Annotated in this window: 55 protein-coding genes (2 of these 55 cut by a window edge); 22 read left to right on the forward strand and 33 right to left on the reverse strand. The window is 64.7% G+C overall.

Annotation, left to right across the window (positions count from 1 at the left end; all coding sequences use genetic code 11):
• Window positions 1–719 carry the 5' portion of an allantoate amidohydrolase gene (locus tag AC1DXU_RS07835; protein ID WP_477366625.1) on the reverse strand. Its footprint begins 532 nt before the window's first position, so 719 of the gene's 1,251 nt are visible here — the first part of the coding sequence; it begins with the start codon at window positions 717–719; the stop codon falls past the left edge of the window.
• Window positions 716–1,924 carry a diaminopropionate ammonia-lyase gene (locus AC1DXU_RS07840; RefSeq protein ID WP_477366628.1) on the reverse strand — a complete coding sequence of 403 codons (1,209 nt, stop codon included), beginning with the start codon at window positions 1,922–1,924 and terminating at the stop codon, window positions 716–718. The genes AC1DXU_RS07835 and AC1DXU_RS07840 overlap by 4 nt, the downstream gene beginning before the upstream one ends.
• 103 nt (window positions 1,925–2,027) lie before the next feature.
• Here AC1DXU_RS07840 and AC1DXU_RS07845 point away from each other — a divergent pair, with 103 nt between their 5' ends.
• Window positions 2,028–2,495 carry an Lrp/AsnC family transcriptional regulator gene (locus AC1DXU_RS07845; RefSeq protein WP_477366631.1) on the forward strand — a complete coding sequence of 156 codons (468 nt, stop codon included), beginning with the start codon at window positions 2,028–2,030 and terminating at the stop codon, window positions 2,493–2,495.
• 27 nt (window positions 2,496–2,522) lie between these two features.
• Here AC1DXU_RS07845 and AC1DXU_RS07850 read toward each other — a convergent pair whose 3' ends face one another.
• Together AC1DXU_RS07850 and AC1DXU_RS07855 are read right to left on the reverse strand one after the other, a co-directional pair.
• Entirely contained in the window at window positions 2,523–3,122 is a 600-nt protein-coding gene (locus tag AC1DXU_RS07850) for a YdeI/OmpD-associated family protein (protein WP_477366633.1), read from the reverse strand.
• 28 nt (window positions 3,123–3,150) lie between these two features.
• Window positions 3,151–3,300, reverse strand: a complete 150-nt coding sequence (locus AC1DXU_RS07855; RefSeq protein ID WP_477366636.1) for a hypothetical protein — start codon at window positions 3,298–3,300, stop codon at window positions 3,151–3,153.
• A 73-nt stretch (window positions 3,301–3,373) separates the two neighbouring features.
• On the opposite strand from AC1DXU_RS07855, the gene AC1DXU_RS07860 reads away from it, so the two are divergent.
• Window positions 3,374–4,045: a hypothetical protein gene (locus AC1DXU_RS07860; RefSeq protein WP_477366639.1), complete on the forward strand. Its 672-nt coding sequence runs from the start codon at window positions 3,374–3,376 to the stop codon at window positions 4,043–4,045.
• Window positions 4,046–4,126: 81 nt separating this feature from the next.
• On the opposite strand, the gene AC1DXU_RS07865 is transcribed toward AC1DXU_RS07860, so the two are convergent.
• Window positions 4,127–4,603 carry a cupin domain-containing protein gene (locus AC1DXU_RS07865; RefSeq protein WP_477366642.1) on the reverse strand — a complete coding sequence of 159 codons (477 nt, stop codon included), beginning with the start codon at window positions 4,601–4,603 and terminating at the stop codon, window positions 4,127–4,129.
• Window positions 4,604–4,668: 65 nt separating this feature from the next.
• Between AC1DXU_RS07865 and AC1DXU_RS07870 the strand changes: the two genes are divergently transcribed.
• Window positions 4,669–5,130, forward strand: coding sequence for a MarR family winged helix-turn-helix transcriptional regulator (locus AC1DXU_RS07870; RefSeq protein ID WP_477366645.1), 462 nt, complete (start codon window positions 4,669–4,671; stop codon window positions 5,128–5,130).
• A 24-nt stretch (window positions 5,131–5,154) separates the two neighbouring features.
• Here AC1DXU_RS07870 and AC1DXU_RS07875 read toward each other — a convergent pair whose 3' ends face one another.
• Window positions 5,155–6,057 (reverse strand): S1C family serine protease, encoded by a 903-nt coding sequence (locus AC1DXU_RS07875; RefSeq protein WP_477366648.1) that lies wholly within the window; start codon window positions 6,055–6,057, stop codon window positions 5,155–5,157.
• Between the two features lie 280 nt (window positions 6,058–6,337).
• Here AC1DXU_RS07875 and yghU point away from each other — a divergent pair, with 280 nt between their 5' ends.
• Entirely contained in the window at window positions 6,338–7,204 is an 867-nt protein-coding gene (yghU, locus tag AC1DXU_RS07880) for a glutathione-dependent disulfide-bond oxidoreductase (RefSeq protein ID WP_477366651.1), read from the forward strand.
• Between the two features lie 120 nt (window positions 7,205–7,324).
• On the opposite strand, the gene AC1DXU_RS07885 is transcribed toward yghU, so the two are convergent.
• From AC1DXU_RS07885 to AC1DXU_RS07900, 4 genes are all read right to left on the reverse strand, one after another.
• Entirely contained in the window at window positions 7,325–7,876 is a 552-nt protein-coding gene (locus tag AC1DXU_RS07885) for a YbhB/YbcL family Raf kinase inhibitor-like protein (RefSeq protein WP_477366654.1), read from the reverse strand.
• Between the two features lie 72 nt (window positions 7,877–7,948).
• Complete coding sequence (locus AC1DXU_RS07890) at window positions 7,949–8,719, reverse strand: hypothetical protein (RefSeq protein ID WP_477366657.1); 771 nt, start codon at window positions 8,717–8,719, stop codon at window positions 7,949–7,951.
• 307 nt (window positions 8,720–9,026) lie between these two features.
• The gene (locus AC1DXU_RS07895) at window positions 9,027–10,226 is read right to left on the reverse strand and encodes an aminotransferase-like domain-containing protein (RefSeq protein ID WP_477368882.1); all 1,200 of its coding nucleotides are present in this window, start codon (window positions 10,224–10,226) and stop codon (window positions 9,027–9,029) included.
• A 128-nt stretch (window positions 10,227–10,354) separates the two neighbouring features.
• Window positions 10,355–10,870 carry a MarR family winged helix-turn-helix transcriptional regulator gene (locus AC1DXU_RS07900; protein WP_477366660.1) on the reverse strand — a complete coding sequence of 172 codons (516 nt, stop codon included), beginning with the start codon at window positions 10,868–10,870 and terminating at the stop codon, window positions 10,355–10,357.
• 91 nt (window positions 10,871–10,961) lie between these two features.
• Between AC1DXU_RS07900 and AC1DXU_RS07905 the strand changes: the two genes are divergently transcribed.
• The 7 genes from AC1DXU_RS07905 to AC1DXU_RS07935 all read left to right on the forward strand — a co-directional run bounded on the left by AC1DXU_RS07905 (window position 10,962) and on the right by AC1DXU_RS07935 (window position 18,817).
• Window positions 10,962–12,425, forward strand: a complete 1,464-nt coding sequence (locus tag AC1DXU_RS07905) for an MFS transporter (RefSeq protein WP_477366663.1) — start codon at window positions 10,962–10,964, stop codon at window positions 12,423–12,425.
• Between the two features lie 193 nt (window positions 12,426–12,618).
• Complete coding sequence (locus AC1DXU_RS07910; protein WP_477366666.1) at window positions 12,619–13,608, forward strand: 3-oxoacyl-ACP synthase III family protein; 990 nt, start codon at window positions 12,619–12,621, stop codon at window positions 13,606–13,608.
• A gap of 2 nt (window positions 13,609–13,610) precedes the next feature.
• Window positions 13,611–14,606, forward strand: a complete 996-nt coding sequence (locus AC1DXU_RS07915) for an NAD-dependent epimerase/dehydratase family protein (protein ID WP_477366669.1) — start codon at window positions 13,611–13,613, stop codon at window positions 14,604–14,606.
• Window positions 14,603–15,427 carry an MBL fold metallo-hydrolase gene (locus AC1DXU_RS07920; RefSeq protein ID WP_477366672.1) on the forward strand — a complete coding sequence of 275 codons (825 nt, stop codon included), beginning with the start codon at window positions 14,603–14,605 and terminating at the stop codon, window positions 15,425–15,427. The genes AC1DXU_RS07915 and AC1DXU_RS07920 overlap by 4 nt, the downstream gene beginning before the upstream one ends.
• Window positions 15,424–16,677 (forward strand): F390 synthetase-related protein, encoded by a 1,254-nt coding sequence (locus AC1DXU_RS07925; protein ID WP_477366675.1) that lies wholly within the window; start codon window positions 15,424–15,426, stop codon window positions 16,675–16,677. The genes AC1DXU_RS07920 and AC1DXU_RS07925 overlap by 4 nt, the downstream gene beginning before the upstream one ends.
• Window positions 16,674–17,816: a GNAT family N-acetyltransferase gene (locus tag AC1DXU_RS07930; RefSeq protein ID WP_477366678.1), complete on the forward strand. Its 1,143-nt coding sequence runs from the start codon at window positions 16,674–16,676 to the stop codon at window positions 17,814–17,816. The genes AC1DXU_RS07925 and AC1DXU_RS07930 overlap by 4 nt, the downstream gene beginning before the upstream one ends.
• Window positions 17,813–18,817 carry a Rieske 2Fe-2S domain-containing protein gene (locus AC1DXU_RS07935; protein ID WP_477366681.1) on the forward strand — a complete coding sequence of 335 codons (1,005 nt, stop codon included), beginning with the start codon at window positions 17,813–17,815 and terminating at the stop codon, window positions 18,815–18,817. The genes AC1DXU_RS07930 and AC1DXU_RS07935 overlap by 4 nt, the downstream gene beginning before the upstream one ends.
• A gap of 16 nt (window positions 18,818–18,833) precedes the next feature.
• Here AC1DXU_RS07935 and AC1DXU_RS07940 read toward each other — a convergent pair whose 3' ends face one another.
• From AC1DXU_RS07940 to AC1DXU_RS07995, 12 genes are all read right to left on the reverse strand, one after another.
• On the reverse strand, window positions 18,834–19,763 hold the full coding sequence (locus AC1DXU_RS07940) for a class I SAM-dependent methyltransferase (RefSeq protein ID WP_477366684.1): 930 nt from the start codon (window positions 19,761–19,763) through the stop codon (window positions 18,834–18,836).
• Window positions 19,764–19,819: 56 nt separating this feature from the next.
• Window positions 19,820–20,977 carry an ATP-grasp domain-containing protein gene (locus tag AC1DXU_RS07945; protein ID WP_477366687.1) on the reverse strand — a complete coding sequence of 386 codons (1,158 nt, stop codon included), beginning with the start codon at window positions 20,975–20,977 and terminating at the stop codon, window positions 19,820–19,822.
• A 32-nt stretch (window positions 20,978–21,009) separates the two neighbouring features.
• Window positions 21,010–21,546 carry an isochorismatase family protein gene (locus AC1DXU_RS07950; protein WP_477366690.1) on the reverse strand — a complete coding sequence of 179 codons (537 nt, stop codon included), beginning with the start codon at window positions 21,544–21,546 and terminating at the stop codon, window positions 21,010–21,012.
• 233 nt (window positions 21,547–21,779) lie between these two features.
• Window positions 21,780–23,792, reverse strand: coding sequence for an amidase (locus tag AC1DXU_RS07955; protein WP_477366693.1), 2,013 nt, complete (start codon window positions 23,790–23,792; stop codon window positions 21,780–21,782).
• A 99-nt stretch (window positions 23,793–23,891) separates the two neighbouring features.
• On the reverse strand, window positions 23,892–25,706 hold the full coding sequence (locus tag AC1DXU_RS07960) for a tetratricopeptide repeat protein (RefSeq protein WP_477366696.1): 1,815 nt from the start codon (window positions 25,704–25,706) through the stop codon (window positions 23,892–23,894).
• Window positions 25,707–25,788: 82 nt separating this feature from the next.
• Window positions 25,789–27,429, reverse strand: a complete 1,641-nt coding sequence (locus AC1DXU_RS07965) for a WD40 repeat domain-containing protein (RefSeq protein WP_477366699.1) — start codon at window positions 27,427–27,429, stop codon at window positions 25,789–25,791.
• A gap of 147 nt (window positions 27,430–27,576) precedes the next feature.
• Window positions 27,577–28,347, reverse strand: a complete 771-nt coding sequence (locus tag AC1DXU_RS07970) for an exodeoxyribonuclease III (protein WP_477316837.1) — start codon at window positions 28,345–28,347, stop codon at window positions 27,577–27,579.
• 173 nt (window positions 28,348–28,520) lie between these two features.
• Window positions 28,521–29,174 (reverse strand): alpha/beta hydrolase family protein, encoded by a 654-nt coding sequence (locus AC1DXU_RS07975; protein ID WP_477366702.1) that lies wholly within the window; start codon window positions 29,172–29,174, stop codon window positions 28,521–28,523.
• A 232-nt stretch (window positions 29,175–29,406) separates the two neighbouring features.
• On the reverse strand, window positions 29,407–30,510 hold the full coding sequence (locus tag AC1DXU_RS07980) for a tetratricopeptide repeat protein (RefSeq protein WP_477368884.1): 1,104 nt from the start codon (window positions 30,508–30,510) through the stop codon (window positions 29,407–29,409).
• A 14-nt stretch (window positions 30,511–30,524) separates the two neighbouring features.
• The gene (ku, locus tag AC1DXU_RS07985) at window positions 30,525–31,427 is read right to left on the reverse strand and encodes a non-homologous end joining protein Ku (RefSeq protein ID WP_477366705.1); all 903 of its coding nucleotides are present in this window, start codon (window positions 31,425–31,427) and stop codon (window positions 30,525–30,527) included.
• Between the two features lie 367 nt (window positions 31,428–31,794).
• Entirely contained in the window at window positions 31,795–34,287 is a 2,493-nt protein-coding gene (gene ligD, locus AC1DXU_RS07990) for a DNA ligase D (protein ID WP_477366708.1), read from the reverse strand.
• Between the two features lie 31 nt (window positions 34,288–34,318).
• Window positions 34,319–34,543, reverse strand: a complete 225-nt coding sequence (locus AC1DXU_RS07995; protein WP_477366711.1) for a hypothetical protein — start codon at window positions 34,541–34,543, stop codon at window positions 34,319–34,321.
• A 352-nt stretch (window positions 34,544–34,895) separates the two neighbouring features.
• On the opposite strand from AC1DXU_RS07995, the gene AC1DXU_RS08000 reads away from it, so the two are divergent.
• On the forward strand, window positions 34,896–35,903 hold the full coding sequence (locus tag AC1DXU_RS08000; protein WP_477366714.1) for an aldo/keto reductase: 1,008 nt from the start codon (window positions 34,896–34,898) through the stop codon (window positions 35,901–35,903).
• A gap of 101 nt (window positions 35,904–36,004) precedes the next feature.
• Entirely contained in the window at window positions 36,005–36,502 is a 498-nt protein-coding gene (locus AC1DXU_RS08005) for a GNAT family N-acetyltransferase (RefSeq protein WP_477366717.1), read from the forward strand.
• Window positions 36,503–36,604: 102 nt separating this feature from the next.
• Here the strand turns inward: AC1DXU_RS08005 and AC1DXU_RS08010 are convergent, their stop codons facing one another.
• Both AC1DXU_RS08010 and AC1DXU_RS08015 read right to left on the reverse strand, forming a co-directional pair.
• On the reverse strand, window positions 36,605–37,234 hold the full coding sequence (locus AC1DXU_RS08010; protein WP_477366720.1) for a glutathione S-transferase family protein: 630 nt from the start codon (window positions 37,232–37,234) through the stop codon (window positions 36,605–36,607).
• A 73-nt stretch (window positions 37,235–37,307) separates the two neighbouring features.
• Entirely contained in the window at window positions 37,308–38,741 is a 1,434-nt protein-coding gene (locus AC1DXU_RS08015; protein WP_477366723.1) for a LuxR C-terminal-related transcriptional regulator, read from the reverse strand.
• Between the two features lie 161 nt (window positions 38,742–38,902).
• Here AC1DXU_RS08015 and AC1DXU_RS08020 point away from each other — a divergent pair, with 161 nt between their 5' ends.
• Window positions 38,903–39,208 carry a hypothetical protein gene (locus tag AC1DXU_RS08020; RefSeq protein ID WP_477366726.1) on the forward strand — a complete coding sequence of 102 codons (306 nt, stop codon included), beginning with the start codon at window positions 38,903–38,905 and terminating at the stop codon, window positions 39,206–39,208.
• A gap of 10 nt (window positions 39,209–39,218) precedes the next feature.
• Here AC1DXU_RS08020 and AC1DXU_RS08025 read toward each other — a convergent pair whose 3' ends face one another.
• The 4 genes from AC1DXU_RS08025 to AC1DXU_RS08040 all read right to left on the reverse strand — a co-directional run bounded on the left by AC1DXU_RS08025 (window position 39,219) and on the right by AC1DXU_RS08040 (window position 43,701).
• A complete protein-coding gene (locus tag AC1DXU_RS08025; protein ID WP_477368886.1) occupies window positions 39,219–40,226 on the reverse strand; it encodes a LacI family DNA-binding transcriptional regulator in 1,008 nt (335 codons plus the stop codon).
• A 145-nt stretch (window positions 40,227–40,371) separates the two neighbouring features.
• Window positions 40,372–41,385 (reverse strand): alcohol dehydrogenase catalytic domain-containing protein, encoded by a 1,014-nt coding sequence (locus tag AC1DXU_RS08030; protein WP_477366729.1) that lies wholly within the window; start codon window positions 41,383–41,385, stop codon window positions 40,372–40,374.
• Window positions 41,386–41,405: 20 nt separating this feature from the next.
• Window positions 41,406–42,176, reverse strand: a complete 771-nt coding sequence (locus AC1DXU_RS08035; RefSeq protein WP_477366732.1) for an L-iditol 2-dehydrogenase — start codon at window positions 42,174–42,176, stop codon at window positions 41,406–41,408.
• Window positions 42,177–42,381: 205 nt separating this feature from the next.
• Window positions 42,382–43,701 (reverse strand): ABC transporter substrate-binding protein, encoded by a 1,320-nt coding sequence (locus AC1DXU_RS08040; RefSeq protein ID WP_477366734.1) that lies wholly within the window; start codon window positions 43,699–43,701, stop codon window positions 42,382–42,384.
• Window positions 43,702–44,001: 300 nt separating this feature from the next.
• Here AC1DXU_RS08040 and AC1DXU_RS08045 point away from each other — a divergent pair, with 300 nt between their 5' ends.
• From AC1DXU_RS08045 to AC1DXU_RS08065, 5 genes are all read left to right on the forward strand, one after another.
• Window positions 44,002–44,982, forward strand: a complete 981-nt coding sequence (locus tag AC1DXU_RS08045) for a tagatose kinase (protein ID WP_477366737.1) — start codon at window positions 44,002–44,004, stop codon at window positions 44,980–44,982.
• Window positions 44,979–46,256, forward strand: coding sequence for a D-tagatose-bisphosphate aldolase, class II, non-catalytic subunit (locus AC1DXU_RS08050; protein ID WP_477366740.1), 1,278 nt, complete (start codon window positions 44,979–44,981; stop codon window positions 46,254–46,256). Before AC1DXU_RS08045 ends, AC1DXU_RS08050 begins: the two co-directional genes overlap by 4 nt.
• Before the next feature lie 230 nt (window positions 46,257–46,486).
• Window positions 46,487–46,702, forward strand: coding sequence for a hypothetical protein (locus AC1DXU_RS08055; RefSeq protein ID WP_477316809.1), 216 nt, complete (start codon window positions 46,487–46,489; stop codon window positions 46,700–46,702).
• A 134-nt stretch (window positions 46,703–46,836) separates the two neighbouring features.
• Complete coding sequence (locus AC1DXU_RS08060) at window positions 46,837–48,315, forward strand: winged helix-turn-helix domain-containing protein (protein ID WP_477368888.1); 1,479 nt, start codon at window positions 46,837–46,839, stop codon at window positions 48,313–48,315.
• A complete protein-coding gene (locus AC1DXU_RS08065; RefSeq protein ID WP_477366743.1) occupies window positions 48,312–48,902 on the forward strand; it encodes a DUF922 domain-containing Zn-dependent protease in 591 nt (196 codons plus the stop codon). The genes AC1DXU_RS08060 and AC1DXU_RS08065 overlap by 4 nt, the downstream gene beginning before the upstream one ends.
• Before the next feature lie 77 nt (window positions 48,903–48,979).
• Here AC1DXU_RS08065 and AC1DXU_RS08070 read toward each other — a convergent pair whose 3' ends face one another.
• Window positions 48,980–49,684, reverse strand: coding sequence for an SDR family oxidoreductase (locus tag AC1DXU_RS08070; RefSeq protein ID WP_477366746.1), 705 nt, complete (start codon window positions 49,682–49,684; stop codon window positions 48,980–48,982).
• Between the two features lie 119 nt (window positions 49,685–49,803).
• Between AC1DXU_RS08070 and gcvA the strand changes: the two genes are divergently transcribed.
• A complete protein-coding gene (gcvA, locus tag AC1DXU_RS08075; RefSeq protein WP_477366749.1) occupies window positions 49,804–50,709 on the forward strand; it encodes a transcriptional regulator GcvA in 906 nt (301 codons plus the stop codon).
• Window positions 50,710–50,734: 25 nt separating this feature from the next.
• On the opposite strand, the gene AC1DXU_RS08080 is transcribed toward gcvA, so the two are convergent.
• On the reverse strand, window positions 50,735–51,838 hold the full coding sequence (locus tag AC1DXU_RS08080; protein ID WP_477366752.1) for a flavin-containing monooxygenase: 1,104 nt from the start codon (window positions 51,836–51,838) through the stop codon (window positions 50,735–50,737).
• Between the two features lie 215 nt (window positions 51,839–52,053).
• Window positions 52,054–52,470: a winged helix-turn-helix transcriptional regulator gene (locus AC1DXU_RS08085; RefSeq protein ID WP_477366755.1), complete on the reverse strand. Its 417-nt coding sequence runs from the start codon at window positions 52,468–52,470 to the stop codon at window positions 52,054–52,056.
• Window positions 52,471–52,601: 131 nt separating this feature from the next.
• Between AC1DXU_RS08085 and AC1DXU_RS08090 the strand changes: the two genes are divergently transcribed.
• Window positions 52,602–53,189, forward strand: coding sequence for a dihydrofolate reductase family protein (locus AC1DXU_RS08090; protein WP_477366758.1), 588 nt, complete (start codon window positions 52,602–52,604; stop codon window positions 53,187–53,189).
• Here AC1DXU_RS08090 and AC1DXU_RS08095 read toward each other — a convergent pair.
• The gene (locus AC1DXU_RS08095) at window positions 53,186–53,998 is read right to left on the reverse strand and encodes a class I SAM-dependent methyltransferase (RefSeq protein WP_477366761.1); all 813 of its coding nucleotides are present in this window, start codon (window positions 53,996–53,998) and stop codon (window positions 53,186–53,188) included. The two genes, AC1DXU_RS08090 and AC1DXU_RS08095, sit on opposite strands and share 4 nt — an antisense overlap.
• 99 nt (window positions 53,999–54,097) lie before the next feature.
• A complete protein-coding gene (locus tag AC1DXU_RS08100) occupies window positions 54,098–54,526 on the reverse strand; it encodes a VOC family protein (protein ID WP_477368890.1) in 429 nt (142 codons plus the stop codon).
• A gap of 203 nt (window positions 54,527–54,729) precedes the next feature.
• On the opposite strand from AC1DXU_RS08100, the gene AC1DXU_RS08105 reads away from it, so the two are divergent.
• Window positions 54,730–55,747 carry the 5' portion of an MFS transporter gene (locus tag AC1DXU_RS08105; RefSeq protein ID WP_477366764.1) on the forward strand. The gene runs 185 nt beyond the window's last position, so 1,018 of the gene's 1,203 nt are visible here — the first part of the coding sequence; its start codon is at window positions 54,730–54,732; its stop codon lies beyond the right edge, outside the window.

Raw genomic sequence — 55,747 nt, forward strand, 5'->3', positions numbered from 1 at the left:
CCGGCATCCCTGCGCATCGACATCGGCGTGGTGCCGGCATGGTTGGCAACGCCGTCGATGGTGACGCGCTGCCAGGAAATGCCTTGCAGGTTCTCGACAGCGCCGATGGCCACGCGCTCGCGCTCCAGCACCGGACCCTGCTCGATATGCAGCTCGACATAGGCATGCGGCCTAAGGAAGCCCGGCTGGTGCACACCGGCATAGCCGATGCGTTCGAGTTCCCGGCCGAGCACCGAACCATCGGTGCCGACGACGGCAAGCGCTTCCTCGATGCCGAGGCCGCCGACAAAGACCAGCGAGCCCATCATGTCGGGCATGTAGCGCACACCTTCCTCATTGGTGAAGGCGGCGACGACGATCGGACGCGCGGGCGCAAAACCGGCCTCCTTCAGGCTCACGATCGCTTCGAGCCCGGCGAGCACGCCATAGCAGCCATCATAGATGCCGGCATCGATCACCGTGTCGATATGCGAGCCGAGGAGAATGGGAGCCTTGTCCTCGTTGTCACTGGTTTTCCAGATGCCGAAGATGTTGCCGATGCGGTCGATGGCGACCTCCAGCCCACTCTCGCTGAGCCAGCCGACGAGACGGTCGCGGCCGATCCTGTCCATGTCGGAAGCCGCGACCCGAACCAGCTGTCCCTGCGCATCGCGGCCAAGCGAGCCCAGTTCGCGAATGCGGTCGAGCAAGCGGCTGGAATTGATGGTCGGATTGCTCATGCCATCGGTCCTGCCCGTGCCTTGGCAACCTCGTCCGACGCCATGCCGACAAGCTCGCCATAGCGGCCGGGATCGGTGGCGCCTTCGGTGTTGATGACCAGCACGCGCGCGTTGGCATCGAGGCCAAGGGCTGCTCGCATGTCCTGAGCCGTCACAGCGCGGATCAGTCCCGCCAGCCCGGCCCCGCCGCTCTCGCCGGAGACAATCGCGGGATCGCTGCCTGACGGCCGCGCCAGCCGGTTCATGACCGCGATCGCATCGCCCTCGTCGACCGTCATGAAGGCATCGGCGACCCGCGCCAGCACCCGCCAGGCGAGCGGCGAGGCCTCGTAGCATTCGAGCATCGCCATAACCGTCGGTGCGTCATGCGCGATTTTTACAGGGTGCCCGGCCTTGGCCGTTGCATAAATGCACGCCGCCCGCGCGGGCTCGACCACCACGACCATCGGTCTCTGCTCGCCAAACAGTATGCTGAAATGACCGGCGACGGCCGCGGCGAAGCCGCCGACGCCGGCCTGCAGGAAGACATGCGTCAGCGGTTGGCTGAGATGGCGCAGCGCCTCGCGCACCATCACCGTATAGCCTTGCATGACCAGCCCCGGGATGCGCTCATAGCCCGGCCACGAGGTGTCGGAGACGACGGTCCAGCCCTGCTCCGCCGCGACCCTTGCGGCTTCCACTACCGACTGGTCGTAACTGCCATCGACCCGCACCATCTCGGCGCCGAAGCGAGCGATTGCCGCGACGCGCTCGTCGCTGACGCCTGAGTGGACGAAGATGACCGATCGGGCGCCGACCAGTTGCGCGCCTTGCGCCACCGAGCGGCCGTGATTGCCGTCGGTGGCGCAGGCGAAAGTCATGCCGGCGGCGACTGCCGCCACCTCGGGCGCATGCAGGTCGCCAATGTCGACGCCGCGGCCGAGCCGCTTTTGCGCCTCCTCCAGCACCAGCCGGATGACGGCGTAGGAGCCGCCCAGCGCCTTGAAGCTGCCGAGCCCGAGCCGAAAGCCTTCGTCCTTGACGTGGAGCGAACCCAGCCCAAGTTCGGCCGCCATCGCCGGCAAGGCATGCAGCGGCGTTTCCGCATGATTGCGCCGCTCAGCCAAGAAGCGTTCGGCCTCTTCGGCCCCGACCACGCCCAGCGTCGTGGCATCGGCGGGGTCGAGCGGCGCGCGATGTTCGGGCGAGCGGTTGAGCAAAAACATTGGCAGCCGTTTCCTGTGATGACGTATGTCTATTGCAACAAGGGCGAGAGTTGCGCTCTGTTTGGGCCCTTCGAATGCAAGTTTGTTTCGTCTGGAGCGGAAAATGCCGCAAAGCCTCGACAGTTTCGACCGCGCCATCCTCGCCATCCTGCAGAAGGACAACACGACGCCGCAGCGGGTGATCGGCGAGGCCGTCAACCTCTCGGCGCCGGCCGTGCAGAGGCGCATCCGGCGTATGGAGGAAAGCGGCGTCATCCGCGCCAATGTCGCCCTGGTCGACCCGGCCAAGGTCGGCCATCCGATCACGCTGTTCGTCGAGGTGGAGGTGGTCAGCGAGCGCGCCGCGCTGATCGACGCCGCCAAGCGCGACTTCGCCTCGGTGCCCGAGGTGCAGCAGTGCTACTACGTGACCGGAGAAGCCGACTTCATCCTCGTCGTCACCGTCGCGACGATGGCCGACTACGAGGCGCTGACAAGGCGGCTGTTCTTCGAAAACAACAACGTCAAGCGTTTTCGCACTTTTGTCGCCATGGACCGGGTCAAGGTGGGGCTGGAGGTGCCGGTGGGGTGAGGAGCCGCGAACCGAGCGAGCCGAGCGTCACTTCCTGCCCTGCGGGTAGATCGTCTCGCCGCGCTTCAGCATCTCGACGAAGGTGTCGATCTTTTTCCTGCGCCCCGCCTCGGTCTTCATGTTGTGGGTGCGAAAGGCGAGCGCGAAGCGGTTCTGCGCGCTGAGCTTTCCCAGCATCTCTTTGGCTGCCGGCTCGGCGTCGATGGCCGCCTGCAAATCGTCGGGGATTTTCATATCCTTGCCGCTTGCATAGGCGCGCGCCCAGCGACCGTCGGCCTTGGCGGCGTCGACCTGTTTCAGCCCATGCCCGGTCATGCGGCCCTCCTCGACAAGCCGGGCGACATTGTCGATGTTGATCTGGCTCCAGATGCTCTTCTTGCCACGCGGCGTGTAGCGCTGCAAAAAGCTCCTGTCGTCAAAACCCTTGCGCACGGCGTCGATCCAGCCCCAGCACAGCACGGCATCGATGGCCTCCTTCGGCGTGATCGACGGCAGGCCTGAGCCGACCTTGTGCACCTTGATCCAGACCTCGGTCTCACTGTCGTGGTGCTTAGCGAGCCAGGCGTAGAAGCTGGCTGCGTCGGGGAATTCGTGCACCTTGTCGGGATCGACCTTGACCGGCGCCATCACAGGAGCATCCGCGTCTCGATCGTTGTCATCGTTCTCGTCCCTCCGGTGCCGCCATGGTCGTCTGGATGAAGCAACCGCCGGACCTCGTCAACAGCCGCTGTGGCTTGCCATGCTGCCGCGCGAGGCCGCGCTCGTTCTCGCCGTCGCCAATGTCCATGGCGGTTTTTCCCGCCATGATGTAGCTTCCGAAAAATCTTCTATCCCTATGTTTTTGTTCCGGACATCTCACCCTCACCTCGGGAAATGCCATGCGATCGATGCTCCTCGGCCTCGCCTTGCTGCTTGCAAGTTTTCTGTTCGCTGACGCTGCACTCGGCGAGCCGATCGAAACCCAGAAAATCATCGCCGCGGCCACCGGTGACTGGAACGGCGACGGCGCCACTGACCTGGCGATGATCGTGGAAACAGAACCCGGCACTGCCATGGACATGCATTTTTTCCTCAGGGACAAGGAACACAATTTTCTCAAGCCTGCCGGGGTCGTGCAGGAGCAGATGTATGGCGAATGGAACGGCTACGACCGGCCGGGCTACGAGGCCTCCTATGTCGAGCCGGAACTGACCGCGCTGCCGAACGGCTCGATCAAGCTCTATATACCGGGCATACCGATGAATGGCGCACGGACCGACCAGACGCTGACGATTGCCTGGCGCAACGACGCCTTCGTCGTCGCCGGCTATGCCTATGACTATCACGACTACATGAAGGACAATGTCGCAAGCGACTGCGACTACAATCTGCTGACCGGCAAGGGCAAAAGCAGCAAGATGCAGCCGGATGGCACCAGGGTGCACAGGATCGTATCGGTCGCAGGCAAGGTCGTCCCGTTTGCCGTGTGGGACAGCGGCGCCAGCGCTACCGATTGCGGGAGTGAGCAGACCGGTTCGCGAAGCGAACTCATCGTGCCGGTGACACGATGAAAGGCCAGCGAACGCCGGGACGCTGCGCAGCAGCAGGGACCCGGCAGGCGGACACCGAGCCCTTCGCCGGCTCAGGGAAAATCAGGCCTTCGGCGCGACCGGCGTCAGGCCGTGGCGGCGCATGATGTCGGCCATCTTGGCCCGATCCGGCGGACCGCCAGCGGCAGCAGCGAGCACCGCAAAAGCCTCGCGGAAGTATTCAGGACCGATCGCTGCCGGCGTCACCACGCAGAGCGCCTTCACATCCTGGTTGCCGTTGTTGTCGAAGCGATGGGCGGCACCGCGGGGAATGCACAGCGCCTGCCCTGGGCCGACATCGATCGCGATGTCGTCGACCGTCCAGGTCAGCACGCCCTCGAGGCCGTAGATCGTCTCCTCGTAATGGTCGTGGCGGTGCGCTGGCGCCGGCAGCCGCAGCCCGGTCGGCACCTTGAGCTCGAAGGCCGCGATGCTGCCGTTCGAGTCCTCGCCGGTCAGCAGGAAGCGGACCGCAAAGCCTTTGATGCCTATGGTTTCGTCGGCGGGATTGATGCGCGGCTCGATGACTGAATTTGGCATTGTGAAATCCCTTAGGGTAAATTACATTTACTGGATACGAGTAAACTCAATTTACCGGATCGTCAATGGCCACCGCAACCGAAGTTCTCCAGACCAAGACCCAGGACCTGCTGATCGGCGCCCTGCTGCGTGTGCCGGCGCAGGCGATCCAGCGCCGGCTGATCAAGGAACTCAACGCCGCCGGTTTCGACGAATTGCGCCTGCCGCATATGGCGGTGTTGCAGTTTCCCGGGCCGGACGGCGCGCGCCCCGGCACCATCGCCGAGCGCGCCGGCATGAGCAAACAGGCCATCAACCAGTTGCTCAGCAGCCTCGAAGGCTACGGCTATATCATCCGCTCCGATATTTCCGGCGAAGGCGGCGCGCGCGTGGTGCGGTCCACCGAACGCGGCCACGCCGCCTTCTGGAAGATGGTCGACATCCTGCGCGACATCGAGGAGGAGTGGCGCGCCGAACTTGGTCCGGAGCGGTTCGCCCAGCTCAAGGCGCTGTTGTTCGTCGTCTGGGAAAGTCCGCTGGTGAAGTGAGAGCCCTTGGCCTTCTCCCCCGCCTCACTGCAAATGCGGCTTCTTGAGAAAGCTGTTGCGGTCGGCGGACTTGATGCGCAGCCAGGTGTCGCGGCCGTCGCGCACCACCCTCAAGGGGATTTCCGCGCCAGCCGGGTTCTGCCACAGCTTGCGATAGAAATCGGCGAGACCGTCAACCTCACCGTCTCGGACATCCGAGATGATATCGCCCTGGCGCAGGCCTGCCTTGGCGGCCGGGCCGCCGGCGGCGACACTCATCACCACCACCGCGCCGTTGTTTTCGGCGGAGAAGGCGCCGAGCCAGGGGCGCGGCGGCTTGGCCACCTGGCCACGGGTCAGGAGGTCGTCGAGGATCGGCGGCAAGAGGTTGATCGGCACCACCATGTTGATGTCGGCGACCTCGCCGTTGCGGCTCATCTGCAGCATCAGCGAGCCGATGCCGAGCAGCGAGCCGTCCTCGCCGATGAGGGCGGCCCCGCCCCATGACGGATGGGCGGGCGCGATGAAGATCGCCTCGTCGAGCAGATATTCCCAATAGCCGGCGAATTCCTGCTTGGTGACGATGTGCGCCTTGACCGAGCGGCCGGTGCCGTCGGCAAGCACCACGGGATCGCCGACCTTGGCTTTGCCGGCGTCGCCGAGCGCCAGCGCCGGCAGGCCAAGCGGGGCAAGCGCCTGCACCAGGCCAAAACCAGTTTCCTGGTCATAGGCCAGCGCGTGCGCCGGCACGACGCGGCCGTCCTGGGCGGTCAGCCAGACTTCCTCCGCCTCGGTGATGAGATAGCCGATGGTCAGCACCAGCCCGTCGGGGCGGATGACGACGCCGCTGCCTTCGCGGCGGGTGCCCAGTCCCGACGCCGTGAAGGCATCTTCGGGGATCGAGGCGCGCACGGCCACGACGGAGCGCAAATTGGGATCGATGGTCATGCTTTTTGTCCTGGGTATGCGATGCAAATGCTTTGGCGATGTCTTCTATAGGTATGACACACGGGACGAGGCGCAAGGGCTCGGGACAGGGATACTCACTTCAGGGTTTGCGGCGCCGACATTGGCCGGCATCGACAATAGTTCAACAAAAGTTGGACTTCCCCCTTTCCAGCCCGCGCACCGGTACCTAAATGTAACTCTGCCCCCGCCGATCAATCCCGCGCCGCGCAACGTGCGAGGCGCCAACACCCTCCCCCGCCAAAACACGAGGCCTCCCGACATGACCGAATACACGCCGCCGAAAGTATGGACCTGGAACAAGGCAAATGGCGGTGCTTTCGCCAGCATCAACCGGCCGATCGCCGGCCCGACGCACGACAAGGAGCTGCCTGTCGGCAAGCATCCGCTGCAGCTCTATTCGCTGGCGACGCCCAACGGCGTCAAGGTGACGGTCATGCTGGAGGAGCTTCTGGCGCGCGGCCAGAGCGGCGCTGAATACGACGCCTGGCTGATCCGCATCAACGACGGCGACCAGTTCGGCTCAGGCTTCGTCGAGGTCAATCCCAACTCAAAAATCCCGGCGCTGCTCGACCGCAGCGGCAAGGAGCCGGTACGCGTGTTCGAATCCGGCTCGATCCTTCTCTATCTCGCCGAAAAGTTCGGCGAATTCCTGCCGACCGAGCAGCCGGCGCGCGCCGAGGCGCTGTCCTGGCTGTTCTGGCAGATGGGCTCGGCGCCGTATCTCGGCGGCGGCTTCGGCCATTTCTACGCCTATGCGCCGACCAAGATCGAATATGCCATCGACCGCTTCGCCATGGAGACCAAGCGGCAGATGGACGTGCTCGACCGCAGGCTGGCTGAGTCAGAGTATCTGGGCGGCGCCGACTACACGATCGCCGACATGGCGGTGTGGCCCTGGTATGGCGGTCTGGCGCTCGGCCACATGTACAATGATGCCGGCGCCTTCCTGTCGGTCGAGGAGTACAAGCACGTGCAGCGCTGGGCCAAGGCCATCGACGCCAGGCCGGCGGTGAAGCGCGGCCGCATGGTCAACCGCGCTTTCGGCGAGCCGGCGCTGCAATTGCACGAGCGCCACGATGCCAGCGATTTCGACACGAACACGCAGGACAAACTGGCGGCGGAGTAAGCTGGGCCAGCGAACTGCGTGGCGCCGGAGCATTCCGGCACTCTGACCCTCGCTGGTTGATTCAGGATTTTTCTCTATCCTGTTGATTGGGCACGATCTTCTTCGATCGAAAGTTCGCGATCAACGACTCCAGGTATAGGTCACACTTGCCTTGCCAAGAGACTCGCCCAACGCATCGGCCACCAGCATGGTGGGCGATGCGTTGGCCTCGGTGTGGAGTTTTGCCTCCTTCATTGCATAGAGCGTGATGACGTAATGATGAAGACCGCTGCCGGGCGGCGGACAAGGCCCGAGATAGCCAGTGCGGCCAAGGTCGGCCTTGCCCTGAACAGCGCCCCTGGGCAGGCCTTTGCCGCTCTTCGACCCGGCACCCTCGGGCAATCCGCTGGCGCCCGCCGGAATGTTCCACACCTGCCAGTGCCACCAGCCCACACCACCACCCATGGCGTCCGGATCGAACATGGTCAGCATGTAGCTTTTGGTGCCGGCCGGCGGATCCTTCCAGTTCAGGGCAATCGAGACGTTTTGTCCGTCGCAGCCGCCGGCTTTGTCGGCGATGTATTTCAAGTCCCATTTTCCGTCGGCAACGGAAGGGCTCGATATCTCAAACGCCGATGCCGAATTGGCAAAACCAAGAACAACAAGGGCGACCACTGCCACGCGCGATATCATACCATTCCTCCCAGGTTTTCGCGGATTTTAGCGAAAATCCCGCCCCGGGCATGCGCAACTTTCCGTGACGCGCTAGGCCTTTTGAACCGCGGATATCCACAGCCGGTCGATGTCGGCCAGGTAAGTCTCGTCGATCTCGTCGAGATGGTTCCAGTACATGCCGTCCTCGTAGAAATAGCCGAGGTCCTGCTCGATCCTTTCGGCCTTCTCGGCTCTGTCGTGCGCAATGCCGGCAAGGATCTCCGCTTTCATTTCGGCGACCCTTGCCCGCGACAGGCTTTTCAGCTCTTCGAAGCTCAGCCTCGGAAAGATCAGCCGGCTGCGTGGCAATTCGGACAGGTTGATGCACAGGCAGTCCCGCCGCAGCGCCTGGACAAGCAGGCGGGCGGACTTGGCCTCGAGATTGCGCAGCGTGACGTCGTCGCGCAGCGGATCGGGACGGCCGATGCCGTAGAAATGCGTCTTGTCGGGCTGGTCGTAGATCATGTCGCAGCCGAGGAACGCCAGCACATCCGGCCTCTGGCTGTGGATGGTCCAGTAGGCCGAGGTCAGCGACATGGTGGCGCCGGCATAGACGAAGCCGCCGAAGGCGTTCTGCGCCGGCACATATTGCGAGGCGCTGAAGATCTGCGCCTGCCGCAGCCTGGCGCCCGGGGGCAGCCGGTCGGACGGAAAATCGCCGGAATGGACGAGAAAATCCCAGTCGGGGCGCACGCGCCAGGCATTGTTGATGGCGACGATCTTGCTGAAAGCGGCCTTCGGCCAGGCCTCGCAACGCACCACATCGGGCGCACTGCCGATGAGCAGGATCACGCGTGGTGATGTCGAAGCGGCGCTGGGCATGGCATTTCTCATTCGGCCATGGGAGCCCTGCCCGGCCGGCGCGCCAACCTGCCACCTCCGGTCGAATGGCTCAAGTGGCGAATGCGGAGCCTATGGATGAGGAGCAATCTCCCCCCTCGTGGGGGAGATGTCCGGCAGGACAGAGGGGGGCGCGAAGGATCGCGATCTCTCTGTCCAATGCAGGCGAACCGGAACCTGCCTGAGCTACTACTATGGTGGTTGGAAGGGCTGGCGGGACAGCGCCCCCCTCTGCCCTGCCGGGCATCTCCCCCACACGGGGGGAGATTGGCAGCTTCAGCGTTGGCGCCTACCCCTTCAGAATCTTCGCCAGCCTCGGTATCCCTTCGCTCACCGCGCGCTTGTCGGCGAGCGTGAAGGAGAGCCGCAGCGTGTTGCGGCCGGCCCCGTCGGCATAGAAGGCACTGCCGGGCACGAAGGCGACGCGCGCTTCCTTGACCGCCCGCGCCAAAAGCGCCGTGGCGTCGGCACCTTCGGGCAGCGTCACCCAGACGAACATGCCGCCATCGGGCCGCGTCCAGGTCACGCCTTGCGGCATGTTGGCCGCCAACGCCGCAAGCAGGCCATCGCGGCGCTCCCGGTAAGCGTCGATGAGCTTTTCGACCTGGCTATCGAACACGGACTCGGCGACGCGGTGCATCACCACCTGGTTGATCGACGGGCTGTGCAGGTCCGACGCCTGCTTCATCAGCACCAGCTTCTCGATGACGCGGCGCGGCGCGCAGACCCAGCCGACGCGCATGCCCGGCGACAGGATTTTTGAGAACGAGCCGCAATAGAGCGTGCGGGCATTGTCAATGCCGCCGGAGCGGGCGCAGTCGAGCGCCAGGATCGGCGCCACGCCCTGCCCATCATAGCGCAGCGCGCGATAGGCGGCGTCCTCAATGACGGCGATGTCGAGCTCGCCGGCGAGATCGAGCACGGCCTCGCGCTGCTTGAGGCCCAAGGTCTCGCCGGTGGGGTTGGCGAAATCCGGCACCAGATAGGCGAACTTGACCTTGCCGCCGTTGGCAGCGGCCGCGGCGCGATAGGCGTCGGGCGTCATGTTGCCGCCATCGGGCGTCAGCCGGTCATAGCGTGGCTCATAGGCGTTGAAGGCCTGCAGCGCGCCGAGATAGGTCGGCCAGGTGACAAGCGCCGTATCGCCCGGCGACAGAAACAGCTTGCCGAGATAATCCAACGCCTGCTGCGAGCCCGAGGTGATCAGGATGTTGTTCTCGTCGCAGGCGACGCCGAGCTTGCCCATCTGCCCAGCCAGCCAGCGCCGCAACGGCAGATAGCCTTCGCTGACCTGGTACTGCAGCGCCGACGCGGCATCGGCGCTGCCCAGCACCGAAGCATAGGCATCGGCGATCGCCTGCGACGGGAACAGCGCAGGGTCCGGAATGCCACCGGCAAACGAGATGATGTCGGGCTGGTCGAGCAGCTTCAGCAGTTCGCGGATTTCCGACGCCTTCATGCGCGAAGAGCGCGATGCCAACAGGTTCATCAATGTCAAAACGCACCTCCCGCTCGGCCACAGGTCGATTATAGGTCAATCTCGCTGACCTATATCAGACCCGCTTGCCCGATTGAATAGCCAGAAGGCCGGCATGCCTAGCCCAATCAAGTCGGATACTAAAGGTCCCGCCGGCGGTCGGAGCCACGCGTCTCGTCATCAGTGGCCCTGGGCCGTGTCGAGATCAGGCCGGCTTCAATGGAGCTGAGAAGAGTGAGCGCGGCGTCGAGCCCGCTGCTGTCGCCGCCGGCGGCGGCGGAGATGGCTGCGCCCCATTCCTTGCGCACCAGCGCGTAGTTTTCGGCCCCGCGCCGCGTGCGGTGGACGCTGACGCCGCGGCGGTCCGCCGGATCGACATGCCGCTCGATCAGCCCCTTGCTTTCAAGGTCGCGCAGCACCGGAGACACGTTGGCGCGCTGCAGCCCGGTCGCGACGGCGATCTGGCTCGGCGTCGCCGAGGCGTGCGCAACCAGATGGCGCATGACCATGCCCTCCGATTGCGTGAGGGATAGCGCCCGCTCGTCGCGATAGCCGCGGAACTGGATCTCGCGGGCGATGATCAGGATCAGGTCGGCCAGATCCGCCCACCGGACCGGTGGAGGCTTGCCTGTGGACGATTCGCTGTCGGTCTTCATCAGCAGAGTTTACAGCGCCCGGCCAGATATGTATATGTACATAATGATTATGTTTGCATAACTATATATGCATAAGCACCTGGAGGTTCGCATGACCCATTCAATGGACACCGCCGGCCGGCATTCTCCCCGCTCCATGGCCCTTGCCGGAGGACTGCACGCGGTCGGCGTGTACGTCTTGCTGGCCGGCGCCTTCCTGCCGATCGCCGACTTCTTCATCGTCAACGTGGCGCTGCCGACGATCTCCGCCTCGCTCCAGGCGACACCGGCCGCACTTGAGTTGGTGGTTTCCGTCTATGGCGTTGCCTATGCCGCCATGCTCGTGCTGGGTGGCAGGCTTGGCGATCGTTTCGGCCGCCACAGCCTGTTTCTGGTCGGGCTTTCCGGCTTCATCCTGGCGTCATTGGCCTGCGGCTTGGCCCCTACGATCGAGGCGCTGATCGCCGCTCGCCTGGTCCAGGGCGCAACGGCGGCGATGCTTGTGCCACAGGTGCTGGCAACCTTCCAGGCGACGCTCGCCGGCGAACGCAAGACCAAGGCCATCGCGCTCTACGGCGCCACCTCGGGCATCGCGGCGGTCGTCGGCCAACTCGCCGGCGGACTGCTGGTCAGCGCCAATCTGTTCGGCACCTCGTGGCGGCCAATCTTCCTGATCAACATTCCGCTCGGCATCATCGTGTTCTTCGCCTCGCGGCAGGTCGTGCCGGCCAGCCGCTCGCCGCACCCGGCCGGCATCGACCTGCCCGGCACTGTGCTTTTCGCGGCCACGCTGACCGCCCTTCTGGTGCCGCTGACCGAAGGCCATTCGCTGGGCTGGCCGACCTGGACCAGGATGATGCTGGCGGCCGCCGTGGTGCTGGCCGTGCTGACCGTCATTGTCGAACGGGCTGCCGAGGCGCGCGGCGAGGTGCCGTTGCTGCCTCCATCGCTGCTCAAGCTGCCCTCGATGTCGCGCGGACTGGCCATGATCACGCTGTTCAGCGTCGGCTTCGGCGCCTTCATGTTCGTCTTCGCGCTCACCGTGCAGAACGGCCTCGGCGCCAACCCGCTGGAAAGCGGTCTCGCCATCCTGCCGATGGCGGTGATGTTCTTCATCGGCTCCATGGTCAGCCCGCGCATGATCAACCGCTTTGGCCGCGGCGCCCTGGCGGCGGGCGGCATCGTGCAGGCGCTTGGACTGGCGCTGCTGATCGGCATCATCGTTTCCGGTTGGCCAAAGGTGAGCCTGGTCGAACTGTCGCTGCCGCTGGTGTTGATCGGCGCCGGGCAATCGATGCTGTTTTCTGGCCTGTTCCGCGCCGTGCTCGCCGATGTTCCCGCCCACCTCGCCGGCGTCGGCAGCGGCGTTCTCATCACGCTGCAGCAGTCCGGCCTGGCGCTCGGCGTCGCCACGCTCGGCACGCTCTATCTGGCACTGGAGCCCATAGGCATTGCGCAAGCCTTCGGCGCCGTCATCGCCTGCCAGTTTGCGATCATCGTGCTGCTGGTGCTGTGCACCGGCCTGCTGCCGCGTTTCACCAGGCACCAACCCGTCGCCCACCCCGTGGAAATGTAAGCCTGAGCACTGCGACGCCGCCGCGTCGCAAAATTGCTTGATTTTGAAAGCTTCTTCCACCGCAGCTGGTGGGCTTCCAGCGAATGCGGTCGCTACGGCCGGCACACAGCGATCGGTGGACTGTCACCGCCGCGCTGTTACCATCGGGTGCGATCCGGGTTAGAAAAAGCGCTCCTCACTCGGCGGGATGAGAATGCGGATCAAGATCATCGGAACCGGGCGGGCCGTGCCGGCTGCGTGCGTGACGTCGCGCAGCCTCGATGCGCGGCTAGGGCTTGGCGATGGCCAGCTCGAAGCCACCACCGGTGTCATCGAACGCTATGTCTGCGAGGCTGAATCGCAGGTCGACCTGGCCGTCACGGCGGCGCGACGCGCTCTGGCGGATGCCGGGCTGGAGGCCGGCGATATCGACCTCGTCATCGGCGGTTGCGGCGTGCCCTACCAGCCGCTGCCATCGACGGCGCCGCTGGTCATGCAACGTCTCGGCATGGCCGACGGTTCGGCCGCCGCCTTCGACGTCAACAGCACCTGCCTTGGCTTCCTGACCGCCTTCGAGACCGCCGCCCGCATGATCGAGGCCGGGCAATGCGAGCGGGCTCTGGTGTTTTCCTCGGAGATCGCCTCGCGCGCTTTGCCCTGGAACGACCAGCCGGAGATCGCCGCTCTGTTCGGCGACGGCGCGGCGGCCGCCGTGCTGTGCAAGGCGGCGCCAGGCGAAGGCGCGGTGCAGGCCAATCTGATGCGCACCTACCCCTCGGCCTACGACGCCTGCAGCATCGGCTCCGGCGGCACCCGCTTCGATTTCCATCGCCAGCCGCAGGAATTCGCCAGCCATGCCCAGTTCCACATGGACGGCAAGGAATTGTTTCGCGTGACGTCGCGCCATTTCAACGGTTTTGTCGCCGAGCTTTTGCAGCGGGCCGGCTGGACGCATGACGATGTCGACATCGTCGTGCCGCACCAGGCCAGCCCGTTTGCGCTCGCCCATATGGCGCGCCAGACCGGCTTTGCCCGGGAAAAACTCGTCGATATCGCGGCGCACTACGGCAACCAGATCGCCGCCTCGATTCCCTTCGCGCTCGACATAGCGCGCCGCGAGGGGCGCATCGCGGCGGGCGCGAAAGTGCTGTTCCTTGGGACGTCGGCCGGCGTGTCGTTCGGCGGCATGGCGCTGGAAGCGTGAGCATGGGGCGTGTGCTCGTCACCGGCGCCAGCGGTTTTCTTGGTTCGCATCTCATGGCACGGCTGGCGGCGTCGGACGTGCCAGCGGTGGGCCTTGGCCGGAATGCGCGGCGCTGCACAGCCCTGGAAGCGGCCGGCCATGTGGTCGTCCGCCACGATCTTTCCCTGCCATTCGATGCGGCCGCACAAGCGCAGCTCGGTGACATCGAAGCGATCGTCCATTGCGCAGCCCTTTCCGCACCCTTCGGCAGGCTGGCGGATTTCGAAAAAGCCAATGTCACGGCAACCCGCAACCTCGTCGATTTCGCGCGGCGGCAAAGCGTGAGCCGCTTCGTCCATATCTCCAGCCCTTCGGTCTGTTTCGCCCTTCGCGACCAGCTCGATGTGCGCGAAGACAGCGCCCTGCCCGCTCCGGTCAACCACTATGCCCGCACCAAGCGGCAAAGCGAGGAGATCGTGCTCTCGGCAATCAAGCCGGTGATCCTGCGGCCACGCGGCATCTATGGCGCCGGCGACCGCGCGCTGCTGCCGCGCTTGCTGGGCGCCGCGCGCCGGCGTCCGTTGCCGCTGTTTCGCGACGGCCGAGCGCGCATCGATCTCACCCATGTCGATGATGTCGCCGATGCCATCCTGGCAGCGCTTGCGGCCGGCAGCGCCGCCGAGGGCCAGATCTTCAACATCTCCGGCGGCGAGGTGCTGCCGGTGCGCCGCATCGCCGACGAGGCCTGCGCCCGCGCCGGGTTTTCCGCGCGATGGCGCAAAATGCCGCTGTGGCCGGCAATGCTGGCAGCCGGCGCAATGGAGGCCGTGGCGCTGCGGCTGCCGGGCCAACCCGAACCGGCGGTGACGCGCTATGGTCTTGGCCTGTTTGCCTATGCCCAGAGCCTCGACATTTCAAAGGCAAGGCGCATGTTGGGCTGGGCGCCGAAAGTGTCCTTCGCGGACGGGCTCGACCGCACCTTCGCGGCAGAAGCACCCTCTTGGGGAGACGCACCTTGAAGATCGTCTTCGCCAACAGTGCCTGGGTGAGTGCCGCCGAGCGGCTGATCCTGCGCGGCGGCAGTTGGAAGACAATCCGCTTACGCGTGCGCTACGGATTGATCCTGCATCCGCAAGCCGGCGCGGTGCTGATCGACACCGGCTACACGCCGCACGTGACCACAGGCCCCGACCGAAGCCTCGCGCTGCGCCTGTACGGCGCGGTGCTCAGGCCCGCACTCAATGCGGCCGAACAGCCGCTGCCGGTGCTGGCACGCTTCGGCCTGACACTGCGCGATATAAGCGCGGTTGTCGTCACGCATTTCCATGCCGATCATATGGCCGGCCTGTCGCTGTTCCCGAATGCCCGCTTCATCGCCAGCGATGCGGCGTGGTCACGGGCCAAGGCGAGAACGACCAGGCAGAATTTGCGCCATGGCGTTTTCAGCGAGCTGTTCCCGGCAGATTTCGAGGCCCGTCTCGATGGGCTTTCCTCGAAGCAGCAGATCGCGCCGAACGATGGCGTGCCCGGCGGCGCCGACCTGTTCGGCGACGGCAGCGTTGTCGCGGTCGATTTGCCCGGCCACGCCGACGGCCAGTTCGGGCTGCTGTTCCCCAAGATGGAGCGCCCGCTGCTCTACGCCGTCGACGCGCAATGGCTGCTCACCGCGCTGACCGAAAACCGCACGCCGGGTTTGCCGGCGACCCTGCTGGCCGAGGATGCCGCGGCCCTCGAGCCGACCAGCGAAACCTTGCGGCGTTTTCTGGCAACCGGCGGCGAGGTCATGTTCTGCCATGACCCAGAGCCGACGCCCTATGATCTCGACAGCGAGGGCGGATGAGCTGGCTCGGCGAAGCGCTCAAATCGTTTGCCGTCACCCGCTGGGTGTCGCGCAAGAGTCGCAAGGATTTCGAGCGTTGGCAAGCAAATGCCTTGCGCCGCTGGCTCGACCGCGACCTGCCGAGCGCGCCCTTCTACGGCAAGGCGCCACGTCATCTCGGCGACCTGCCGGTGACCGATAAGGCGCTGCTGATGGCGAATTTCGAGCGCTTCAACATCGGCGGCGTGTCGGCTCGCGATGCCTGGGCCGCCGCTTCGGCCGACGGCCGCCTCGGCGACCTGACAGTCGGCGCCAGCACCGGGACATCAGGCAATCGCGGCTTGTTCATCATCTCCGAGGCCGAAAAGTACCGCTGGCTCGGTGCGATCCTGGCCAAGGCCGTACCCGATCTGCTCTGGCGCCGGCAGCGGGTCGCCGTGATCCTGCCGCAAAACACCGGGCTCTATGAAAGCGCCCGCAAATCCCGGCGCATCGATCTCAGCTTCTTCGACCTGGCGCTCGGTCCGGAACGCTGGCGCGCCGCACTCGAGGATTTCGCACCGACAGTCATCATCGCGTCGCCCAAAATGCTGCGCCATTTCGCGGCCACCGGCTTCCGGCTCAAGCCGCTGCGCATCTTCTCAGCCGCCGAAACGCTGGATCCGGTCGACCGGGCGGTGATCGAGAAATTCTTCGGCCGGCCGCTCGACCAGATCTACATGGCGACGGAAGGGCTGTTCGCCGTCACCTGCCGCCAGGGTGGGCTGCATCTGGCGGAGGATTCGGTGTTCTTCGAGTTCGAGCCGGTCGGCGACGGGCTGGTGACGCCGCTGGTCACCGCCTTTCGCCGCCAGACGCAGATCATGGCGCGCTACCGGATGAACGATCTGCTGCGCCTGTCCAAGGCGCCATGCCGCTGCGGCTCGCCGCTGCGCACGGTGGACGAGATCGTCGGCCGCATGGACGATGTCTTCCGGCTCGCCTCGGCGACTGGATCGATCCTGGTCACCCCCGACATTCTTCGCAATGCGGTGCTGAAGGCGGATCGCCGTATTGATGACTTCCGGCTGATCCAGACCGCGCCCGACGCCGTCGAACTGCGGCTTGCGCCCGACCTCGCCGACGACGCGGCTTCTGCCGCGCTTGGTGCGGTGCGGGCACTGCTCGCCATGCGCCAGACAACGGTATCGATCGATCTCGTGCGCGCGCCGCTGCCGCTGGAGACCAGCCGCAAATTGCGCCGTGTGGAATGCCGGCTGGGGGCAGCATGAGCCCGACGGCCGTCGCGACCGAGCAACCGCAGGCGGATCGGGTTGAAAACAACCCCGCCCAGGTCGAGGCCTTCACGCGGCTTTTCAACGAGGTACCGGTGCGCGATCTCATCCGCAATCTGACGGTGGTCGTCGAGCCGTTCGAGATTGCCGGGCGATCCTTCCCGCTGACGCTCAACGACGCCAGCGAGGCGCCGAACTGCTACATCTGCCGCCCGTCCAGCGCCTATATCGACTATGCCATCGACGAGACGCGCAATTTCGTCTCGGCGCCCTTTCTGCAGCGGGCGGTGCGGGCGCTGATCGGTCTGTGCGCGCCGCTGGTCAAGGCGAGCGGTCTCGACCATCAGGTGCAGGTCAACAACTGGCTCTATTCGACCAATCCGGTGCCGCTGCTCGACCGCAAGGCGATCGCGGCAATGCGCGCAAGACTGACGGCGCGGTTTGCGGACCGCGCCATCGTCATCCGCTCGCTGAACGAGATCGCCGATCCCGCGACCATCGCAGCCCTGAAGGCCGAGGGCTTCCGCATGTTGGCGGCGCGGCAGATCTACATTTTTTCCGACCGCAGTTCGGCACCAGCCATGACCAACGACATGAAGCGCGACCGCAAGCGGCTGCGCACGACGCCGTTCGAGCGGGTCGGCGATGCCGATTTCACCGAGGCCGATTACGCGCGCGCAGAAGCGCTCTACACCATGCTCTATCTCGCCAAATACACGCCGCTCAATCCGCACTACACGGCGCGCTACATTGCAGAGATGCACCGCCGCGGCATTCTCAGGCTTGCCGGCCTGCGCCGGCCGGGCGGTGAGCTCGTCGCCGTCACCGGCCTGTTCGAGAACGGCGCGACATTGACGCAACCGATCGTCGGCTACGATACCGGCCTGCCCGTTGGCGAAGGGCTCTACCGCATGATGATGGCGATGGCGCAGGACCATGCCACGGCGCACGGCCTGTTCTTCAACATGAGCGCCGGGGCCGCCGCGTTCAAACGCCGGCGTGGCGCGGTGCCGGCGATCGAGTACAACGCCGTCTATGCCAGCCACCTGCCGCTGCGCCAGCGCATGGCGATGCGGACCATGGAAACCGTGCTGGCGCGGGTCGGCATTCCGTTACTTCGGAGATTTGAATTGTGAACGAACCCCGGCATCCAAAGCAAAGGGATCATTGGCAGGCGGTGGCGCTGTCGGCCGATATCAGGCGCAAGCCGAAGCGCATCCTTTTCGACGGTGCGCCGCTGGTGCTGTTCCGCTCGGCGCAAGGGATTGCCGCACTGTTCGACCGTTGCGCCCACAGGCTGGTCGAATTGTCGACCGGCAAGCTCGTTGGCGGCGAGATCGAATGCCCCTATCATGGCTGGCGCTATGATGGCGAAGGACGCTGTACCGCCATTCCCGGCCATGTCGGTGACATCCCGCACTACCGGATCCGCCGCTATGGCGCCATCGAGCGCGACGGCGTCGTCTTCGTCTCCTCAGGCACACCCGCAGGCGAACCCTATCTCCACTGCATGCAGGGCAAGGACGTCGTTGTGAAGCGCGTGCGCAGTTCGGCGCAATCGACGGTCCTCGATGCGGCCGAGAACATTCTTGACGCCACCCACACCCACTTCACCCACAAGGGGGTGCTGCGCGGCCTGACCGCCAAACGCCATCTCGTGCGCGTCGAGGTGACTGGCGGCGAAGGCTGGGTCGAGAGCTGCTACACCGGCGAGGACCGCCAGCAGGGCCTGGTCAGCCGGCTCCTGGAAGGCGAGCGGGCCAGGACCATCGGCCGCTACCGCCATCCGGGCATCGTCGAGCTGGAATATTGGGGCAAGCGCGGTCTGGCGCTGGCGACGACCTTCCATTTGCGCCAGGCGGACGAGCGAACCGTCGAGGGCATCGGTTGGCTTATCGGCCCGCGCCAAGGCTTGCTCGGCCAACTCAAGGCGCTTGCCTTCAGGCCGCTCTTCGCCTTCGCGCTGCAGCAGGATCGCCGGGTGCTGAAATCGGCAAGCGACAATGCCCGCATCCCGCCGCAAGTGCTGCCAGCGATCGGACCGCTGGATTTCCTGCGCCGCGACATCGCAGCCATCATCGACGGCAAGATGCCGCCGGCCGCAGCAGAGCCGCGCGTGCATCAGATCGAGCTGTGACGCGGATCAAGGGCGATCACCGCCCATGTGCCGCGACCCGGTCGGTCGCGCAGTAGAGCGTGTGCCGTCCGCCATCGAGCGGCTCCACGATGTCGGTTTCGATCACCTGGACCGAAGCGAAATGCCTCTTCAGCGTTTCGATATCAGCTTCGCGTGCCGGGTGGCTGGCGATCGGTTCGAAGACGATGGCCGCGGAAAAACCCGCGAGATGGCCGAGCAGCCCGGAAAGACTGCCGTCGCTCATGATGCGCATGACGAAGGCGGTGTCGACGCCCGGCTCGGGCAGGAACTGCTCGAGCAGGTTGAGCGGCTGGGTCTCGATATCGTGCGCATAGAAATCGAGGTTCACGGCGCTTCGGGCCGAGCGCAGCTTCTGGCAGACATTGATATTGCGCGCATTGTTGTCGACGCCCACGCCCCAGCGGATGGTCGGGGCGAGCGGAAGGAGAAAGCCGCCGAGATTGCAACCGATCTCCAGCACCGACTTCCCTTGGAAATCGATCGGGATTGCCCGCAGCCGCGCCGCCGGTTCGCGAAAACCGGGCAGTTCAACGGCGCCGATGGCTGTGGACTGGTACGGCACCGGAATGTCATGGCCGGCACCCCTGTCGCTCACCTGCGGCGAATACTGGATCAGGCGAACGGCGCTGCGTGTTTGCCAATCGGACTGCCTGGCGGCGGCAAGAGCGCCGGCGATGAGGCGCAGTCTCTCGTTGGCGGTCGTCGTCGCCGCCTCGCCGATCAGGGCATCGAGCTCGTCGAACAGCCCTTGCTCTGCATAGGCTTGGGCAAGCAGGCCCTGTGCCGGCTCCGAGCCGGACTCGACGAGCGGCAGCAGGCGCTTGACCGCCTCGGCATGCTCGCCGCGATCGAACGCTTTTTTCGCCGCCTTGAGCGCGACCTTGCCGGCGAGCCTTGCCCACGATTTCTTAAGCTGGTTTGACACCGAGAAGTCCCCCGGCCCGCTGTTTGCCAGAAATTCCCGGCGGTTGCGAGCGTCGGTTACGATTGGAGCGGTCCGTTCCACTCGATATCGCGGGTCGACGCGGCCTGCAGACTGATGCGCTGACGCCGCGCCGTGGCGGCGATCTCGGCCAGCGCGCGCCACTGCGCTTTCTTCGGCGCGGGATCGCCGGGCCAGTCGAGCAGCTCGTCGGCCGCGCGCATCGCTTGGCCGAAACGTCCGACCTGCCCGGATCGCAAGGCGGCCGGCAATCCAAATACCCACATGGCCAGCCGCACCGTCTGTGGCGCGGTGATATCCGGCTTCACCTCGCTGCCCCCCTCAAGCACGGCATCCGCGAAGCGCTGCGGATCGCGAAAGAAATGCAGGCCGCTCACAGCGCGTGGATTGCACTCCAGCGGCGACACTTGGCCGTCCTGTTCGCGCATCAGGTCGAAGGAGATCTGGCCGGTCCACGAGGTGCCGGCGACGAAGCCTTCGACAAAGCGCCGCGCAGCCGCATCCTCCACCCGCTCGAAATAGATGCCGGCACCCTTGCCGGCGCGATAGAGCGAACGATAGAGCGCCAGCGCCTTGAGCTCGCCGTTGCGGGCCACCGCATAGGCGCTGATCTCCTCGCCGGCGATGAAACGCTGCGCCACCCACGGCATCTCGGGCGAAGGGCTGATCGCGTCGAGTTCTTCCGGCGACGGGCGCAGCAGGACATGGCTGGCAAAACGCGACCAGACCGGCTTGAGCACCAGCTCGCGCGACCAACCGCGCACGGCCTGCAGATCGTGCCTGCTTTGCAGCAGCGTCGTTTCAGGCACGGCGAGATGAAGGCTCTCAGCCAGCCGGATGAAAGCATGCTTGTCATGAACCCGGGCGAGCAGCTCCATGTCGGGCGCAAACAGGCCGGCCGGCATGGCGCGGTCGCGCCAGAGCTGGCCGAGATAGAAAACCTCTTCGCAGGTCGGGATGACAAGCTCCACGCCCTCGATGCGGACAAGTGCTTCCACCGCTTCGGCATAGGCATCAGGGGCAAGACGCGGCGGCGGCAGGCGACGATAGAGCGCGCATGCCGTGCTCGCCGCCGCGATCGGCCGAGCCGGGCTGTCGGCCAGGATCACCCGGTGCCCGGCACTGTTGAGCAGCCGCGCCAAATGCAGCGCCACCGGCGCCCGGGCCCCGGTGATCAGCACGGTGCTAATTTGCATGAGGCACCGACATCACAGCGGGAGAGCGAGGATCAAACGCCGGTCAGGAATTTTGTCGTCACCAGCGTCACGCCGGCATCTGCAAAGGCAGCATTGTGCCGGGCGATGATCTGCGCGGCCGCTTCACTGGGGCTGTCCAGCGTGCTGTGGGCGTCGGACACCACGGTGACGCCAAGCCCGTGGGCAAAGGCGCCTTTGACCGTGGCCGCAACGCAAAAGTCGCTCTGCGCGCCGACGAGCACGACTTCGCCGGCGCCTTGCCCCGCCACCCATTCGCCTAGGGCGGCATTGCTGAAGGCGTTGCCGACGCTCTTGGAAAAGGTCGGCTCGTTATCAGCCTGGCCGAGCTCCGGCCAAACCGGCCAGCCCGGCGCGCCGGGCGCCAGCGGGTCGCCCGCCGGGCCGTCATGCCTGACGAAGGCGATCTTGCGGCCCTTGCGCCGCGCCCATTCCATTACCGCCCGCACACGGCTGGCGACGCCCGCAGCATCATGGATCGGCGGCTCGGCGACGCCGTCGAACATGCCGGTCTGGAGGTCAATGACGATGAGGGGAGCGAGGTTTGACATGGCGCGAAGATAGCGCGGGCGGTGGGAGGGTCAAGCGGTGGAGCTGCTGATCTCCCCCTTGTGGGGAGATGGCCGGCAGGCCAGAGGGGGGCGCTGTCCCGCCTGCTTCTCAGTCAACCAAGGCTGCCACCTCGACAGTTTCTGGAATGAAAATACGCGACGCCGTGATCCTTCGCGCCCCCCTCTGCCCTGCCGGGCATCTCCCCCACAAGGGGGGAAGATTAGCTGTCCCCTCACCCGATTCCGCCGATCACCCCATAAGCACCGGCGGTCCGTCCGTCCTCCAGTCTTACAATCGCCGTTACGATCGAGCCGTAGCCACCGCGCCAGACGCTGTGGATTCGTTCATGCTCGACGGCTGGCACCAGGATGCGGCCGTGAAAGCTTGCGCCACTTCGCTGCATGATGACGGATTCACCATTGACGTGGACTTTGATGCCAGCGGTTTGCGTGTCGATGGCGGCATCGAGTTCGACCGTCACGGCGATCTCGGCCTGGTCTCCTTGCCGTATTGTTTCGGCGGCGAGTTTGAGCACAAGCGGCGCGTGGCCAGCGTGCAATCCACCGCGCTGCACAAACACATCGTCCGTCAGCTCCGGCGTGCGCGGCGGCGCGATGCGACGCTTAGCTGAGCGTTCGAAATCGCCGGCGAACTGCAGCAGCCTGACATCGTCATAGGCCTTGCCCGCAAATGTTAGCCCGACCGGCATGCCGATGTCGGCCATCGTGCCCATCGGCACGGTGACGGTGGGAATGCCGAGATGGCGCCAGACCAGGTTGCCGTTGGCGACCCAGGTGCCGTTGCGCCAGGCAAGGGCTGCGGAGGCCTCGTCGACATCGGCATCGGCCGGACCGACATCGGCCACGGCCGGCAGCGCCACGGCATCCAGCCCTTGCGCATCCAGCCAGTCCTCGAAGTCGATGCGCCGCGTCGCCTCCAGCCCTTTCAGGCCCGCTTCCATTGTCGGGATATCGACGAAGGGGGTGACACCGAGCTTCGCCCGTTCGACATACTCGGCCAGATCGAAACCGCCGATATAGCGGTCCGGCAGCGTGCCTGGCGGTTGCGGGAAAATCTTTGGGCCGTCGACCGATGCCAGATCGGGAATTTTCGGATCGGCATTGGCGTGCAGGAAATCATCCCATCCCCAGACACAGAGATCCCAGATTTCCCGGTCGGCGAACGCTTCCGGCACCAGTCCGCGCTCGACCATGGTTTTTGTGCCCGGCCGGTCGCGCTCGTAGTTGGACACGACGGGAAACTCGACCTCGACCACCGTGGCGCCCAGCCGCTCGAGGTCCCTTGCGGCGTTCTGCCAAAGGGCTAGCACCGAGGCGCGGGTTTCGATGGGCGTGACCGCCTCGGTGTCCCTGCCGATATACATGCGGGGCACGCCGAGCCGAACGCCTTTGAGCGCACCCGCCAGCTTCAGCCCGGTGTAGCGCGGTGGCCGCACGGCCGAGCTCGGAGGTAGCGCCAGCCATGGCTGCGCGCGCCAGAAATCACCCCTCGTCTCGGCATCGTCGGCGACGATCACGTCGAGCAGTTCCAGCATGTCCGGCACGCTGCGCGTATGCGGCACCACCACATCCATCGTCGGCACCAGCGGCCAGTTGCCGCGCACGGAAATGACGCCGCGCGACGGCGTGTAGGCGACCAGCGCATTGTTGGAGGCCGGCGCCCTGCCCGACGACCAGGTTTCCTCGCCCAGGCCGAAGGCGGCGAAGCTCGCCGACGTCGCCGTGCCCGAACCGTTGGACGATCCCGAGGCAAAGGCGGCGGTCAGGTAATCGGCATTGTACGGGCTTTCGGCGCGGCCATAGACGCCGCGCTGCATGCCGCCATTGGCCATCGGTGGCATGTTGGTGAGGCCGATCAGCACCGCGCCGCCGGCGCGCAGCCGGGCGATGGTGAAGGCGTCCTCATTGGCGACGAGATGTTCGAAGGCGGGCGAGCCGGCGGCCACCGTCAGACCTGCCACCTTGTAGCTGTCCTTGGCGGTGTAGGGGATGCCGTCGAGCGGCCCGAGCGCGGCACCACTTCTGCGCCGCCGGTCGGAAGCGGCCGCGCCCTCGAACATCTTTGGATTGAGCACGGGAACGGCGTTGAGGGCGATTCCATGGCGGTCGTAGTGCGCGATGCGCCTGAGATAGGCGCCGACCAGCTCGACGCTGGTGACGGTGCCGGCTTCCAGGGCTTGGCGCAGGTCGGAGATCGAGGCTTCGACGACGTGGAAATCGGTCATGGGGCGGCTCGGTTGGTGTTCCGTCACCTCTGCCCTGACGGGCATCTCCCCCGCAAGAGGAAGCTGGCTGATTTCGCCAGCGTTGCTTGGGCACTCGGCTCACAGCATCTTGCTGTCGAGCTGACCGTTTTCCTTCATCAGTTCGAGATAGGTCTTGGCGCTGGAATTGCCGTGCCCCGCCGCCTTGAAGAACCATTTGGCAGCTTCCTTGTAGTTGGGCTTCCCATCGATACCACGATAATAGAGCGTGCCCAAACTGAGCTCGGCATCGACACTGCCAGCCTTTGCAGCTTCCAGCCACCAGGACTCAGCAGCCTTGTCGTCTCTTGCAATGCCTATTCCGTTGGCAGAGGCGTAGGAAAAGCTGAGCTGGGCATCGACATTTCCCTGTCGCGCCGCCTTGAGCCACCATGCCGCCGCCTCGGCACCACTTTGTGGAACGCCGACGCCCTCGGAATAGGCTGTGCCGAGCGCTTTCTGCGCGAAGGCATTGCCCTGATCGGCAGCCTTGCGCCAGAGGCTTGCCGCCAGAACGGCGTCCTTCGTCGTTCCGGTACCATCCCAATACATTGCACCGAGAGCGAACTGCGCAAGGTCATTGCCCTTGTCGGCCGCCTTGCTCAGCCAGTCTAATGCCTGCCTCTCGTCCTTCCCGACGCCCTGCCCGTCCCGATACACGATCCCGACATTGTACTGCGCTCCCACATGGCCTTTGAGTGCGGCCTTCATCCACCATTGGAAGGCCAGATCACTGTTCTGCGCGAGGCCGCGGCCCTGAGTATAAAGGATGCCAAGCAAGTACTGAGCGTCGGCGTTTCCGCCGTCGGAAGCCTTTTGTGCCCAAGTCGCGGCCAACGCATCGTCCCGCCCGACGCCTTCGCCGAGGGAATACGCCCGGGCGAGATTGGCACCGGCTTCGGCATTCCCTGCTTGCGCGGCCTTGCTCCACCAATAGATCGCCTGCTCGTGGCTCTTCGCCACGCCTTGGCCCATCGAATAGTATCCGCCCAGATTCGACTGAGCGAACACATAGCCCTGGTTGGCAGCCTTGTTCATCCACGCAAATGCTTGGCCGTCATCCCTGGCGATGCCTTTTCCCTGCCCATAACCAGCCGCCACCGCGTATTGCGCATCGGCCAGACCGGCGGTGGCGGCCTTCATCCACCATTCGAATGCCAGACGGTCATCCTGACCAACGCCATGGCCCCGCGAATACAAGGTGCCCAGCATAGCCTGGGCGTTCGGCTCACCCTGGTCGACCGCCTTTCGCACCCACATCACGGCGAGCTGATCGTCCTTCTTGACGCCTTGGCCAAGATAGTAGGCACGTCCGAGACAGAAAGCCGCCGCCGCGTTTCCTTGGTCAGCCGCCTTGCGCCACCAGTAGAGAGCTTGCTCGTCACTCCTTGGGAGTCCCTGGCCCTGAGAATACAGAACACCCAGTAAATATTGGCTACCTACTTCCCCTTTGTCAGCTGCCTTGCGTGCCCAATTGAAGGCCAATACGTAGTCTTGCGCGACGCCTCTGCCGTCGTAGTAGGCCTGGGCTAACCCGGCCGCGCCTTTCGCATTCCCTGCCTCGGCCGTCTTGCGCCAAAGATCGACCGCCAGCGCGTCATTTCGAGCAACACCTTGGCCTGTCCAATACATCAGACCGATATTGTTTCGGGCATCGATGTTTCCGTCGTCCGCCATGATCTTCCATTGACGGAATGCCTCGGCATAATCCTTTGCTTGGGAGGCCGCTGCGCCCTTTTGTGCGGCCGACGACTGCACATAATAATTCCGCGCAGGCCAAAACAGAATACAGGCGACCAGCACTATCAGGACGATGGGAAGGACCCGTCGACGACGCGGCGCGGGCGGACTGTAAACAGTTGTATCCGCTTCGGGCGGCCAGTCATTGTTTCTCAAGTTTGGCGATCCATTTGCAGCCACCAGTAGTCCTTAGCGTAAGCCGCGCTGCTCTGGAATATCCGCTGCGTTGAATGTCGCACTACTCCGGCGCGCCGGCAAAGAGCACCACGCCATCGCCGCCGTTTGCCGGCCAATCCCTGATGGTGCGGTCGTAGCCGCCGGTGAGCAGCGTGCCGTCGGGGGCGAAGGCGACCGAATAAAGCGGCCCGGTACCGGGATCGAACTCGGCGATCTCGGCGCCGGTGTCCATGTTCCAGAGCCGCGCCGTGCCGTCGAGCGAGACCGAAGCCAGGCGCTTGCCGTCGGGGGATAACGCGATTTCGTAGACGGTACCGGAATGGCCCTCGAAGCGGCGCACTTCCCTAAAGGTGTCGAGATCCCAGAGCTTGATCGTGTAGTCGCCGCTGCCGGTCACCACATGGTGGCCGTCGGCGGTAAAGACGGCGCCATAGGTGCCTTGCTCATGGCCGTGCCAGCTGCGCAATTGCTTGCCTGAAACGATGTCCCAGAGCTTCAACTCGCCGTCGATGCTGCCCGAGATGGCGTGCGTGCCGTCAGGCGAAACGGCGACGGCGCTGACCGACCAGTCATGGCCCGGCAGCACATGCAGCACACTGCCCTTGTCGATATCCCACACGATCACGGCGCCGGTGTCGTGGCCGCTGACGGCAAGCTTGCCGTCCGGGCTGATCGCCAGGTTCCTGACGCCGCCATTCTCACCCGACGAGAAGACATGCAGCACCGTGCCGTCGGCGAGTTTTCGCAGCACGATCTCGCCGTCGTCGCCGGCGGTCAGCGCGCTGGCGCCATCGGGCATGAACAGCGCCGTGCGCGCCATGTCCTTGTGGACGCCGAGGTTGCGGATCAGCCGCTTGCCGTCGATGTCCCAGAGCTTGATCATGTGATCGGTGCTGGCGCTCATGATCGAGTGCCCATCGGGCGCCACCGCCAGCCAGACGACGGCATCGCGGTGGCCGTCGGGTTGTGTCGGCAGTGCCGGCGCGGATGGCGGCAATGGCGCTACGGTTGCTGGCGGCGCCGGCTCGGGCGGCGAGACCGGCGGGGCAAGCGCGACCTCCGGTGGCGGCGTGGGTGCTGCGGGCGCCACAGGTGGCTGGGCAGGCAATGGCGCCGGCTGAGACGGTTCCGGCGGTTTGGCGGCCAGTTCGGGCGGTGGGGCAGCCAACTCGGGTGGCGGGACAGTTAGCGGCGGTGCCAGGGCGGCGACGGGCGGCGAGATTGGCGGAGCCGGTGGGGTCGCCGGTTCCGGCGCCGGCGAGGCGCTGGCGACATCCTTGGGTTCATTGGCCTTGGGCTCGCTCGGTGCAGCCACTTCGCCCGAGCCGGCGTCACGCGCCCAAGGGAAGTGGTCGGCCAGAAGCGCCAGCACGGCAATTACCGGCAACATCAGGAAGGCGCGCCGCAAGCCGGGGCGACCCTTGGAGTCGATCTCGGCGTCGCGGCCAAAAAGCGGCGCTCCAGTAGGCTTGTTTGGGCGACCAGGCAGCAGCCCGGCCCAGAACAACAAGGCGCCAAGCAGGCAAAGCCCGCCGACCGCCAGGAACACCACCGGCCACAGCGTGGCCGGACCATGCAGCATGTGGACGATCCCGCTCCAGCTGAAATCTCTATCGCCCAACAGCAAATACGCGCGAACCAGGCAGGCCAGGGCGGCCGCCAGCAGGGGAAGCGCAAACAGCCTTTCGGCCAACCTGTCCATCGGGCTCTCCCCCCTCGGCGCCGCGCACTTCGCTCATCATGCGGCCCGCCGCACCCGAGATTAGCATCGCAACAAATAGCGCAAAATGCCGTGAGCGAAAGTGGCTGACATCACGCGGCCGCCGCGCAAAGCGCCCTTTCGCTCTATCTACCTCAACTCCACCCACACCGGCGCGTGGTCGCTGGCGCCGTCTTGCCCGCGAACATCGCGATCGATGCCGGCGGCAGTGAGGCGGCGGGCCAGCTTTTTCGACAGCAGGATGTGATCGAGCCGCAGCCCGGCATCGCGCGGCCAGCGGTTGCGGCGATAGTCCCAGAATGTGTAGAGCGTCTCCTTCGGATGCTTCTTGCGCAGCGCATCAAGCCAGCCTTGCTCGAGCAGGCGAGCGAAGGATGCCCGGCTCTCCGGCTGCACCAGCGCGTTGTCGTCGTAGGAGCGGGTGGCGTAGATGTCGCGCGGCTCGGGCACGATGTTGTAGTCGCCGACCAGCGCTACCGGCAGACCGGTGTCGAACAGCTGCCCGGCATGCGCCTCCAGCCTTTCGTGCCAGGCGAGCTTGTACTGGAATTTCGGGCCGGGCTGCGGGTTGCCGTTCGGCGCATAGAGACAGGCGACGACAATGCCGTTGACCGCTGCCTCGATGTACCGGCTTTGCCTGTCGGCCTCGTCGCCGGGCAGCGCGTCCGCCGTCAGCACCGGCTCCGAACTCCGCGCGAGAATAGCGACGCCGTTCCAGGTCGGCTCGCCCTTCCACACCGCGCCATAACCGGCGGCCGCAAGGGCCGAGCGCGGAAACTGCGTGTCACGCGCCTTGAGTTCCTGCAGGCAGACAATGTCGGGCTTGGCCACCGCCAGCCACGCCAGCAGGTTTTCGAGCCGGCTGTTGATGTTGTTGATGTTGAAGCTGGCGATCTTCATTTGAGAATACCGGGCGCGCCTTTCGCTTCGTCATCCTCGGGCTTGACCCGAGGATCCATGCCGCGACGCCTGCGATGGAACGCGGCGGGGCAGAATTCTGCTCGGTTGCTGCGCTCGAAAGTCACGGCATGGATCCTAGGGTCTGCGCGCGTCGCTTCGCTCCTTGCTCCGCCCTAGGATGACGAAGCCGATGGCCGCGCCAGCTTGGCTTTTATCGTCTCCGCAACCGTCTTTAGATGATCCGCCGTCGAAAAGCCCGACACGCTCTTGCGCGGTTTCAAATCGTGGTCGCCGTCCTCCAGCCAGACAACTTCGATCTTGTCGGAGAGCCCGTAGGTCGCAACCTCGTCCTTGGTGCCGAATTCGTCGCGCGTGCCCTGGAAGATCAGGGTCGGCGTCTTGAGATCAGCGAGATGTTTTGTCCTGAGTTGTGTCGGCTTTGCCGGCGGATGGAAGGGATAGCCGAGACAGATGAGGCCCGAAATCTCGCCCTTGGCAAACATCTCGTCGGCGACCATCGAGGCGACGCGCCCGCCCATCGACTTGCCGCCGATGAGGAGCGGGCCCTTCACGCCTTTCGCCCTGAGATCGGCGATTGCCTTAATGTATTCCGGGTTCACCGTCTCGGCGCGCGGCGGCGGCTTGCGTTGGCCGTAGCGGCGGGCGGCCATGTAATGGAATTCGAACCGCGCGACCTGGAAGCCGGCAGTGGCGAGCGCCTTGGCGGTGGCGGTCATCGAGGGCGAGTCCATCGACGCACCAGCGCCATGAGCGAGCAGGATGGTGACGAGGGCGGTGTCGTCGCCGTCGAAGAGGAAGGTGGTCATGGGGTGGCCTTTCGCGCGACGGCCACGCTGCCGATCTCCCCCCTCGTGGGGGAGATGCCCGGCAGGGCAGAGGGGGGCGTGAAGGAACACAGGCCTTCGGTCGAATCTCCGCGAAACAATGCGCTCTGAAACGGGCCGATCGGTCGGCGGGACAGCGCCCCCCTCTGTCCTGCCGGACATCTCCCCCACAAGGGGGGAGATTGGCCGTCATTTCGGCCTTCGCCAGCCATCGTCACCCCGCCGTCCGCGCCGCCTGCAAATCGACGAACTGTATCCCCTTGGCCGCCATGCGCGCCCATTCGGAGTCGGCGTCGAGTTCGAGGTAGCGCACCCAGCGCCGGCGGGCCTCGGGCAGATTGCCGGCGTCGAATTCGAGCCGGGCGAGGTTGAACACCGGATCGGCATAGGTCTTGTCGAGCGCGATGGCCTTTTGCAAATGCCGGCGGGCGGAAGCCACCTTGCCCTCGTCGCTCATCAGCCCGGCGAGGTTGAACCAGGCCTCGACGAAGGCGGGGTCGAGTTTTATCGCGCGGGCATAGTCGTGCGCGGCCTCGCTGACGCGGCCGGCGCCGCGCAGGCAGTTGGCGCGGTTGAAGGCGGCGATGGCATCGCTCGGGTCGATGGCGAGGCAGCGCTGGTAGAGCACCGCCGCCTGATCGTGGTCGCCCTGCTCTTCCGCCGCTTCCGCGTCGGCGAACAGGTCTTCCAGCGTGTCGTCATCCGGCGTTCCCAAATCGAACAGCAATTGCCCGTCGAGTTCGCTCTGGCCACCTTCGAGATAGATCGCGTCGGCGCGCCCGAAAGCCGAGCCGACATTGAGCGACTTGGCGGTGAGCGAGGCGACCGGGCCGGAGCGATGCACGGAGCGCGCGATCGCGCCCCATGAAGCGCCGCCGGCGACCAGCCCGGCATATTTGCGGGCGAGGATCAGGTCGCGGAAGGAGTAGGGTTCTGAATCATGCTCGAAAGCGTCGAACAGGCTGAGCAGGTCGAGATCGGCGCCTGACAGTTTCGACTGGTCGATCAGCGACTGCCTGGACAGCGAAGACGCCTCCGGCGTCTTCATCAAGCCGAGCAGGCGCAGGAAGCCGTTCTCGCTAAGAAGTATTCTCCCAGCGGCGCGCTCGGCCGAGACACGGCGCTCGATCTCGACATCGCCGACCTTCGCCATGCCGGCCTTGGCGAGCAGCGATCGCCCGAACACGACATGGCTGGTGCGCCTGGTGACGCCGCGCCGCAACTGGCCGTGCCGGCGCTCGACCTCGCGCGCGGCGAGCCGCAGCGGAAACGCCGCCAGCGCGCCGATGGTGCCGAAGACGGCACCGGGTGTGACTATAGCAGTGGGCGCCGTCACCCTTTGCTCTTGCCGACGGCCTTGAGCAGGTTGGCCTTGAGCGGATTTTCCTTAGAAGCGGCCTTGGCCTTGGCGGCAGGCTTCGCCTCGTCATCGGCCTTGCTCTTCGACTTAGCCGGCGGCTTCGCCGACTGCGACAGGCTCGCCTTCAGCGCATCCATGAGGTTGATGACATTGCCGCGCTCGGGTGCCGCCGCAATGATCGGCTTGTGGCCCTTGAGCTTCTCGCGGATCATCGCCATCAGCGCGATCTCGTAGCGGTCCTCGTAGTTCTTCGGATCGAAGGTGGTTTCCTTCTGCTTGATCAGCGCTTCGGCCAATTGCAGCATTTCGGCGTCGGGTTTGCCGGCCGGGATGTTGCCGAAATATTCAGCCGTGCCACGCACTTCGTTTGGGTTCCTCAAGGTGCAGACGAACATGCCGTTTTCGCGCGCGCCGATGGTCACCACGCGCTCGCGGCTGGACAGGACGAGGCGGGCGATCGCCAGCTTGCCGGATTTGCGCATGGCCTCGCGCAGCACGGCGAAGGTCTCTTCGGCCATGGCGCCGTCCGGCGCCAGATAGTAGGGCGCGTCCTGGTAGATGACGTCAACCTCGCCCTCGTCGACAAAGGCCTCGATGTTCATCGTGTGGTTGGATTCTATGCGCACCGCGTCGAGGTCGGCATCATCGATGATGATGTACTGCTTGTCCTCGTACTCGTAACCCTTGACCAGGTCCGAGCGCTCGACCAGCCCGAGTTCGGGATCGACAGGCTTCATGTTGATGCGGTTGTGGGTCTTCTTGTGCAATTGGTTGAAGCTGATGCGCTCGCTGGTCGTCGTTGCCGGATAGAGCCGGACCGGACAGCTGACGAGGCTGAGCTTGAGGTAACCTTTCCAACTTGCCCTGGGCGCCATGAAACTCTCTCCTACGCAAACGGCTGCAGCTGTCTTTCGTCCGAAGGACGTGCGGCGCTGCGGAAATCCTACATGCCTGCCGACAATACCGGCAAATCCCTAGCGAAATCTTCCATGGGAGCGCGGTGGGTCGCCGGAAGGCCCGGTGGCAGAGAATAATTCAAATTGTCGGAAGCGTCGATGGAGTTGCGTTCCTCGCCCCCGCAAAGCGGGGGAGAGGTGGCTCGGCGAAGCCGAGACGGAGAGGGGGAATTGGCGCAAGCCTATCCGCGCGCAGGTTCAAGCGAATCCCCTCCATCCGGTAGCGCAGCCCCCTCTCCGTCCGCTTCGCGGCCACCTCTCCCCCACTTTGTGGGGGCGAGGAAACCTAGTTCTGCAGGGCCGGCAAATCCCGCGCGAAATCCTCGATATCTGCCCAGGGATCCCCTGACGTCGCGAGCAATCCTGGCAGCGAGGAGTAATTCAAATCCTGCGGCGCATCGATGCTCTCCAGATCGCTCCAACTCACCGGGGTCGAGGCCGGCAAATTGGTGCGGGCGCGCAGCGAGTAGGGAGCCGCCGATGTGTGGCCGCGCGCGTTGCGGTGATAGTCGATGAAGATGCGCCGCTTGCGGTTGTCCTTGCCCATGGTGGTGGTGAAGGTGTCGGGCGCGCTTGCCGCCAGGCGCGTGGAGATGGCGCTGGTCGCCTGATGCAGTTTCTTCCAATTCTGCTTTTGCGTCACCGGCACGGTGATGTGGATACCCGAGCCGCCCGAGGTCTTGGCGAACGGCACCAGGCCGAGCGCTTCCAGCTCGCTGCGAATATGCACCGCGGCCTCGACCACTTCGCGCCAGGCAATGCTCTCGCCCGGGTCGAGGTCGAAGACGATCTGGTCGGGCTTGTCGAGGCTCAAGCGATGCGTGCCCCAGGTGTGGAATTCGACGACGCCGAACTGCGCCAGCGCCAGATAGCCTTTTGCCCCCTCGACCGACAGATAGGATTTGGTTTCGCCTTCGGAATTCGTGGCTTCAAAAGTCACCACCGAAGGCGGCATGCCGGTGAAGGCATGGCGCTGGAAGAAACAGTCCTTTGGCAGGCCGGTCGGGCAGCGCACCAGCGACACCGGACGTCCCAGAATGTGCGGCAGCATAAAGTCGCCGACCAGCGCGTAGTAAACGGCGATATCGAGCTTGGTCGGTCCGGTCTTGCCGAATAGCCGCCGCTCCGGATTGGTCACCCAGATGGTGGCGAGATCGGCCTCGGCGATCAGCCGCTTGCGTTTTGGCGCGACCGGCGTCGACAGGCCGACATCGCGCAAGCCGCGAAACACGCCATGGCGCAGCGCGTTGTCGGCGGTGCGGTTGGCATAGTGGATGCGCGCCGAAAACAGCGGCTTCACCCAGTGCATCTCACGCATGATTTCGCGTGGCACCCCTTCGGGCGCGGACGCGCCTGATGTCAGCGGCTCCAGCCGGGCGAGCAAATCCTCCGCCGTATCGCGGTCGAAGCCGGTGCCGACCTTGCCGCGATAGTGCAGTTCGCCATCGGCGAATTCCGCCATGCCGAGCGCTGCCAACCCTTCGGCCGCATCTGAGGTGGTATAGCCGGCGATGACGAAATCGCCCTTCTGCAGCGCCTTGGTCTTGGTCCAGCTCTTGCTGCGGCCGCTCTGGTAGGTCGCGGTCGCCCGCTTGGAGACGACGCCTTCCAGACCCAACTCGGAGGCCTGGTCATACAGCCCCTGCCCGCTGCCTTCGACATGGTCGGAGAACTGGATGGCGGAGTTGGCGCCAAGGCCCGACAGCAGTTGCGCGAGCAGCGCCTTGCGCCTGACGAGCGGCGCCTTTCTCAGGTCCCAGCCGTCGAGATGAAGCAGGTCGAAGGCGTAGAAATGCAGCTTGTTGCCGGCGCCTGCGGCCAATGCGTCCTGCAGCAGCGCGAAGCGGCTGATGCCCTTGGCGTCGAGCACCATGATCTCGCCGTCGATGATGGCATCGCTGCACGGCAGTTTGGCGAAGGCATGCGGTAGATCGCCATAGCGCTTCGTCCAGTCGATGCCGCCACGGGTGATCAGCTTCACCTCCCCGTCGGCGACATGAGCCATGGTGCGGTAGCCGTCGAATTTTATTTCGTGCAGCCAGACTTCGCCTGTGCGGTCCCCCGGATCGTCGCCGCCCGGCGGCTTGGCGATTTGCGTCGCCAGCTGCGGCTCGATGCGGGCAGGCGCCGCCGCCTTGACCGCGCCGGGCAACGCAGCGGGCTTCAGCGCCACCGGTTTGGCGGGTTTGGCAGACGGTTTTGGTGGCGCGACCAGTTCCTCGATGCGCCTGCCGGTTTTGACGCTTTCCGGCCGTGCGGCAAGGATGTCGAGCGCGGTGTCGGCGGCGAGGTCGCGCTCCTTGAACAGCAGCCAGTTCTTCTTGTTCTGGTCCTCGCCGGGCTTGGGTTTCAGCCGCGTCAGCATCCAGCCGCCATTGAGCTTTTCGCCGGCCAGACGAAACTTGAAGGCGCCGGTGCGCAGGCTTTTGTCGACATCGTCCATCGGCGCCCAGGTGCCGGTGTCCCAGACGATCATCGGCCCGCCGCCATACTCGCCTTCGGGGATGACGCCCTCGAAGTCGATATATTCGAGCGGATGGTCCTCGGTCTCGACCGCCAGCCTTTTGTCGGCCGGGTTGAGCGAGGGACCGCGCGGCACCGCCCAGCTTTTCAGGACGTCGCCGACCTGCAGGCGCAAATCATAATGATCGGCGGTGGCGTGGTGCTTGTGGACGACGAAGCGATTGCCGTCGCCATCCGCCAGCCCACCCGCCGGCTCCGGTGTCCTGGTGAATTCGCGCTTGGCGCGATAGGCCCTGAGTTTCGGTGGAGTGGTCATGTCCGCATGCTAGGCGGGATGCGGCGGCTGCTCAATCGTCGGTGGCCGGCGTCAATTCGAGCTCGGCGGGCGACAAGCCGCCCTGCAACTGGCTGAGCCGGAATTCGTCGACCCAGTAGGCCTCGCCATTGACGAGCACCCGGGCCGAGTAGGCGCCGCCGGAAAAGCTCTGCGCGGTGATGTAGACCTTGTGGCGGTCGAGCGCCTTGCGCACCGCGGCACGCTTGGAATTCTGGCTGGTGGCGGAACTGGCCATGACTTGCTCGTACACACGCAGCCGCGGGACAAGCGGCGTATAAGGATGGCCGAGAGCGGGTGTTCTGTCAATTTTCGGGGCAATCGCGCTACCCAGAATCGCCCCGTCGGGCACATCTGCGCGCAAGCAATGAAGGTTTGCGGGTGGTTCACGCCGAAGCTGTTTTCAGCTTTTTCGGTTCGGCCCGAACCACCCGCCCGCCTTGCGTCCTTCCCAAGACAGGCGACGAGATAGGCGCCTTGGCACGAACCGGCCTTGATCAGAATCAAATGGCCGCAAAGGGATTGGCGGCTGTAGAAACTGAGTGTGCGTCCTATATAGGTTCCAATTCGCTCCCCGGAGACCATCACCAATGACCTTGAGCACACGCAAACTTGGCAGCCAGGGGCTGCAGGTATCAGCGATCGGCCTCGGCTGCATGGGCATGAGCCAGTCCTACGGCCCGGCCGACGAAGCGGAATCGATCGCCACGCTGCACCGCGCCGTCGAACTCGGCTGCACCTTCCTCGACACGGCCGAGGTCTACGGCCCCTTCATCAACGAGGAATTGCTTGGCAGGGCGCTGAAAGGCCCGCGCGACCAGGTGACGATCGCCACCAAATTTGGCTTCCTGATCAAAGACGGCAAGCAGGTCGGCACCGGGCGCGACAGCCGGCCCGAGCATATCAGGGAGGTGGTGGACGCCTCGCTCAAGCGGCTTGCGACCGACCATATCGACCTTCTCTACCAGCACCGCGTCGACCCTGATGTGCCTATGGAGGACGTCGCCGGTACGGTTGGGCAGCTGGTGACCGAGGGCAAGGTGCGCTTTTTCGACCTGTCAGAGGCAGGTGCAACAAACATAGGCCGGGCGCATGCCGTGCATCCGGTGTCGGCGGTGCAGAGCGAATATTCGCTGTGGGAGCGCAATCTGGAGCCCGAGATCATTCCGCTGCTCAAGCAACTCGGCATCGGCCTGGTGCCGTTCGCGCCGCTCGGTCGCGGCTTTCTCGCCGGTGACGTCAAGCGCGCCGAGGACTATCCCGAGGGCGATTTCCGGCGCGGCGACCCGCGCTATCAGGGCGCCAATTACGACGCCAATGTCACGGCGGCCACCAAGGTGCGCGACATCGCGGCGGCGAAGGGTGTCAAGCCGGGGCAGATCGCGCTGGCCTGGCTGCTGAACAAGGGATCGGACTTCGGCATCGACATCGTGCCGATCCCCGGCACCAAGCGCAGAACCTATCTCGAGGAAAACATCGCGGCAGCCACGATCGAACTCGATGCCATCGAAATGCTGGCGCTCGACATCGCGCTGGCGCCAGGCAAGGTCGCCGGGCCGCGCTACAACGAACGCGTCATGACGACGATTGATCGGTAAGGGCCTGGCTGCCCTCGCCCTGTCTTCGCCGGCCTCCGTCTTGCCGGCAAGCCCGTGCCTGAGGCGGTGAATTTCGAGACAATCCGGAACAGGAGCAGGCGATGACGCAGATCAGGGCGATGACCGAACAGGATGTGGCGCGGGCCTCGCGGCTCCTGGGCGGATCCTGGCGCCGGACCTACTCGTCGATCCTGGGCGCCGAGACCACGGCGCGGCTGTCGGATGACAGGCACGCGCCAGAGCGGCTGGCGGCGGAGTTGCGCGACGACAACAAGATGTCCTTCGTGGCGGAACGGCCCGACGGCTCGATCGCCGGCTACGCGATGGCGGCGATGGACGACAAGGGCGACGTCATGCTCGACCGGCTTCACATCGACCCCGGCGAATTCGGCACCGGCCTGGCGGCCGACATGCTGCACGCGGTGCTTGCCGCCCATGCGGGCATTGCGAGCATCGCGCTGGAAGTGATCGAGGGCAACGACCGGGCCATCGCCTTCTACCGCAAACACGGATTTCAGGTGGTGGAGAAGCGGGCGGCCGCGCACGGCGTCGGCGGCCATGCTTCGCTCATCATGCGCAGGCTGTTGTCGAGGGCTTAGAGGGAAGGGAATAAGGCAAATAGGGCAGTAGGAGAAAATGATGGCTCGGAGCGAGCGCATACCTACTGCCCTACTGCCCTACTGCCCTACTGCCCTACTGCCTCACCCGCCGGAATGCGGGTCGATGCTGTAGGGATGAACGGGGTAGCCTGGACCGATGGCCTCCTGCACCCGATCCGTCCAGGCCATGAATGCCGGATAGTCCGCGAGAGAGAAGCCGCAATCCTGCGCCCGGTGGCTGTAGGCATAGACGGCGATATCGGCGATGGTGAAATCGTTGCCGACAAGAAACGGCGCTGCGGCAAGGCTGCGCTCCAATGCGGCAAGCGTGCGCACGCCGGCATCGCGCTTGCCGGCGACCATCGCCTGGTTGCGCTCCAGCCGCCCGGTAAGCGTCCAGTAGCGTAACGAGCCGATGACCGGCTCGACATAATACTGCTCGAAGAACAGCCATTGCATGACTTTGCCGTGCCGAAAACGGTCCGCCGGCAGCAAGGGCGTGCCCTGCGCGAGACTGATGAGGATGGCATTCGATTCAGCGATGGCACGCCCATCCTCGAGTTCGAGCACGGGGACGGCGCCGGCCGGATTGAGCTTCAGGAAAGCGTCGGTGTGGCTCTCGCCCTCGAAGATCGAGACCATGCGGCTTTCGTAGGGAATCTTGAGCAGCCCGAGCAGTACCCTGGCCTTCCAGCCGTTTTGCGACGGCAGATAGTCATGAAGCGTGAGCATGGCGGTCCCTTTCGTGCGACAGCCGGATTTGCATGTCAGAAGCGGGCCGCGCCACCCGATTCCCGCGCCAGCTCTATCCGAGCTTCGCCAGCTTGGCGGCGTGGCGAATGGCCTTGACGGCATCCGGGTTGGTCACGGGGTAGATTGCGATGAAGCGTTCGACCGAAAACTCCGGGAACTCCGTATGCAACCGGGCAGCCAATCCGGCCGCCTCCAAATCCTCCCCAACCGCCGCGTGGGCCAACGCAAGGAACATCAGTATATTTGGGGAATCAGGCGCCCCCCTATGTAGTGATGCGATGGCCTCACGATGCCTGCCTGCGGCAAACAGAATGCGACCCTGCATCCCGAAATACCAGGACGGCGCCAGAGGATTGAGGCGCATGGCGCGCTCCATGAGCGGCATCGCTGCGGCCGGGTCGCCGGCGACCAGTGCCCTGCTGCCGGCCAGCAACGCCAGCGTGTCGGCATGGTTGGCACCGTATTCGAAAGCGCGCTGATACGCGCGCTCCGCCGCCTCGAGATCGCCGAGGCATCCCTTTAGGTCGCCCAGGCAAGCGCAGGCGTGGCTGTTCGTCGGATCGAGCTGCACGGCGGTTTCAGCCGCCGTCCGCCAGTTCTCGATCGAGCCCTGCGCATCGTCGCTGAAGCCGTGGCAGCCCTCCATCGAATAGGCATAGGCAAGCTCGGTCCAGGCTCCGGCCAAAATGGGGTCAAGCTCAAGCGCGCGTGAAAGCAGGCGGATTGCAGCCGCGTTGCCGGCGCGGCTGAATGTGTCCTGCTGTTCGACGGCCAGCAGATAGCAATCGTAGGCCCGCAGGCTGGCCGGCGGTTTGCGGCGTACCGCGTTGCGGCTGACCGTGGCGAGCGCTCCGTAACTGCCAGCGAGCACATTGATAACGCTCTCGGTCAGGCTGTCCTGCAGCGTGAAAATGTCCTCGACCCGGCGGTCATAGCGCTCGCTCCACAGGCTGACGCCGTTGTCGGCGTCGGCGAGCTCTATCGTCAAGCGAACCCTCAGGTCGTCCGCGCGCAGCTGGCCCGACACTATATAGGTGGCGCCGAGCGCCTTGCCGTCGTTGGCGAAGTCGGCGGGCTGGCTGCCCAGCGCCTTCATGGTGTGGAAGGCGATGACGGGCAGATTGGCGTAGCGCGCCAGGTCGACGACAATGTCCGACGACAGGCCATCGGCAAAGCGGCGCCAGCGTTCCTCTGAGTTGAGGCTTTCGATCGGGAACATCGCAAGCACCGGCGAGGCATCAGGCAAGAATGGAAGCGCGCCGGGCTGCGCGGGGTCAGGTCTGTTGAAGTGCGAGGCAAGGGCGATCTTGTTGCGGACGCCAAGCTTGTCGTAGATCGCGGCGAGATGGGTGCGGACGGTCGAAGGGGCGATGAACAGCGCCTCGCCAATCTCGCGATAGGTCAGGCCCGAAGCAAATCTCTCCGCCACCGCGCGTTCGCGGTCCGATAGCGCGTCGGTCAGTGAAGACGTCACGATGCGGTTCATCGAGAAGTTCCCTGCCATAGGCACGGATTCAACTGCTAGTGCAGCAAAATACTACAAATGCAGGAGGTAGAATACCGCACCTGCCCGATGCCACCACAGGCGCACGCGATGCAAGCTCATCGCATGCAGCTGCGATCCGCGTTCAGCCGAGGGAGGTTTCGATGCGTCTTGTTGCAATAGTGCTGGCATGTGCAATCCTGGGCTTTTCCTTCGCCCCGTCGCCATCGTTCGCAAGCGGATGCAAGCAACTGCTGGAGTCGGATATAAAAATCGCCAGCATGCGCGCCTATGCCGACATCCTTGCCAACGCTGCTCGAAATGGCTGGGATTACACGCCTGAATCGATCGTCAGCGGCTCAAAGCGGCATTTCGAAGAGTTGAAGGTCCGATTGATCGCCGTCGGCTACGAGATCGTCCCTGTCGGCGCTCACCCGTACTGCGCTCGGAACAAGATGGCCGCCGGCTAGCCCCTCGCCCTCAGGCCGAGCTGCGCAGCATCAGCTCGGCGTTAAGCAGGATGCGGCCGCTGCCGGGTTTCGCTGAGGATTTTTCATCCAGCCTCTCCAGCAGCAGTTCGATGGCGATACGGCCGATCTCGTTGTAGTTCTGCGCCACCGTCGTGATCGGCGGGCAGGCGTAGCGCGACAAGGGGTGGTCGTCATGTCCGGCAACCCTGAGGTCGCAGTCCGCCCCGTGGCCGACCTTGAGGCCCAGCTGATAGGCGGCGGCGATGACGCCGAAGGCGACACGGTCGTTGGCGCAAAGCACCGTCTTGGTCGGAAAGCCTTGCGCCTTCAGGATGCGAAGCGCTTCGTCAAAGCCGAATTTCTCGAAATCCCACGACCGTGCGTCGGCGACGGGCACGATTTCAGGCGTCATCTTCAACTGGTGCATGGCCTCGACATAGGCGTCCTGCCGCGCCGAGGCGTTGTTGTTGACCAGCGGCATGGCGAAATAACAAGGCGGCTCGCCGGATCGGCAGAGATAGTCGACGATCAGCCGAAAACTCTGCCGGTTGTCGGTGCCGACGAAGGACGAGGTCTCGTCAAGCGGCGAGTCGACATAGATCAGCGGGATGCTCGACCCGAGTTCGGCCAGAATGCGGTGGTGGGACTGCACGCCGAGCGGCGCGATGATGGCGCCGGCGATGTTCATCGACTTGAATGTCTGGATCGCCTGGTCTTCCATTTCGGCGCGACCGTCGGAGGACAGCACAAACGCCAGGAAGCCGGCTTCGTTGGCGATCAGCTCGATGCGGCGCGTCAGCGCCATGTAGAACGGATCGGTCGAATTCGGAATGATGACGCCCAAAATGTTGCTGCGGCGACGGTTGAGATTGACGGCGAACATGCTCGGCCGGAAGTCGGATTTCTTCAGCGCCGCCTCGATGGTGCCGCGCGTGTTTTTCCTGACCGAGCTGGGGTCGTTGAAATATTTGGAAACCGTCGTGCGAGACAGACCGACAAAGGCCGAGAAGTCCTCCATCGTCCTTATCGTCTTTGCCATTTGCCGGCCCCCTGTTCGACCTTCCCCGTCCCTGTCTACGTGAGTCACCATCTTGCGCAAAGCAGCAAGGTTTCACCCGTGGTAGTGCCAGTTTGCCGGTTCATGACGTGCCGCGCATCTTCGCTCAAATGTCCGCGGAAAATTGTACTTTCATCGTCGCCGGGTCGCCGCCGGCTTTGGCGAAAAACGGCAGCAATTCGGAAAGCGGCAGCTGGTGGCTGACCAGCCGCGCCATCGTGCCATCGTCGTGTCTGAGGATGTCGAGCGCCTGCGGGATGTTGCGGTTCAGCGAATGCGACCCCGCCAGTCGGATCTGCCGGCGGAAGATCTCGAACGGGGCGACCGAGATCCTGGCATCGGGCGCGCAGACGCCGAAGACAAGTGCTGTGCCGCCATCGGCGGTGAAGCCGATCATGCCCTCGACCACCTTGGCGACACCGGTGGCGTCGGCGACGAAATCGAAGCCGCGCGCCCGTGCCGACAGCGCCTGCGATCCGGACATCAGCGGCTCCAGCCCGAGCGCCTCTGCGAAGGCAAGCCGGGGCTCGCTGATGTCGGCGACGGCCACGCTTTTCACGCCCTTGGCCTTAAGCGACAGCGCCAGCAGCAGGCCGATCGGCCCGGCGCCGAAAACCAAAGCGGTGCCGGGGATGTTCTTGCCGGCGTCGAGCCCGGCGCTACCCAGACCGTTGAGGACACAGGCGAGCGGCTCGGCAAGGGCTGCGGTGGCAAAATCGAGATCGCCGATGCCATGCAGATGGTCGACGGCAACCAGGCTGAATTCGGCGAAGCCGCCATCCGCGGTGACACCATAGGCCTTCAGGCTGGAGCACAGATTGGTGAGGCCCTTGCTGCAGGCGGGGCAATGCCCGCAGGGGATGTTGGGATCGACGGCGACCCGGTCGCCGGGTTTGACGGTGGTGACATCGTCGGCGACCATTTCCACAGTGCCGGCATATTCATGACCGGGAACCAGCGGAAACGCGCCCTCCCCGTAGCGGCCATGCAGCACCTCGATGTCGGTGTGGCAAAGCCCGGCGGCGCGGACCCGCACCAGAGCGTGTCCCGGCTTGATCCCTGGCAGGTCGAGCTCCGCCATGCCGGCAACGCCCGCCGCGGTAAATCGGATGGCCTTCATGTCAGTCTCCCTCGACGGCCTCAGCTCATCCAGTTGCCGCCGTCGACATTGTAGGTCTGCGCCAGGATGTAGTCGCTGTCGGACGAGGCGAGAAACACGGCGAGCCCGGCGATGTCCTCCGGCTGCGCGAAACGGCCGATCGGCACGGACTTGGCGACGGCCGCCTTCTTCTCGCCCGGCTTCAGGCCCTCCCAGCGGGCGAAGTGGGCGTCGACGACATCCCAATGTTCGCCATCGACGACGCCGGGCGCGATGGCGTTCACGTTGATGCCGTGCTTGACCAGCGCCAATGCCGCCGACTGTGTCGCCGAGATGATCGCCGCCTTGGAGGCGCAGTACAGCGTCACCAGCGCCTCGCCGCGGCGACCAGCCTGGCTCGCCATATTGATGATCTTGCCGCCGCGGCCGCGCGCGATCATCACATTGGCCACCGCCTTCATCATGAACAGCGGCCCCCTAAGATTGATGGCGAACACTTTGTCGTAGCTGGCTTCAGTTATCTCGGTGATCGGCGCCATGTCGAAGATGGCCGCATTGTTGACGATGATGTCGATGCCGCCGAAATCGCGGTCGACCGCGGCAACGATGCTGTCGATCGCGTCGAGGTCGGTGACGTCGAGCTTGACGGCGCTGGCCGAAGCACCGATTGCGGCGGCGGCCCGCGTCGCGCGTTCGATGTCGATATCGGCAATCACCACTGTCGCGCCTTCGCGCGCATAGGCTTGCGCGAAACCGAGGCCGATGCCGCGCGCGCCGCCGGTGATGAGCGCAATCTTGTTCTTCAGTCTCATTTCAATTTTTTCCAAAGGTTCTCGAAAGATGTAGCGCCAAATGGCGACCGACGTCATGGGGGAGCATGGCCCTTGCAAGCGCCTGAGAGGAAAGCACGGACCCGCTGTGGACGGGTCCGTGCATCCTCCGGGCCTGCTGCAACGGGAGGTTTTTTCAGGCCCGGATCGCCAGGGACGGCACGCTCCGTCCCTGGCTTGAACGCGCCTATTTGATGTAGCCCGCCTCCGTCATCGTTTTCTCGACAGAGGCCTGGGCGCCGTTCAGCACATCGTCGACCGACTGCTGGCCGGTGACCGCGGCGGCAATCGCCTGACCGACCTCGGTTCCGATGCCCTGGAATTCCGGGATGGCGACGAACTGGATGCCGGTATAGGGAACCGGATCCTTGGTCTGCTTGGTCGGATCGGCGGATTCGATCGCCGAAAGCACCGTCGCGGCGAAGGGTGCCGCCTTCTGATAGTCCGCGCTGGCATAGGTGGATTTGCGCGTTCCCGGAGGCGCCGCGACCCAGCCTTCGGTCTCGCCGACGCGCTGGACATAGGCCTTCGAGGTCGCCCACTTGACGAAGGATTTTGCTGCATCCGCCTTCTTGGTCGAGGTCGGGATGGCCAGGCTCCATGCCCAGCCCCAGGCCGAACCGTTAGGCGTGACCGCCACCGGCGCCTTGGCGAAGGCAACCTTGTCGGCGACCTGGCTTTGCTTGGGATCATAGACGCGACCCGCCGCGGACGTGGCATCGATCCACATGGCGCAGTGGCCGGAGGCGAACAAAGTCTGGTTCTCGTTGAAACCGTTGGAGCTGATGCCTGGCGGTCCATCCTTCTTCATCGTGTCGACATACCAGCCGATCGCCTTCTTCCACGCGTCGGAATTCAGCTGCGGCTTCCAGTCCATGTCGAACCAGCGGCCGCCGAACGTGTTCACCAGCGTGCCGACAAAGGCCATGTTCTCGCCCCAACCCGGCTTGCCGCGCAGGCAGAGACCATACTGCTCCTTCGACTTGTCGGTGAGCTTGTCGGCGAATTCCGTGATCTGGTCATAGGTGGGCTGCTCCGGCATCTTCAGGCCGGCGGCGTCGAACAGATCCTTGCGGTAGAGCGTGAAGGAGCTCTCGGCGTAGAACGGCACGGCGTAGAGCTTGCCGTCGACGGTGAGGCCACTGCGCACCGGCGCGATCAGATCGTCATAGTCATAGTCGTCGCCGAGATCGTTGAGCGATGTCAGCCAGCCGGCCTTGCCCCAGATCGGCGTCTCATAGCCGCCGATGGTGAGCACGTCGAACTGGCCACCCTTGGTGGCGATGTCGGTGGTGACGCGCTCGCGCAGCACGTTTTCCTCGAGCACCACCCAGTTGACCTTGTTGCCGGTCGCCTTCTCCCACTCGGGCGACAGCTTCTGCATGATGATCATGTCGCCATTGTTTACCGTCGCAACCGTGATTTCCTCGGACAGAGCGGCACCCGCCGTCAGCGCCGACGCAGCGACCGACAGGCCAAGAATTCCCATACGCTTACCAATAGGCATTTCGTCTCCTCCTTTACGAATGCGCATGTGTAAGTGAACATGCGTATATATTTTATTGCGCTACAGGAAAGCCAAGTCAAGCGCCTGCAAGCCCTTATTTTGCGGGCTCGCCCTCGCCAGAGCCATGACGGTTCGGCAATTGACGGATGGAGAAAGCTTCACGCGCAGCAAATTAAGTGAACATGCGTGTAGTTTTTGTTGACTTCGCTTTCGCGGCGATTTACCTCGGCTACAGCCAGGCGCTATCGTGCGGCCGGAGCGCGCCGGACCGGCGCTTGGGAGAGAGAAGGACTTGCAGCAATGAGCCGCCAAAGGGAGATCGCTCCCGAATCCGCCGGACCGACGATTGTCGCCGGCGAGATCCTGGTCGAGATCATGGCGACCGAGCAGGGCCTCGGCTTCCTCGAGCCGCTGGCGCTGATGGGCCCCTATCCGAGCGGCGCGCCGGCGATCTTCATCGACCAGGTGGCACGGCTCGGCGGCGGCGCCGGTATCGTCGCCTGCGTCGGCCGCGACGATTTCGGCACCATCAATCTGGAGCGGCTGCGGGGCGATGGCGTCGATGTCTCGGCGGTGACGGTCAGCGACCGCTACCCGACCGGCAGCGCCTTCGTGCGCTACCGCCCGGATGGCGGCCGGGACTTCGTCTACAACATCGCCGAATCCGCCGCCGGACAGATTGGCCTCACACCAGAGGCGCGGCAGTTGGCGGACACAGCCGGCCATCTGCATGTCATGGGCTCGACCCTGTCGGTCTCGGGACTGAAGGAGATCGTCGCCTATGCGGTCAAGGCAGTGCGGGCGCGCGGCGGCTCGACCTCCTTCGATCCGAATGTGCGTAAGGAATTGATCGACGGCGCCGACGGCGCGCTGTTTTCGGCTCTGGTCGACGATGCCGACCTTCTGCTGCCGTCGGGCGACGAACTGCTCGCCGCGGCAGGCGTCGATGACGAATGCCAGGCGGTGAAGGCGCTGATATCAAGGGGCGTCGGCGAGATTGTGCTGAAGCGCGGCGCTGCCGGCTCTTCGTATTTCGGCAGCGACGGCAGCAGGATCGACTGTCCCGGCTTCGTGGTCAAGGAAGTTGACCCGACCGGCGCTGGCGACTGTTTTGGCGCGACCTATCTGACCTGCCGGCGCAAGGGCATGGAGCCCGGCAAGGCGCTGCTCTATGCCAATGCCGCCGGCGCCCGCAACGTCACGCGGCGCGGGCCGATGGAAGGCACCGCCGGCTTCGACGTGCTTGACGATTTCATCACTGGGACCGCGAGAGCGACATGAGAGCCAATCCGCTTGCAGGCCTCGCCACCGCGCGACGAAACGGATCGCCCTACGGCATCACCTCGATCTGCTCGGCCCACCCGCTGGTGATCCAGGCGGCCATACGGCGCGCCGTCGAGGACAAGGAAACCATCCTGCTGATCGAGGCGACCTGCAACCAGGTCAACCAGTTCGGCGGCTATACCGGGATGACGCCGGACCTGTTCATCGCCTTCGTGCTGGAGATCGCCAGCCGGGAAGGTCTCGACCCCTCGCGCATCATCTTTGGCGGCGACCATCTTGGACCGAATCCGTGGCGGACGGAGCCGGCGGCGCAAGCGATGAGCAAGGCCGAAGCCATGGTCACCGCTTACGTCTGGGCCGGCTTCAGCAAGATCCATCTCGACGCGTCGATGGGCTGCGCCGGCGAGCCGACGGCGCTCGACGACGAGACCATCGCCACGCGGGCGGCGCGGCTGGCCAAGGCGGCGGAAAAGGCGGCGCGTGCGACCGGCGGCGCCTTGCCGGTCTACATCATAGGCACCGAGGTCCCTGCCCCGGGCGGCGTGGACCATACGATCAGCGACCTGAAGCCGACCGAAGCGGCGGCGGCACGGCGCACGATCGCGGTGCATCGCGAAATCTTTGCCCGCGAAGGCCTGAGCGAAGCGTTCGGCCGCGTCATTGCCGTGGTGGTGCAGCCGGGCGTCGAGTTCGGCAGCCAGAATGTTGTTGCCTACGCGCCCGCGGCGTCGAAGGCGCTGACCGGATTGCTCGACGAGGAACCGTCGCTCGTCTACGAGGCGCATTCCACCGACTACCAGAGCCGGGCGGCGCTGACCGCGCTGGTCGATAACGGCTTTCCCATTCTCAAGGTCGGTCCCGGCCTGACATTTGCCTTGCGCGAGGCGCTCTACGGGCTCGACCTGATCGCATCCGAAATGGTCGCGGATTATGGCGACCGGTCGCTGGCCCGCACGATGGAGCGCGTGATGCTGGCAGCGCCGGGTCATTGGCACAGCCACTATCACGGCGACAGCGCGAGCCTCTATCTGCAGCGGCACTACAGCTACAGCGACCGCATCCGCTACTACTGGAGCAACCCCAGCGCTGGCGTCGCCGTCGGCCGTCTGCGCGAGGTACTGAACGGCGTCAGCATCCCCGAAACGCTGATGCGGCAGTTCCTGCCGATGCTGCCGGCCCAGCTTGGACCAGCGGGCAACCCCGAGGCCATTCTGCTCGCGGCGGTCGATCAGGTGCTGGCCGACTATGACGCGGCTTGCCGTGAGGCCTGAGCACGGCGCAGGCAGGTAGAAATTCACCGGTTGTTGCGGCCGATCACATCGGCTACGCGACAGCTTGTTGCCATCCAACATCGGCGTGTCCGGCGCAGCGACCACCTGTTTTCGATTTCAGCATAAAATCAGCATCCGTTCAGGACGCGACGGCTTTGTCGCGGCGATGCTCTTCGGGACCCAACCCTACGAGCGCGCCCAATTGCCGCCACCAACCCTGGAGATCGATCATGCATGTGAAGGCTGAAGGACCCTTTCTCCCGTCAATTCTGGCGCGGGAAGAAGTGCACCGGATCCTGTCGACGGGCAGTGTCGAATTCTGCGGCGGCGAGACCGCGCAGATGCTGGCTTATCTCGACCGGCTGACACCCACCGAGGCAACCACCAGCAGAGGCGGCCAACGGCAAGGTCTTTGGCTGCGCCTTTCCAGTATCTTTCGGGCTTGACCTCGCCTACTTCTGCGGCTCCGATGATCGCCGCGCAATGACGCGCGCGGCGATGGTGCAACGGCTTGGCACAACAGATCGGCAGCTCGATTCTCGATCTCGACCGCGGAACGCTCCGGCGTGACGGCGAGATCGTGCCGGTCAGGCCGAAGACCTTCGACCTGCTGGCCTTCCTGGTGCGCAATCCCGGCCGTGTGCTGACCAAGGACGAACTGTTGCAGGCGGTCTGGCCCAGCACCTTCGTGACGGAGGATTCGCTCACCCAATGCATCCGCGACGTGCGCAAGTGCATAGGCGACGAGGCGCAGTCCGTGATTCGCACCGTGCCCCGGCGCGGTTACATGCTCCAGGCTGCCGACGACAGCCTCGCCGCTTCGCCGTCGCCGGCCACCGCTGCGGTTCGGGTCGGACGGATGCCCGAGCCGATGGTGGCCATCCTGCCATTTCGCATCAACGTTGCCGATGCGGCGGCAAAGCCGCTCTTCGATGGCGCGGTGGAGGAGATCACCAATGCGCTTTCCTATTTCAAGACCATAGTGGTGCTGGCGCGTCATTCGGCCTTCGCGCTTGCCGAATACTCGGCCGGGGATATCTGGGCGACCGCAGAGCGTCTGGGCGCCGACTATGTCGCGGAAGGCAGCGTCGAAAGCGCCGACGATGGCTACAGCACGCACGTCGTCCTGTCCGAGACAGCGTCCGGCCGGCGCGTCTGGGCGCAGACATTCCCGTTCAGGACAAGCGAGATTTTCGCTTTTCAAAGGATGGTGGCGCAACGGATTGCAACCGCGCTGGTCTCCAATATCGAAAGCGCTGTCATGCGGCGCAGCCAGCCTGCACCCGCCGCCAATGTCGAGGCCTATCTCCACCTGTTGCGTGGCATGGCCCTACTGCGCAGCTATGGCGAGGGAGTCAACGAGCAAGCCCGCGAACATCTCATGAAGGCGATCGAACGCGACCCGGATTCGGGGCTCGCGCACGCCTATCTCGCTTTGGCCGACTTGATCATTGGCGGCTACGCCACTGCGCCGCGCGCCGTGCTCGATCAGGCACGGGACCAGGCCCTGCACGCCACGGCGCTAAGTCCCGACGAGGCCCGCTGCCACCGGATACTGGCGCTCATCCTGATGTACAGGGATCGAGACGACTACGACGCGGCGGCGCGGCATTTCGCGCGCGCGCTGGATCTCAATCCCTACGATGCCGACACGCTGGCCCAAACCGGCTTTTTCCAGGCCATTCGCGGCAATGGCGAGACCGGCTTAGCGCTGCTCGACCAGGCCATCCAGCTCAATCCGATGCACCCGGCATGGTACTATTTCGACAGGGGCGAAGCCTTGCTCGTCGTCGGCCGCTACGGGGAAGCAGCCGCCGCCTTTTCATGCCTGCCACGCAAGGATGCGTGGCATTGGGGGCGGCTTGCGGCATGCCATGCTCTTGCAGGCGAAATCGATAAAGCCAAGGCTTGCGCCAGGGAGGGATGCCAACTCGAGCCTGGTTTGACGGTGCAGGGAATCCTAGCTGACCTTCGCCTCGAACGTATCGAGGACCGGGAACGGGTCCGGTCCGGCCTTGAACGTGCCGGCTGGGATGAAGCATCGATGCCGGAAACATGAAAACAGTCCTGTTCTCTCTCCTGTTCGCGACCTCACTCCTGGCGTCGCCGGCGCGCGCCGACTGGAAGCCGATCGAAAAGGTCGAGACCTACACCATCACAGGCCAGACCGGCCCCGAACTCTATGCCACGATCGGCGAGCGCGGGCCTTTGCTTGGCAAGGGCCGCGTCATCGCGCACACCAATTTCAAGCTGACCTGGACCAGGGACTACAGGCCGCAAGGCAATGCCTGTGTGCTCAGGTCGGCGCGACCGAAGCTGGTCATCACCTACACGTTGCCCAAGCCGGCCGGGCCGCTCGCCCCTGCCGTGCAGAAGAGCTGGGAGACTTTCGCCGCCGGGCTCGCCGCGCATGAAAAGGTGCATGGCGCAGCCATCGTCGAAATGGTGCGCAAGATCGAAGCAATCAGCGTCGGTCTGACCGTCGCCGGTGACCCCGGCTGCAGCAAGATCAGGACCGAACTGACCAGGCAGCTCGCCGAAATCTCGCTGGCGCAGCGGCAGGCGAGCCGCGATTTCGACCGGGTCGAATTCGGCCCCGGTGGGAATCTGCAGAAGCTGGTGCTGGCTTTCGTGAATGGGGGATAGTGCGTGAGGCTTGCGGGACAGCGCCCCCCTCTGTCCTGCCGGACATCTCCCCCACAAGAGGGGAGATCGGCGGCCCGTCAAATCGCGCGAATGATCCCACCATCGACGCGGATGTTCTGGCCGGTGATGTAGCCGGCGCCTTCGGAGGCAAGGAAGGCGATGGTTGCGGCAATCTCCTCCGATGTGCCGTAGCGCTGCATCGGCACGCTGTCGCGGCGCTCCTCGGTGGCCGGCAGGCTGTCGATCCAGCCGGGCAGCACATTGTTCATGCGCACATTGTCGGCGGCGTAGGTGTTGGCGAAGATCTTGGTGTAGGCGGCAAGGCCGGCGCGGAACACGGCCGAGGTCGGGAACATCGGGCTCGGCTCGACCACCCAGGCGGTCGAGATGTTGATGATGGCGCCGGCCTTCTGCTTGACCATCTGCGGCGCGACGATGCGCACCGGCCGGATGACGTTGAGCAGGTAGACGTCCATGCCGGTGTGCCACTGCTCGTCGGTGATTTCGAGGATCGGCGCGCGTGGCCCGTGGCCGCCGCTGTTGACCAGCACGTCGATGCGGCCAAAGCGCTCGAGCGTCAGGTCGACAAGCCGCTGCAGATCGTCATTCGACTGGTTGGAGCCGGTGACGCCGAGGCCGCCAAGCTCCTTGGCCAGCGCCTCGCCCTTGCCGGATGAGGACAGGATAGCGACCTTGAAGCCATCCGCGGCCAGACGCTTCGCCGCCGCCGCGCCCATGCCGCTGCCGCCGGCCACCACAACAGCCACTTTTTCTACACTCATATTTTCTCTCCGTGCGGGTTTTGCGGCGTATGTCTTGCGCATTCAAAGGATGGTATAGCTGGTTTTCCCCACCGGTTCGAACCAGAAAGCCTGAATTCAAGCAGTAGAAAAACTCCTGGATGCCCGAAGCCTTCCACAGCCTGCCGCCGTTGAATGCGCTGCGCGCCTTCGAAGCCGCCGCGCGTCATCTCAACTTCCGCATTGCCGCGCAGGAACTGAACGTGACGCAAGGTGCCGTGGCGCAGCATATTCGCGGGCTGGAGGCCGATCTCGGGGCAAAGCTGTTCGAGCGGCTGCCGCGCGGCCTGGCGCTGACCGATGAGGGCCGCGCCTATGTGCCGAACATCCGTCGCGCCTTCGACCTGATCTCGGAAGCCACCTTGCTGCTGCGGCCCGAGCCGGCGCGGCTGACGATCAGCGTCACGCCGAGCTTTGCCACCAAATGGCTGATCCCAAAGCTGCCGGAGTTTGTGGCGCATAATCCGCTGGTCGATTTGCGCATCCTGGCCAGCGAAAGCCTGTCGAGCTTCCAGAGCGACGGCGTCGACATTGCGGTGCGGCAAGGCCGCCCGCCCTTCGGTCCCGGCCTGATGGTGGACCTGTTGTTTCCACAACAGATCGTCGCCGTCTGCAGTCCGGCGCTGCTGCCGAGCGGTGCGAAAGAGATCGCGCCGGCCGATATCCAGCATCATGTGCTGCTGCACGACGCGCACAATCTGTGGCCGGAATTCATGGAACAGGCGCTCGGCCAGAAGATGACGATGGAGGCAAAGCGGATGCGCTTCAACCAGACGGGCCTAGCGATCGACGCGGCCATTGCCGGCCAAGGCATCGCGCTGGCCAGCCGCTTTCTCGTCGCCGCCGACATCGCGGCCGGCCGGCTGACGCAGCCGCTGAGCGCGGAGATGCGCGGCACCCAGGATTTTTATGTCGTGGTGCCACGCAAGCAGCGCCACCCCGATCCGACGCAGGCTGTGAGGCAGTGGCTGCTGGATGAGGGAGATTTGGCGCGGCCCTCGCCGTGAAAGCCGTGTTGCGGGAACCCGTCGTTCAGCCTCGCCTTGCAATATCGCCGGCCACTGCAATCGCCTCGCGGCCGATTTCGCGTAACAGGCCGGTGACCGGATTGTGGAAGCCTAAAAGATAGAGGCCGAGTTCGGAGGCGCGTGCGTTGACGCCGCTGCGTGCCGGCTGCAACTCCGCGGCCAGGAATTTTTCATAGCCCGGCCGATAGCCGGTGGCGAGGATGACGGCGTCGAACGCCTCTTGCCGGCCATCGGTGAACTGGGCGCCGCGTTCGGTGAAGCGCAATATGTCGGGCGCTATCCTGATGGCGCCTTTGGTGATCGCCTCGACCGTGCCGACATCGATGACAGGGATACGCCCGACCTGGTCGATCTGCTGCAGGATGCCCTGCTTCGGCCTGACGATGCCGTATTTTTCGAGCTTGCCCAGTGCGAGATCGAGGATGATCGGGAACAGCCAGTCGTTCAGCGCCTGCGGCATCGGCCGGCTGGCGATGCCGACCAGCTGGATTGGGACGCCGAACAGCTGGCGCGGCACGATGTGGACGCCTTTGCGCACCGAGATCACCGGCTGCATGCCGTTCTCGGCGAGGTCGAGCGCGATCTCGGCGCCCGTGTTGCCCATGCCGACGATCAACACCGAGCGGCCGGCAAAGGGTGCCGCCTCAGTATAGTCGGCGCTGTGCAGCACCTCGCCCGTGAAGGCCTCGATGGCGGCGAGCCTGGGCACGATCGGCTCGGCATTGTTACCGCTGGCGATGACGACATGGCGCGAGCGGAAATTGTCCGAACCGGTCTCGACCAGAAAATGGCCGCCGTCGCGGCGGATGGCTTTCACCGTCTCACCAAAGCGCGGGCGCAGGTCGAACTTTTGCGCATAGTCGTCGAGATAGCGGACGACGAGCTCGCGCGGCACATAGCGCGGATAGTCCCGGGGAAAGGGCTGGAACGGCAGCGACGAGAATGTCTTGACCGTGTGCAAATGCAGCCGCCGGTAGTGCCGCCGCCAGGCCGGCGCGACCTCGTTCGCTTTCTCCAGAATGACGAAATCGACCCCTGCCCGCTTCAGGCAGGCGCCGACCGCAAGGCCGGCAGGCCCGGCGCCGACAATGGCAACAGTCGTGTCCAAGTGAAACCTCCCTCACCGGCGAAGCTGCCAATCTCCCCCCCTCGTGGGGGAGATGTCCGGCAGGACAGAGGGGGGCGCTGTCCCGCCAACTGTCAATCAAATAGCATGGCGCGCTGGACCCAATTCTCGCTCGAAGCAAATTGAACGCAAGGCCACGATCCTTCGCGCCCCCCTCTGCCCTGCCGGGCATCTCCCCCACAAGGGGGGATCGGCCGTCATCCGATATGCTCGGTGCGCAGCGCCAGCTTCATCTGCTCCAACGCCGCGTCGCCACCTGCCGCCAGCTCGTCGGCGATCCTCGCCAGTTCGCCGTCGGCATTGCGATACTTGCTGCCCCAGGCGCCGAGCGTGGCCAGCACCGGCAGCAGGTCGATGCCGGCCTCGGTCAGGCGATAGATCGCCTTGAGCTTGTGGCTGGGATCGCCGCTCCTGGTGATGATGCCCTCGTCCTGCAGGGTCTGCAGCCGCTCGGCCAGCGTGCGCGACGAGATGCCCTCGTCGGACAACAGGAACTCCCGGAAGTGCTTCTTGCCGGCGAAAATCAGGTCGCGAACGATCAGCAGCGTCCAGCGGTCGCCGAGCAGTTCGAGCGACAGGTTGATGGGGCAGCCGGATTTTTCCCTGGTCGACATTTCTATGGTTCCATTTTTAAATCACTTTACTATTGACATCATTTTGACGGCACGTCAATGCTTCCATTTGTAAATCATTATGGCGGAAGCGAGCGCAAGGCCGCCTGAAACCGCCGACAGGGAGCGAGGACATGAGAAAGCTTATCCTGCAGATGCAGATGTCGGTCGACGGTTTTGTCGGCGCCGCCGGCGATGAACACTGGCAGCTCTGGGAATGGACCGGCAACTGCCCTTGGGACGACGCTTTGAAGCAGGATTTCAACGCCGTATTCGCCGGCATCGACACCATCCTGCTCAGCCGCAAGATGGCAGAGGAAGGTTACCTCACCCATTGGGGCAATGCGGCCAAAAACTATCCGCGCGACGGCTTCTATGCCTTTGCGCAGCGCATCGTCGACGCTGACAAAGTGGTGCTGAGCGACAAGCTCAAGGCATCGCGGTGGGAGCGCACCACGATCGCCGGCGGCGACCTGCCGCGCGAGGTCAACGCGTTGAAGGCCACCAAGGGCGGCGACATGGCCGTGTTCGGCGGCGCCGGCTTTGCCTCGGCGCTGATTGCGGCCGGGCTGGTCGATGAATTGCAGCTGTTCATCAACCCGGCAGCACTTGGCGACGGCGAGCGGATTTTCGACCAAGGCGGGTTCAGTCAGCTGCGGCTGCTCGGATCGAAGGCCTATGCCTGCGGCATGGTGGTCAACCGCTACGCCCCTGCGGCCTAGACCACAGCCATGATAACGTGTGCCTGAATTTTGGCGGCAACCGCGCCGCTGCCGTGCCTGGCTGCAATCGCGGCCTCGGCATGGTCGGTTGCGGTTTCCAGTTTGCTCGCGTCCCTAGCCTCGATTTCACTGCGAAGCGGCGTTCCCTGACAATAAGCAACGGCCGGAATGCGTGGCGACGATGCGCGGCTTTGTTCGGCTCTCGTGTCAATCACCACATGGGAGAAACCCGCCTCCTCCAGGTCGCTGCGGATCAGTGCCGTATCGTGGTAGCCGTGCGGCGTGCGTGCCAGGAAGCGCGGCGGATCGTTCGGGAAGATCTGTGCCAGAGCGTTCGTCACATCATCGGCAAAGACGTTCTCCTCGATGCGATCCCATACGTTGAACAGGAAATGCCCTCCGGGCTTCAGGACACGCTTTGCCTCGCGGTAGGCCGATGTGCGGTTGGGAAAGAACATCGCGCCGAACTGACAACAAACGAGATCGAAGGCGGCATTTTCAAACGGCAACGCCATCGCATCGGCCTGACGCCATGTGATGCGACTGTCGGGCGCTTGTTGCGCAGCGGCGTAGTCGAGCATCGGCTGGTTGAGGTCGGTTACGACATAGCTTGCGCCTGAGGCCAGCTTTGGCGCCAGTGCGCGGGTGACAACCCCGGTGCCCGCGGCGATCTCCAAAACGGCGACGGGCGACAGGGATGCTGCTCGTCGTGCAAGATCCGCGGCGAACGGCTCGAAAATCAACGGCACCATATAGCGGTCGTAGTTTTCCGGAATCGAGCCGGCAAATACCTTGTCCGTTTCCGTCATTGCTATCCCCCTGCCGTCCGATGGCCGGCGAGACTAGCATACAAATTTTGTCTTGGGTCGCTTTCGACCGAAAGGTGCCACACTCGCGAAAACAAGGCCCTAGAATGTGATCTTCACCGAAGCTGCACTGCGCGCCGCCGGCCCATGAAACACAGCCTCAATGTTGTTGCCGTCGGGATCGAGCAGGAAGGCGGCGTAGTAGCCAGGGTGATAGGGCCGCGCGCCCGGCCCGCCATTGTCGATGCCGCCGGCGTCGAGACCGGCCTGGTAACAAGCGTCGACCATTGCGCGGTCCCGGGCCTGGAAGGCCAAATGATGGCGCCCGGTCAGCTGCCCCCTCGCCGCCCGGCTGTCGATGCTGGAGATGAACAGTTCGTCGGCCCAGAAATAGTCCTCGGCCTCACCGCCGATCGGAATACCGAGCACCTTGAAAACGGCTTCGTAAAACCGCCGGCTGGCCGGGAGATCTTTGACCACCAGCTGGATGTGGCCGACAAGACGGCCGCGATGAAGCTCCATGAGCGATATCTCCCGATTCACAAGACCGGAAACCTATAGTCGAAACGCGCCTCGTCAATTCGGTAGAGCATTTTTGTGCATCGCCACGCCGACTGGATAATAAATGCAACCGGATTGTCGGATTTGGTTTCTCGCCAACGTCCTTCGGACGCAAGCGGCGCGACGGAGCTCGAAAAAGTCGCGCCGTGTGGACATGATGTTGGGAGAAAAGCATGAACCTTTCCTATCGTTGGGTCATCGTGGCGGCCGGCGCCCTGATGAGCTGTGTCGCCATCGGGGCGATGTTTTCGCTGGCGATCTTTCTCGAGCCGATGTCGCTCGACACCAACTGGTCGCGCGCCGGCATATCGAGCGCGATGACGCTGAATTTCCTGGTCATGGGCGTCGGCGGCTTCGCCTGGGGCGCCATCTACGACCGCCTCGGCGCCCGCCCGGTCGTGCTGGTGGGTGCAGCACTCCTCGGGCTGGCACTGGTGCTTGCCAGCCAGACCGGCTCGCTGCTGAGCTTCCAGCTCACCTATGGCGTGCTCGTCGGTCTCGCAGCCAGCGCCTTCTTCGCACCGATGATCGCGCTGACCACCGCCTGGTTCGACACCAACCGCAGCCTGGCGGTGTCGCTGGTTTCGGCCGGCATGGGTGTGGCGCCTATGACCATCTCGCCCTTCGCGCGCTGGCTGATCACGGCTTATGACTGGCGCACTGCCATGTTCGACATCGGCATCATGGCCTGGGTTCTGCTTTTGCCGGCGGTGCTTCTGGTGCGGCAGCCGCCCAAGCTTGTCGCCAATGATGCTGCCTCAGGCCCTGTCGCCGACGGACACGGCATGTCGGTCGGTCAGGCGTTGCGCTCGCAGCAATTCATCGTGCTCGGCCTCACCTTCTTCGCCTGCTGTGCGGCGCATTCCGGCCCGATCTTCCACATGGTGAGCTACGCCATGCTGTGCGGCGTCGCACCGATGGCGGCGGTCACGATCTACAGCGTTGAGGGCCTGGCCGGCCTCGGCGGCAGGATATTGTTCGGCGTGCTTGGCGACAGGCTCGGCGTCAAGCCTGTGCTGATCACCGGGCTGGTGATCCAGGCGGTCGTGATTGCCGCCTATCTGGCCGTCAGCCAGCTTAGTCAATTCTACATGCTGGCCGTCATCTTCGGCGCCACCTATGGAGGCGTGATGCCGCTCTATGCGGTGCTGGCGCGCGAGTATTTCGGGCCGCGCATCATCGGCACGGTGT

This window comes from Mesorhizobium sp. P3_A10, assembly GCF_056403175.1.

Coding starts and splice junctions, on each gene's coding strand:
- AC1DXU_RS08005 (WP_477366717.1), top strand. CDS start 36,005: ATGACGCAGATCAGGGCGATGACCGAACAGGATGTGGCGCGGGCCTCG.
- AC1DXU_RS07965 (WP_477366699.1), bottom strand. CDS start 27,429: ATGGACAGGTTGGCCGAAAGGCTGTTTGCGCTTCCCCTGCTGGCGGCC.
- AC1DXU_RS08050 (WP_477366740.1), top strand. CDS start 44,979: ATGAGAGCCAATCCGCTTGCAGGCCTCGCCACCGCGCGACGAAACGGA.
- AC1DXU_RS08045 (WP_477366737.1), top strand. CDS start 44,002: ATGAGCCGCCAAAGGGAGATCGCTCCCGAATCCGCCGGACCGACGATT.
- AC1DXU_RS08025 (WP_477368886.1), bottom strand. CDS start 40,226: ATGGAGGACTTCTCGGCCTTTGTCGGTCTGTCTCGCACGACGGTTTCC.
- AC1DXU_RS07975 (WP_477366702.1), bottom strand. CDS start 29,174: ATGACCACCTTCCTCTTCGACGGCGACGACACCGCCCTCGTCACCATC.
- AC1DXU_RS08070 (WP_477366746.1), bottom strand. CDS start 49,684: ATGAGTGTAGAAAAAGTGGCTGTTGTGGTGGCCGGCGGCAGCGGCATG.
- AC1DXU_RS08020 (WP_477366726.1), top strand. CDS start 38,903: ATGCGTCTTGTTGCAATAGTGCTGGCATGTGCAATCCTGGGCTTTTCC.
- AC1DXU_RS07885 (WP_477366654.1), bottom strand. CDS start 7,876: ATGATATCGCGCGTGGCAGTGGTCGCCCTTGTTGTTCTTGGTTTTGCC.
- AC1DXU_RS07875 (WP_477366648.1), bottom strand. CDS start 6,057: ATGACCATCGATCCCAATTTGCGCTCCGTCGTGGCCGTGCGCGCCTCG.
- AC1DXU_RS07855 (WP_477366636.1), bottom strand. CDS start 3,300: ATGGCGGGAAAAACCGCCATGGACATTGGCGACGGCGAGAACGAGCGC.
- AC1DXU_RS08090 (WP_477366758.1), top strand. CDS start 52,602: ATGAGAAAGCTTATCCTGCAGATGCAGATGTCGGTCGACGGTTTTGTC.
- AC1DXU_RS08095 (WP_477366761.1), bottom strand. CDS start 53,998: ATGACGGAAACGGACAAGGTATTTGCCGGCTCGATTCCGGAAAACTAC.
- AC1DXU_RS07890 (WP_477366657.1), bottom strand. CDS start 8,719: ATGCCCAGCGCCGCTTCGACATCACCACGCGTGATCCTGCTCATCGGC.
- AC1DXU_RS07930 (WP_477366678.1), top strand. CDS start 16,674: ATGAGCCCGACGGCCGTCGCGACCGAGCAACCGCAGGCGGATCGGGTT.
- AC1DXU_RS07945 (WP_477366687.1), bottom strand. CDS start 20,977: ATGCAAATTAGCACCGTGCTGATCACCGGGGCCCGGGCGCCGGTGGCG.
- AC1DXU_RS07850 (WP_477366633.1), bottom strand. CDS start 3,122: ATGGCGCCGGTCAAGGTCGATCCCGACAAGGTGCACGAATTCCCCGAC.
- AC1DXU_RS07915 (WP_477366669.1), top strand. CDS start 13,611: ATGGGGCGTGTGCTCGTCACCGGCGCCAGCGGTTTTCTTGGTTCGCAT.
- AC1DXU_RS07910 (WP_477366666.1), top strand. CDS start 12,619: ATGCGGATCAAGATCATCGGAACCGGGCGGGCCGTGCCGGCTGCGTGC.
- AC1DXU_RS07870 (WP_477366645.1), top strand. CDS start 4,669: ATGGCCACCGCAACCGAAGTTCTCCAGACCAAGACCCAGGACCTGCTG.
- AC1DXU_RS07995 (WP_477366711.1), bottom strand. CDS start 34,543: ATGGCCAGTTCCGCCACCAGCCAGAATTCCAAGCGTGCCGCGGTGCGC.
- AC1DXU_RS08030 (WP_477366729.1), bottom strand. CDS start 41,385: ATGAAGGCCATCCGATTTACCGCGGCGGGCGTTGCCGGCATGGCGGAG.
- AC1DXU_RS08000 (WP_477366714.1), top strand. CDS start 34,896: ATGACCTTGAGCACACGCAAACTTGGCAGCCAGGGGCTGCAGGTATCA.
- AC1DXU_RS08035 (WP_477366732.1), bottom strand. CDS start 42,176: ATGAGACTGAAGAACAAGATTGCGCTCATCACCGGCGGCGCGCGCGGC.
- gcvA (WP_477366749.1), top strand. CDS start 49,804: ATGCCCGAAGCCTTCCACAGCCTGCCGCCGTTGAATGCGCTGCGCGCC.
- AC1DXU_RS08010 (WP_477366720.1), bottom strand. CDS start 37,234: ATGCTCACGCTTCATGACTATCTGCCGTCGCAAAACGGCTGGAAGGCC.
- AC1DXU_RS08015 (WP_477366723.1), bottom strand. CDS start 38,741: ATGAACCGCATCGTGACGTCTTCACTGACCGACGCGCTATCGGACCGC.
- AC1DXU_RS08065 (WP_477366743.1), top strand. CDS start 48,312: ATGAAAACAGTCCTGTTCTCTCTCCTGTTCGCGACCTCACTCCTGGCG.
- AC1DXU_RS07865 (WP_477366642.1), bottom strand. CDS start 4,603: ATGCCAAATTCAGTCATCGAGCCGCGCATCAATCCCGCCGACGAAACC.
- AC1DXU_RS07895 (WP_477368882.1), bottom strand. CDS start 10,226: ATGAACCTGTTGGCATCGCGCTCTTCGCGCATGAAGGCGTCGGAAATC.
- AC1DXU_RS07905 (WP_477366663.1), top strand. CDS start 10,962: ATGACCCATTCAATGGACACCGCCGGCCGGCATTCTCCCCGCTCCATG.
- ligD (WP_477366708.1), bottom strand. CDS start 34,287: ATGACCACTCCACCGAAACTCAGGGCCTATCGCGCCAAGCGCGAATTC.
- ku (WP_477366705.1), bottom strand. CDS start 31,427: ATGGCGCCCAGGGCAAGTTGGAAAGGTTACCTCAAGCTCAGCCTCGTC.
- AC1DXU_RS07900 (WP_477366660.1), bottom strand. CDS start 10,870: ATGAAGACCGACAGCGAATCGTCCACAGGCAAGCCTCCACCGGTCCGG.
- AC1DXU_RS08040 (WP_477366734.1), bottom strand. CDS start 43,701: ATGCCTATTGGTAAGCGTATGGGAATTCTTGGCCTGTCGGTCGCTGCG.
- AC1DXU_RS07840 (WP_477366628.1), bottom strand. CDS start 1,924: ATGTTTTTGCTCAACCGCTCGCCCGAACATCGCGCGCCGCTCGACCCC.
- AC1DXU_RS07860 (WP_477366639.1), top strand. CDS start 3,374: ATGCGATCGATGCTCCTCGGCCTCGCCTTGCTGCTTGCAAGTTTTCTG.
- AC1DXU_RS07970 (WP_477316837.1), bottom strand. CDS start 28,347: ATGAAGATCGCCAGCTTCAACATCAACAACATCAACAGCCGGCTCGAA.
- yghU (WP_477366651.1), top strand. CDS start 6,338: ATGACCGAATACACGCCGCCGAAAGTATGGACCTGGAACAAGGCAAAT.
- AC1DXU_RS07955 (WP_477366693.1), bottom strand. CDS start 23,792: ATGACCGATTTCCACGTCGTCGAAGCCTCGATCTCCGACCTGCGCCAA.
- AC1DXU_RS08055 (WP_477316809.1), top strand. CDS start 46,487: ATGCATGTGAAGGCTGAAGGACCCTTTCTCCCGTCAATTCTGGCGCGG.
- AC1DXU_RS08085 (WP_477366755.1), bottom strand. CDS start 52,470: ATGTCGACCAGGGAAAAATCCGGCTGCCCCATCAACCTGTCGCTCGAA.
- AC1DXU_RS07845 (WP_477366631.1), top strand. CDS start 2,028: ATGCCGCAAAGCCTCGACAGTTTCGACCGCGCCATCCTCGCCATCCTG.
- AC1DXU_RS07950 (WP_477366690.1), bottom strand. CDS start 21,546: ATGTCAAACCTCGCTCCCCTCATCGTCATTGACCTCCAGACCGGCATG.
- AC1DXU_RS07925 (WP_477366675.1), top strand. CDS start 15,424: ATGAGCTGGCTCGGCGAAGCGCTCAAATCGTTTGCCGTCACCCGCTGG.